This window comes from Bartonella sp. B41, assembly GCF_053795765.1.
Genome location: NZ_CP200037.1, coordinates 288,358 through 346,028 on the forward strand (window position 1 = coordinate 288,358; position 57,671 = coordinate 346,028).

General features: G+C 36.6%; 47 protein-coding genes and 1 tRNA gene (1 of these 48 running past the window's edge). 30 read left to right on the forward strand and 18 right to left on the reverse strand.

Going from position 1 to position 57,671, the window contains the following annotated elements; genetic code table 11:
• Nucleotides 1–730: 730 nt before the first annotated feature.
• A tRNA-Gln gene (locus V4P54_RS01125) sits at nt 731–805 on the forward strand.
• 591 nt (nt 806–1,396) lie between these two features.
• Here V4P54_RS01125 and pyrF read toward each other — a convergent pair.
• The 5 genes from pyrF to V4P54_RS01150 all read right to left on the reverse strand — a co-directional run bounded on the left by pyrF (nt 1,397) and on the right by V4P54_RS01150 (nt 6,865).
• Nucleotides 1,397–2,236, reverse strand: coding sequence for an orotidine-5'-phosphate decarboxylase (gene pyrF / locus V4P54_RS01130; protein WP_455477325.1), 840 nt, complete (start codon nt 2,234–2,236; stop codon nt 1,397–1,399).
• Nucleotides 2,237–2,543: 307 nt separating this feature from the next.
• The gene (locus V4P54_RS01135) at nt 2,544–3,329 is read right to left on the reverse strand and encodes a DUF1499 domain-containing protein (protein ID WP_455477326.1); all 786 of its coding nucleotides are present in this window, start codon (nt 3,327–3,329) and stop codon (nt 2,544–2,546) included.
• 239 nt (nt 3,330–3,568) lie between these two features.
• Entirely contained in the window at nt 3,569–4,108 is a 540-nt protein-coding gene (locus tag V4P54_RS01140; RefSeq protein ID WP_455477327.1) for a DUF1254 domain-containing protein, read from the reverse strand.
• Nucleotides 4,101–4,697 carry a DUF1214 domain-containing protein gene (locus tag V4P54_RS01145; protein WP_455477328.1) on the reverse strand — a complete coding sequence of 199 codons (597 nt, stop codon included), beginning with the start codon at nt 4,695–4,697 and terminating at the stop codon, nt 4,101–4,103. The genes V4P54_RS01140 and V4P54_RS01145 overlap by 8 nt, the downstream gene beginning before the upstream one ends.
• Nucleotides 4,698–4,714: 17 nt before the next feature.
• A complete protein-coding gene (locus V4P54_RS01150) occupies nt 4,715–6,865 on the reverse strand; it encodes a transglycosylase domain-containing protein (protein ID WP_455477329.1) in 2,151 nt (716 codons plus the stop codon).
• Nucleotides 6,866–7,218: 353 nt separating this feature from the next.
• Here V4P54_RS01150 and V4P54_RS01155 point away from each other — a divergent pair, with 353 nt between their 5' ends.
• The 10 genes from V4P54_RS01155 to V4P54_RS01200 all read left to right on the forward strand — a co-directional run bounded on the left by V4P54_RS01155 (nt 7,219) and on the right by V4P54_RS01200 (nt 17,476).
• Nucleotides 7,219–7,428, forward strand: coding sequence for a hypothetical protein (locus V4P54_RS01155; protein ID WP_455477330.1), 210 nt, complete (start codon nt 7,219–7,221; stop codon nt 7,426–7,428).
• Nucleotides 7,429–7,446: 18 nt separating this feature from the next.
• Nucleotides 7,447–8,112 (forward strand): response regulator transcription factor, encoded by a 666-nt coding sequence (locus V4P54_RS01160; RefSeq protein WP_455477331.1) that lies wholly within the window; start codon nt 7,447–7,449, stop codon nt 8,110–8,112.
• Nucleotides 8,112–9,524: an ATP-binding protein gene (locus V4P54_RS01165; RefSeq protein WP_455477332.1), complete on the forward strand. Its 1,413-nt coding sequence runs from the start codon at nt 8,112–8,114 to the stop codon at nt 9,522–9,524. Before V4P54_RS01160 ends, V4P54_RS01165 begins: the two co-directional genes overlap by 1 nt.
• Nucleotides 9,525–9,798: 274 nt before the next feature.
• On the forward strand, nt 9,799–10,527 hold the full coding sequence (locus tag V4P54_RS01170; RefSeq protein WP_455477333.1) for a tetratricopeptide repeat protein: 729 nt from the start codon (nt 9,799–9,801) through the stop codon (nt 10,525–10,527).
• A 187-nt stretch (nt 10,528–10,714) separates the two neighbouring features.
• Nucleotides 10,715–11,194: a cytochrome c maturation protein CcmE gene (gene ccmE, locus V4P54_RS01175; RefSeq protein ID WP_455477334.1), complete on the forward strand. Its 480-nt coding sequence runs from the start codon at nt 10,715–10,717 to the stop codon at nt 11,192–11,194.
• 7 nt (nt 11,195–11,201) lie between these two features.
• Nucleotides 11,202–13,157, forward strand: coding sequence for a heme lyase CcmF/NrfE family subunit (locus tag V4P54_RS01180; protein ID WP_455477335.1), 1,956 nt, complete (start codon nt 11,202–11,204; stop codon nt 13,155–13,157).
• A gap of 28 nt (nt 13,158–13,185) precedes the next feature.
• A complete protein-coding gene (locus tag V4P54_RS01185) occupies nt 13,186–13,596 on the forward strand; it encodes a cytochrome c-type biogenesis protein (RefSeq protein WP_455477336.1) in 411 nt (136 codons plus the stop codon).
• Between the two features lie 215 nt (nt 13,597–13,811).
• Nucleotides 13,812–15,329: a Do family serine endopeptidase gene (locus tag V4P54_RS01190; protein WP_455477337.1), complete on the forward strand. Its 1,518-nt coding sequence runs from the start codon at nt 13,812–13,814 to the stop codon at nt 15,327–15,329.
• Nucleotides 15,330–15,410: 81 nt separating this feature from the next.
• Nucleotides 15,411–16,097, forward strand: coding sequence for a winged helix-turn-helix domain-containing protein (locus tag V4P54_RS01195; protein WP_455477338.1), 687 nt, complete (start codon nt 15,411–15,413; stop codon nt 16,095–16,097).
• Entirely contained in the window at nt 16,094–17,476 is a 1,383-nt protein-coding gene (locus V4P54_RS01200; RefSeq protein WP_455477339.1) for an ATP-binding protein, read from the forward strand. Before V4P54_RS01195 ends, V4P54_RS01200 begins: the two co-directional genes overlap by 4 nt.
• 903 nt (nt 17,477–18,379) lie before the next feature.
• On the opposite strand, the gene V4P54_RS01205 is transcribed toward V4P54_RS01200, so the two are convergent.
• From V4P54_RS01205 to thiC, 9 genes are all read right to left on the reverse strand, one after another.
• Nucleotides 18,380–20,707 (reverse strand): PAS domain-containing sensor histidine kinase, encoded by a 2,328-nt coding sequence (locus V4P54_RS01205; protein WP_455477340.1) that lies wholly within the window; start codon nt 20,705–20,707, stop codon nt 18,380–18,382.
• A 221-nt stretch (nt 20,708–20,928) separates the two neighbouring features.
• Nucleotides 20,929–23,556 (reverse strand): aminopeptidase N, encoded by a 2,628-nt coding sequence (gene pepN, locus V4P54_RS01210; protein ID WP_455477341.1) that lies wholly within the window; start codon nt 23,554–23,556, stop codon nt 20,929–20,931.
• 72 nt (nt 23,557–23,628) lie between these two features.
• Entirely contained in the window at nt 23,629–24,456 is an 828-nt protein-coding gene (locus tag V4P54_RS01215) for a uracil-DNA glycosylase (RefSeq protein ID WP_455477342.1), read from the reverse strand.
• A 137-nt stretch (nt 24,457–24,593) separates the two neighbouring features.
• Nucleotides 24,594–25,373, reverse strand: coding sequence for a hydroxymethylpyrimidine/phosphomethylpyrimidine kinase (locus V4P54_RS01220; protein ID WP_455477343.1), 780 nt, complete (start codon nt 25,371–25,373; stop codon nt 24,594–24,596).
• Nucleotides 25,343–25,948, reverse strand: coding sequence for a thiamine phosphate synthase (locus V4P54_RS01225; protein WP_455477344.1), 606 nt, complete (start codon nt 25,946–25,948; stop codon nt 25,343–25,345). Before V4P54_RS01225 ends, V4P54_RS01220 begins: the two co-directional genes overlap by 31 nt.
• Nucleotides 25,945–26,718: a thiazole synthase gene (locus V4P54_RS01230; protein ID WP_455477345.1), complete on the reverse strand. Its 774-nt coding sequence runs from the start codon at nt 26,716–26,718 to the stop codon at nt 25,945–25,947. Before V4P54_RS01230 ends, V4P54_RS01225 begins: the two co-directional genes overlap by 4 nt.
• A 4-nt stretch (nt 26,719–26,722) precedes the next feature.
• Nucleotides 26,723–26,920 (reverse strand): sulfur carrier protein ThiS, encoded by a 198-nt coding sequence (gene thiS / locus V4P54_RS01235; protein WP_455477346.1) that lies wholly within the window; start codon nt 26,918–26,920, stop codon nt 26,723–26,725.
• A 4-nt stretch (nt 26,921–26,924) separates the two neighbouring features.
• The gene (locus V4P54_RS01240) at nt 26,925–27,875 is read right to left on the reverse strand and encodes an FAD-dependent oxidoreductase (RefSeq protein WP_455477347.1); all 951 of its coding nucleotides are present in this window, start codon (nt 27,873–27,875) and stop codon (nt 26,925–26,927) included.
• Complete coding sequence (gene thiC, locus V4P54_RS01245; protein ID WP_455477348.1) at nt 27,872–29,707, reverse strand: phosphomethylpyrimidine synthase ThiC; 1,836 nt, start codon at nt 29,705–29,707, stop codon at nt 27,872–27,874. Before thiC ends, V4P54_RS01240 begins: the two co-directional genes overlap by 4 nt.
• 843 nt (nt 29,708–30,550) lie before the next feature.
• Here thiC and V4P54_RS01250 point away from each other — a divergent pair.
• Nucleotides 30,551–31,411 carry a phytoene/squalene synthase family protein gene (locus V4P54_RS01250; RefSeq protein ID WP_455477349.1) on the forward strand — a complete coding sequence of 287 codons (861 nt, stop codon included), beginning with the start codon at nt 30,551–30,553 and terminating at the stop codon, nt 31,409–31,411.
• A gap of 32 nt (nt 31,412–31,443) precedes the next feature.
• On the opposite strand, the gene V4P54_RS01255 is transcribed toward V4P54_RS01250, so the two are convergent.
• Nucleotides 31,444–33,336: a peptidyl-prolyl cis-trans isomerase gene (locus V4P54_RS01255; RefSeq protein WP_455477350.1), complete on the reverse strand. Its 1,893-nt coding sequence runs from the start codon at nt 33,334–33,336 to the stop codon at nt 31,444–31,446.
• A 149-nt stretch (nt 33,337–33,485) separates the two neighbouring features.
• Here V4P54_RS01255 and tpiA point away from each other — a divergent pair, with 149 nt between their 5' ends.
• From tpiA to V4P54_RS01315, 12 genes are all read left to right on the forward strand, one after another.
• Nucleotides 33,486–34,250: a triose-phosphate isomerase gene (gene tpiA / locus V4P54_RS01260; protein WP_455477351.1), complete on the forward strand. Its 765-nt coding sequence runs from the start codon at nt 33,486–33,488 to the stop codon at nt 34,248–34,250.
• Nucleotides 34,251–34,333: 83 nt separating this feature from the next.
• A complete protein-coding gene (gene secG / locus V4P54_RS01265; protein ID WP_455477352.1) occupies nt 34,334–34,783 on the forward strand; it encodes a preprotein translocase subunit SecG in 450 nt (149 codons plus the stop codon).
• A 101-nt stretch (nt 34,784–34,884) separates the two neighbouring features.
• Complete coding sequence (locus V4P54_RS01270; RefSeq protein ID WP_455477353.1) at nt 34,885–36,513, forward strand: CTP synthase; 1,629 nt, start codon at nt 34,885–34,887, stop codon at nt 36,511–36,513.
• A 555-nt stretch (nt 36,514–37,068) separates the two neighbouring features.
• Entirely contained in the window at nt 37,069–38,337 is a 1,269-nt protein-coding gene (eno, locus tag V4P54_RS01275) for a phosphopyruvate hydratase (protein ID WP_455477354.1), read from the forward strand.
• An 85-nt stretch (nt 38,338–38,422) separates the two neighbouring features.
• Nucleotides 38,423–38,830, forward strand: coding sequence for a TM2 domain-containing protein (locus tag V4P54_RS01280; RefSeq protein ID WP_455477355.1), 408 nt, complete (start codon nt 38,423–38,425; stop codon nt 38,828–38,830).
• 158 nt (nt 38,831–38,988) lie between these two features.
• Nucleotides 38,989–39,318 carry an FtsB family cell division protein gene (locus V4P54_RS01285; RefSeq protein WP_455477356.1) on the forward strand — a complete coding sequence of 110 codons (330 nt, stop codon included), beginning with the start codon at nt 38,989–38,991 and terminating at the stop codon, nt 39,316–39,318.
• A gap of 127 nt (nt 39,319–39,445) precedes the next feature.
• Nucleotides 39,446–40,486 carry a pyruvate dehydrogenase (acetyl-transferring) E1 component subunit alpha gene (gene pdhA / locus V4P54_RS01290; protein ID WP_455477357.1) on the forward strand — a complete coding sequence of 347 codons (1,041 nt, stop codon included), beginning with the start codon at nt 39,446–39,448 and terminating at the stop codon, nt 40,484–40,486.
• 55 nt (nt 40,487–40,541) lie between these two features.
• Nucleotides 40,542–41,873: a pyruvate dehydrogenase complex E1 component subunit beta gene (locus V4P54_RS01295; protein ID WP_455477648.1), complete on the forward strand. Its 1,332-nt coding sequence runs from the start codon at nt 40,542–40,544 to the stop codon at nt 41,871–41,873.
• Nucleotides 41,874–41,887: 14 nt separating this feature from the next.
• Nucleotides 41,888–43,213 (forward strand): pyruvate dehydrogenase complex dihydrolipoamide acetyltransferase, encoded by a 1,326-nt coding sequence (locus V4P54_RS01300; protein ID WP_455477358.1) that lies wholly within the window; start codon nt 41,888–41,890, stop codon nt 43,211–43,213.
• A gap of 175 nt (nt 43,214–43,388) precedes the next feature.
• Entirely contained in the window at nt 43,389–44,849 is a 1,461-nt protein-coding gene (gene lpdA / locus V4P54_RS01305) for a dihydrolipoyl dehydrogenase (protein WP_455477359.1), read from the forward strand.
• Nucleotides 44,850–44,924: 75 nt separating this feature from the next.
• Nucleotides 44,925–45,887 (forward strand): lipoyl synthase, encoded by a 963-nt coding sequence (gene lipA, locus V4P54_RS01310; RefSeq protein WP_455477360.1) that lies wholly within the window; start codon nt 44,925–44,927, stop codon nt 45,885–45,887.
• A 2-nt stretch (nt 45,888–45,889) separates the two neighbouring features.
• Nucleotides 45,890–46,351: a type II toxin-antitoxin system RatA family toxin gene (locus V4P54_RS01315; protein WP_455477361.1), complete on the forward strand. Its 462-nt coding sequence runs from the start codon at nt 45,890–45,892 to the stop codon at nt 46,349–46,351.
• Between the two features lie 47 nt (nt 46,352–46,398).
• On the opposite strand, the gene V4P54_RS01320 is transcribed toward V4P54_RS01315, so the two are convergent.
• Genes V4P54_RS01320 through rirA form a run of 3 tightly spaced genes read right to left on the reverse strand, consistent with a single transcriptional unit; the run spans nt 46,399 to nt 48,558 of the window.
• Entirely contained in the window at nt 46,399–46,887 is a 489-nt protein-coding gene (locus V4P54_RS01320; protein WP_455477362.1) for a CinA family protein, read from the reverse strand.
• The gene (locus V4P54_RS01325) at nt 46,884–48,089 is read right to left on the reverse strand and encodes a bifunctional 2-C-methyl-D-erythritol 4-phosphate cytidylyltransferase/2-C-methyl-D-erythritol 2,4-cyclodiphosphate synthase (protein WP_455477649.1); all 1,206 of its coding nucleotides are present in this window, start codon (nt 48,087–48,089) and stop codon (nt 46,884–46,886) included. Before V4P54_RS01325 ends, V4P54_RS01320 begins: the two co-directional genes overlap by 4 nt.
• Nucleotides 48,090–48,111: 22 nt before the next feature.
• Nucleotides 48,112–48,558 (reverse strand): iron-responsive transcriptional regulator RirA, encoded by a 447-nt coding sequence (gene rirA / locus V4P54_RS01330; protein ID WP_455477363.1) that lies wholly within the window; start codon nt 48,556–48,558, stop codon nt 48,112–48,114.
• A gap of 173 nt (nt 48,559–48,731) precedes the next feature.
• On the opposite strand from rirA, the gene V4P54_RS01335 reads away from it, so the two are divergent.
• The 6 genes from V4P54_RS01335 to lon form a co-directional block, all read left to right on the forward strand.
• Nucleotides 48,732–50,987, forward strand: a complete 2,256-nt coding sequence (locus tag V4P54_RS01335) for an ATP-binding protein (protein ID WP_455477364.1) — start codon at nt 48,732–48,734, stop codon at nt 50,985–50,987.
• Between the two features lie 9 nt (nt 50,988–50,996).
• A complete protein-coding gene (gene ntrX, locus V4P54_RS01340; protein WP_455477365.1) occupies nt 50,997–52,355 on the forward strand; it encodes a nitrogen assimilation response regulator NtrX in 1,359 nt (452 codons plus the stop codon).
• 4 nt (nt 52,356–52,359) lie between these two features.
• The gene (trkA, locus tag V4P54_RS01345) at nt 52,360–53,736 is read left to right on the forward strand and encodes a Trk system potassium transporter TrkA (protein ID WP_455477366.1); all 1,377 of its coding nucleotides are present in this window, start codon (nt 52,360–52,362) and stop codon (nt 53,734–53,736) included.
• Between the two features lie 846 nt (nt 53,737–54,582).
• A complete protein-coding gene (clpP, locus tag V4P54_RS01350; protein ID WP_455477367.1) occupies nt 54,583–55,215 on the forward strand; it encodes an ATP-dependent Clp endopeptidase proteolytic subunit ClpP in 633 nt (210 codons plus the stop codon).
• A 187-nt stretch (nt 55,216–55,402) separates the two neighbouring features.
• Nucleotides 55,403–56,677 carry an ATP-dependent Clp protease ATP-binding subunit ClpX gene (gene clpX / locus V4P54_RS01355; RefSeq protein WP_455477368.1) on the forward strand — a complete coding sequence of 425 codons (1,275 nt, stop codon included), beginning with the start codon at nt 55,403–55,405 and terminating at the stop codon, nt 56,675–56,677.
• Between the two features lie 174 nt (nt 56,678–56,851).
• Nucleotides 56,852–57,671, forward strand: partial view of an endopeptidase La gene (gene lon, locus V4P54_RS01360; RefSeq protein ID WP_455477369.1) — the 5' portion only. Its footprint extends 1,604 nt past the window's final position; only the first 820 of its 2,424 coding nucleotides appear in the window; its start codon is at nt 56,852–56,854; its stop codon lies off the right edge, out of view.

Genomic DNA, 57,671 nt, shown 5'->3' on the forward strand with positions numbered 1-57,671 from the left:
GTAAATTTCAATATTTATGGGCGTTTTGATTAAGCATTAAAAAATTGTTTAAAATATTTTACAAAGTATCCTTATTTACTAATTTTTTCCAGCTTATTTATTGAATAATTTGTTGTTTTTTGTACATAAAATTGGAAATAAATTATTTTTGTTTATTTATAGGTCACAATTGATTTTTTACATTAGGATATTACACATAAATCGAATGGTAGTTTTCTTATTTACACATATTGGTTTATTAGCTCTGCTGTGATAATTCTAGTATATTCTCTTCATGTTTGTCTTGCCATGTAATTTTTTAAAAAAGTGTTCACGCTAGATATATAAACGTTAAGAATGCGATAAAAGAAAGTAAAAAACATCAACGTACAGAATCTTTTAGTTCTTTTTTTATCTTATTTTGGCAGTTAAGCCTTGGATGCATTAAAAAGCACAATAATCTGTGGTTAACAACAGTGTATAAAACATACCATATAAAGTACAAAATTAGCATTTTATACCTATAATGAAATAAGCAAATAAAATATTAAGGTACAGAAAATAAAAAACAATTTATTAGATATATGGATTTATTTTTTAAATTATAAACAATCTCTAATTTCAACAGTAGATTTTTTGTCGTTGTAGACAGGTTGATTGTATGACAAAAAAACAAGAGCTTTGATTTCAGATATTGCGTACAATCATTGTAATTGCTATAAGGTGCAAACGTATGCACGAGGTTTTTTTTTGGGGTATAGCCAAGCGGTAAGGCACCGGTTTTTGGTACCGGCATTCCCTGGTTCGAATCCAGGTACCCCAGCCAAGATCTGGTGAAATCAGCGAGTTTCGTATAACATGTGATGTTGATTTCGTTGAGTTATTTTCAATATCTCAAATCTTGTTATAGTTTTAGTATGATTCTGTTGCAATTTTTTCTGTCTGCTTTTTTGATACGAAATTATGCTATGCTATCCCCTACTTATTTAGAGAAATTTTAAGTTATGATACTTTTATTTCTGAATTTGTTGCATGTGTTTTTGCAGTCTGGGAAGGAATTTTCAGAAAAGCATATGTTTTAAAATTAGCTCTTCTTTGTCTTTTTAGGAATGGTATCGTATGCCACATTTTTTTAGTCGTACACTGTTGGACCGTATGCAAAAGGATATCAACCAGGATACGTTTTTGCAGCATGAAACAAATCACGAGAAAATATCTGCTACTAAGCAGTTGAATTTACTAAAATGGAGTGTAGAGCATTAACTTTATTAAATTAAGTCTCTTAGCATGCAGCACATAAAAAGAATTTTTCCTATAGTAGTCTTTGAGTCTAATTTTTCAGAATTTCTTTTTAAAATTATCTTAATTATATATTTGAATAAGTTCAATCAATAAATTGAATTTATTCATAAAAATATCATTTTAATAAATTCATAGACATGGCTTTGTATTTATTTAAAATGGATAGTATATTATCTTTGTCGTTTCCTAAGGATGATAATACTCGAGAAATGGTAGGAATAATATTTTTTGTCACAGGGCGAGCATATAAGTCTTCCATCGTAGCTCCTTGGCTGCCAATCCCTGGGCTGAGCAACAATGCACTATTAAGTGTTTCATAAAAATTATCAGGCAAATTTGCTTGCGTTGCACCAACAACAGCACCACAGGGTTTTATATCAGGATAGAGTTCTGTATTGATTTTCTTAATATCATTCGCTAAATGTTGATACAAAGCTACATTGTTAACCAGAGCGCTCTGAAAATATCTTCCCTCTGGATTTGAGGAAACTGTTACAACAAAAACGTAAGCACCACTTTTTGCTGCTGCATTTATCAAAGGCAAGAGAGTATCAAATCCAAGAAAAGGGGTTGTTGTTACTGCATCCACCCTTAGCTTACTTTCCATATCAAAATATGCTTGAGCATATCCATCCATTGTTGTACCTATATCACCACGTTTTGCATCTAAGAGAATTAAGATATTATTATCGCGACAGATGCTGATAACCTTTTCCAGTACTTTAAATCCTCCAGATCCAAATCTTTCAAAAAAAGCAAGCTGTGGTTTTATGATAGCCAATTTTCCAACTAAAATATTGAGATATTCGATGCAATATTTTTCAAGAGCGTCTAAATTATCGCGACCACACCATGCTTCTAGAGCTTCAGATGTAGGATCTAATCCAACGCACAAAGGGGAATATACTGCAGATAGATTTTTAAATTTACTAATAAATGATACATTTTTATTCATGGCTCAAATAAACCTTACTACAGCATTGTATTTGATTATGGATTAAAGTAAAAGAAGCGGTTCTATAAACTACAAGAAGTCGCCCATACATTTTCGACGCAAGTCAATATATTTCATAAATTTTCTTAATAAAAGATATTTTTTCTTTGTATCTTAAAGTTGAACCGTTCCTTTTTGAAATTGTTCCATGACGCTAATTGATGATAAATTAAGACAGTAGGAAATATTACTATTTGGAACAGATCAATTTAATTTTATTACGCTTTTGGCAGAACAGCTCCCGTTAATAAGAGTAAAAATGCATTTTTTACTCATCATTTTCAGAAAGAGGAAGTGAAGCTACTTCTGTATCGAGTGCATCCATGAAGTTGATAATAAAAGTTGCATTTGTGCCAAAATCTCTTGGTAAATGGCGTGAAGCAGAGCGCATATCAACAAAAGTAGTATCTCCTTCATCTATTAAGCGAATTATAATGTCTGAAACAAAGCCAAGATAAAAAGTTTTTGCTACGGTTTCGATATAAAGCTCATCTTCTTCACCTTTGAACTCTCTCTGAGCAATAACGGGCCAATCATACGCTGCTAAAACATTGAGAATGGATTTTCGAATACGATCAGGCGAGCCATCATAACGGCGCCCTGACATTTCTGGCCATTTGCTCATCTGCAATGTTTCCTGTTCAATTAAAATATTTTTGAGAGGTAAAGCATTACTAGGGCGCACAGTTTTGAAAAAAGCTGGAGGTCTTCGTGTATCGGTCGAAATATCATGAAGAGCCGGAAAGGTAAACCAAAACCAAAAAAATAGTACTAATGGTGTGGCAGTTACAAACGAATAAAGGATACCTCTTAAAGCCTTCATTCCACCTTGAATTCCATGTAGCCATAGACTGTAAAGAGCTTTTATAGCAAGGAAAAGAGAAACAATAATACAGCAAGAAGAAATTACTATCAAAATTATAAAATCTGTGAAATTAATAGCAGAGAAGCGCTGTAAGAGTATTGCAAATAATAAAATCAATAATGCTAAACCACCAAAACGTGGCGACCATACTGCTGCCTTTGAGATGAACCAAACATACTTTTTTTTCATTAAACTTTTTCCTTAATATTGAAGCATGAAAAAACTTTTCAAATTTCATATCCGATAAAAATTTCAACTGTATAACAAAAGTAAAGCAATTGTTTTCGCGGTCAAGGATGAGTGATACTGTATCAACTTTTAATAGCTTTTCTTGTGAGTTTTATTGATTATAGGTGCATTTGAAGATTAGTATTTTAAGGAAAATTTGCAAAAGTAGAGTAATTATGCAGTTGAAGACGGGTGTTATTTTATTTATTGAGAATGCTACATGTTGCGGACGAAAGAAAAGATTCCGCTTCTTTTTTTTCTAATGGAGAGGAAGCGAAAATACGCAAAATAGCAAAACCTTCATTTAAGTTTTTAGCAACTAGAACTGAATTTGTATTGTTTTTAGATTTTGATTTTTTAAGTTCTATGATTTGTATAGGTTTCCCAACGATAAGGTCGAGTGTGGAGTTAGGGGTAGTTCTGTCATTCAGGCTGTAGAAAATAATGCCGTTACGAGTATAGGTTGATAGTGACCAAAATTGTGTTGTTTTCAAAGATTCAAAATAAACAGGGCCATTTGCGAGATTAAACCTACAGACTTTAAGAAGAAAAAATGGATCAGCAGACTGACGAATGGAGTTATCAGGATCCAAGTCAACAAATTTATAGAAATCTTCCGATTTATTAAGGTGTTTCCATATGTTATCTTGTGTGGAATATGGAATAAAAAGTAGAATACAAATATGAACAATGACAGCACCAATGATTGCAAGAAGTGCGGTGTAAATAAATTTAGTCACAGTTTTTTTGTCCAGAAGGAATTTGTTCAACAGATGGCATTGTCAGTTTTTGTAATTCCGTTGCAGAGATAATTGGAGTGTCATATAAAGTGAGAATAAGTCCAAAATTTTTAGAGCTAACAGTTGCAAGCCAATTCCCTGTTTGCGGTGTTGAGGAAATGTTAACACGTAATGAGCCATCATTCTCGTAAACGATATTGTCAGTGTAGAGTTTAAAAGGTACGTCATCTAATGAAATATACGGTTTTAGGAGATGGTCAGCTGTATAAAGAGTAAAGAGACGAGATTCTGGGATATGGCCTTTGAGCAAATAATGGCAATTTGGATACAAAGGGTGTCCATAATTGTCTTTCCAAATTTGAAAAATAAGCCCCTCTGTACGTCCAAGTGAAATGTCACCGCGTTTTGCAGTTCGTGCCTTGGTATAGGGATCGGTTTGTGTTGTGCCAACTTGTGGGTAAGCGCTCCATTCACCAATCCTGAAACGTCCAAAATTATTGAAAGAGTTAAGAACATAGTTAACACTCATTGTTCCAGATAAAATGGAAAAAGCAACGATTAAAAGAGGAATAGTAATATTAAGAAACATGATTGAACATCTTGAATTTAAAGTGTTGAAGTTCCAATAGTCTCTACCTTTGAGGATATTGCAGAGGCATTTTTTAAATCTTCATTAATTAATAGTATAATCTTCAATGTTTCAGGTGAGAGTGTGTATGGTATTTGGGATGTAAATTCGGAATTATTGGTAAAAGGAAGCGTCCGTTGCTGATAAGGGAGAAGAGAGTTTTTGACACCATAAAGCTGTTTAATCATTATATTTTGATGTGCAGAGAGCATAATATGATGCCATATCATAGCAGGAATACCACCACCAAAAGCGCGATGCATTGGTGAAAAGTCGTCATTACCCATCCATACAGCTCCAGTGTAATTACCAGTAAACCCAACAAACCACGCATCACGATATGCTTGTGATGTTCCAGTTTTTCCAGCTACAAGGGTCATGGGTAAAGCGGCACGTTTTCCTGATCCTCGTGTTGTTACACCAACCATCATTTGATTCATATAAGCTGCTGATTGTCCAGTAATAACTCTGTATGGTTTATTTCCATCATGTTCCCAGTCCCATATTACATTTCCATCTGTTGTTTTAATTTGTGTAAAACCATGACGATTTCCAGCCATACCTCCATTAGCAAAAACATTGAAACCAGTGGCTTGATCCATTGGCGTCATATTGGATGTGCCAAGGATCATGGTTTTGTGTGATAAAATATGGGCATTAATACCCATGTTTTTAATTAAATTTATAATCAATTGGATATCACCGTTAAGATATCGGTACGTAATATAAACTGGAACTGTATTTATAGAAAAAGCTAAAGCAGTTGCTAAATCGACTTTACCAATGTAGCGACCGGAATTATTTCTTGGTGACCATCCTCCCCAGTTAATGGGAGCATCTGGGACTATTGTGGAAGGAGATAAGCCACGTTCCATTGCAACGGCATAAACGTAAGGTTTGAATGAAGAACCAGGCTGTCTGCCACCTTGCGTTGCCCTGTTGAATTGGCTTTTGCTATAATCTATTCCCCCAACAACTGCGCGTACCGCTCCGTTATTATCGATAATGACAGCGGCGGCTTGTGTTGCGTGATATTGCTGACCATACTGATGTAGATGATACGTGATTGATTCTTCTGCTGCTCTTTGAATATTTTGGTCGAGAGTTGTTTGAACAATTAGAGTGTGGCTTGGAAGTTGTCCACTCAATTTTTTTATTTCTTCGAATACCCAGTCAAGAAAATAATCAGGCTGATTATTTTTTATTTGTGCAACAGCCTTTGCAGGATGGCGATAGGCATTTATGATCTCGCTATCAGTCATGAAACCACTATCAACGAGGTTAGAAAGAACTATATTAGCACGTGTTTGAGCTGCCAATGGATTACTATGGGGAGCGTATTTGGTTGGGGCTTTAAAGAGTCCTGCTAGCATAGCAGATTCGCTAAGGGATACGTTGCGTATATTTTTATGAAAATAAAACTTTGCAGCTGCGGCGATACCAAAATTATTTCCTCCCATATATGCACGATCAAGATAAAGTTGTAAAATTTGTTTTTTGCTGAAATTTGCTTCTAACCAAAGAGCAAGATAGGCTTCTTTGATTTTGCGTTTTATGGTTCTTTCATTTGTCAAGAATAAATTTTTAGCTAGTTGTTGTGTAAGTGTTGAACCACCTTGAACTACACTATTAGCCTGCAAGTTCTGTGAGATTGCTCGTGTGAGGCCATATAAATCAATACCCCAATGATCAAAGAAACGTCGATCTTCTGTTGCAAGAACTGCTTTGATAACGTAGTTTGGCATTTCTTCTACGGGGACAGATACGGCAGGCAATGCACCACGGTAACCGATAGGATTTCCGTACTTATCTAAAAAAAGAACGGAAAAATTTTTAGGCGAATACCAATCTTTTTTGGTTAATTCAAAAACAGAAATTCCTATGATGGTAAAAAGGGTAAAACCAATTAATCCTAATGTTAGTGCTTCATCAAGAATTTCGACTATAAAACGTTTCCATCCCCGTATATGAAGGTGCTGTGAGATGATCTTTGCCTTTTTCCAGAAGAGACTATTAGCTGAGAGGATGTGGTAAAACGTTGTGTCTAGTCGAGCATCTAATTCAATCAATGTAGGACTGTGAAATAGCGGGTTGTGCTTTGCTTTCTTTTTTTTTAAAAAATTAGACATTTAAACAGATCCACTTGCAAAGTAACGCAACAAAACAAATCTGTAATTATTATATGGAGTAAAAATACTGTTTTTCTACGGCGTAGCAAAAGAAAAAGCCACTTAAACTAAGAGTACAATGTCTATACTTTGTGAAGTGTGTCTCAGTCTAAACTTTTATAATTTTAGCACATCTTGTAAGAAAATTTAATTTTTAAGTTATTAAGATTAAGCAATATTTGCTTAACATTTTTCTATGTAACAGCTGGGCAGCTTTTTGTTATGGTCATAAAATAGGTAAAAATTATTCATCTTATGTTCAAGTAGAATAGGTTATAAAATCGTCTATGATAAAAAGATTCTTCTTATTTATAATGATTGTAATTCTTTTTGGTACAGATTTTGTTTTAGCTGCTGAGTGTACTGAAGTGGGTAGGATGGTTGCTGCGCAACAAAATGGTGTACTAATGAGTTCAAAACATATTGTTCAGGATGGGAGGAATATATGTATTGTTGTTGTTATTGTTCCTGCTCATAAGGGTAAAAAGTTGAGTCGTGTTGAAATCTCTATTCCTGCTGATTAGTTCTTTTCTGGTATTGTGATGCGTATTTTAGTTGTCGAAGACGATAGGGATCTTAATCATCAACTAGCGGAAGCTATAAGAAATGCTGGCTATGTTTCTGATAGTGCTTTTGATGGTGAGGAGGCTTATGTTTTAGGAAGTACAGATTCTTACGATGCAGTAATTCTTGATATCGGTTTACCGCGTTTAGATGGAATTCGCGTTGTTGAAAAATGGCGCAAAGAAGGGTGTTTAATGCCTATTTTAATACTAACAGCGCGAGATCGTTGGTCTGATAAGGTGCTTGGTATTGATGCGGGTGCTGATGATTATGTTGTTAAGCCGTTTCATTTGGAGGAAGTTATCGCACGATTGCGTGCATTAATTCGTCGCGCTACGGGGCATGCAACAAGCGCATTACATTGTGGGAAGGTCTTATTGGATACTAAAACTTCTCGTGTTTTTGTTAACGGTCAGTTGATTAAATTGACATCATATGAATTCAGACTTCTCTCATATCTTATGCACCATCGTGATAAGGTGGTTTCAAGGACCGAACTTACTGAACATATTTATAATCAAGATTTTGATAAAGATTCGAATACAGTTGAAGTTTTTATAGGGCGGTTACGAAAAAAACTTGGGGTAGACTTGATTGAAACTGTTCGAGGAATGGGATACCGAGCGAGAACGCTAGGTGATTAATGAAAATTTTAGAAAATAAAAATTTGCTGAGAAGAATATTTTTTCTTATTTGCAGGTCTCTTAGCTTGCGTGTTATGATTTTATCTACATTGTGGGTTGTTATTTCACTTTCATCAATTTCTGCGGTTAGTATTTTGTTTTATCAGCGTTTCAGCGAACAAAGCTTAAAGCGCGTTCTCTTTGCTCATCTTTATAGTCTTATTGCGAGGGTAAATGTATCCCCTGAGGGAAATTTGAGAGAGAGTTTTGGTATCGATGATATTCGTTATTCAGATTCAACCTCTGGATGGTATTGGGAGGTTATTGCTGTATCACCCAATTTACAAGGAAATTTGAAATCTCCATCATTAAGAGCTGTAAAAATAGTTGCACCAAGTGATATCGATATACCCTTTGATAATAATTTTTTTCGGTCTTATCAGATAAAGGGAACTAATAGTCAGAACCTGCAAGTTATCGAAAGTGATGTTGTGCTTGATGATCAGAATCATGTTGCACGTTTCCGTCTTATAGGAAATATTGATGAAGCACATGCACAAGTGCAAGAATTTAAGAAAACATTGCAGATTTTTCTTTGGAGTTTTGGCATTGGTAGTGTTCTTATAAACATTGCTATTATCTTTTTTAGCTTTCAACCATTAAGGATGATCCGACAAGCATTAAATGATATTCGTGAGAATAAAGTTAGTTATGTGAACACGGATTTAGTGAGTGAAGTAAAACCCTTAGCAAAGGAGATGAATGCTCTTATTAATAACAATCAGCGCATCATTGAACGATTTCGGATGCAGGTTGGAAACCTTGCTCATTCATTAAAAACGCCTTTGTCAGTGATCATGAATGAGGCTGACAAAATGCGCGGAGAACAAGCTGTTTTATTGAGAGAGCAGACAAAAATAATGCAGACACAAATAAACCATTATTTACAACGTGCGCGAATTGCAGCACAATATGATAGCATTATTTATAATACATCTGTTTATAAAGTAGTTAGTCATTTGATGTGTGTTATGGAGAAGCTCAATCCCGATAAACAATTTCAATTTGTGATAGATGTAGATGATATTATTTTTTCTGGAGAAAAGGAAGATCTAGAGGAAATTGTAGGTAATTTAATTGAGAATGCTGCTCAGTGGTCCCGTAAAAAAGTTTTAGTTTCCTGTTGCTTAGAAGAAGATGTTGAAGAGGCTAAATTTTTCAGTATTCTTGTTGAGGATGATGGCTTTGGTTTAACAGAAGAACAAATTGAAGAAGCCTCTAAGAGGGGGCGTCGATTTGATGAAAGTAAGCCTGGGACAGGTCTGGGATTAGCAATAGTCTCAGATATGGTTAATGAATATGGAGGAAATTTTTTGCTATCACGGTCTAGTTTAGGAGGACTGTGTGCAAAAGTTATATTACCAAGACGGTGAAGAGGTTTCCTTTCTTTTAAAATGCGTATATCAAGGCTTGCAAAAATGAAGTTGCATTGTATTGCGGCAAGGAAGCGCCCCTTTTAATATCAAAGGTTACATATTTTTATAAGAAGGATGTAAAAATAATTTTTTATTGTTTTGTGTACACTAGATAAATTGATGATAGTTTTTGCAGTACTATGATAGCCTTCTGTTTATTTAAATCCTTCCTTTGACTAATAAGGAAGATGGCTGATTACATTTTCTTTTACTTTATTGGTACAAAAATAATATGGAACTGTTAATTTTTGCTACACTTTTTTTTCTTTTTTTGGCAACTTTACTTTTTTTTATTCTTTCTCTTGATTGTCGAGTGAATGGAGATAGGCGAATTTCATCTCTCGGTATTCATAGAAGTTGTATGTGCTCTATTGTAACTGATAGGCATTGTAAAAATGCACACATTCTTAAAGTTCTTAGTATTTTATTTGTTTTTATTGTGACATCTTGTGTTTACTGTCTGACTGGAAATCCAGAAATTAGAAGCTATTTTTTTAGTGAATTAATGGACAAAGATCCCGGTATTTTAAGCAAGAGTGAGCAGCTTGTCCGTTTGCAAGTACTATTTTTTCGGACACCAAACGATGGCAAATTAGCGGATGCGTTGGCAATAGAATATCTTGAGAGAGGATATTTTCAGAATGCGGTAAATACTTATTTGGATTCTCTGCGTTTGAATGGAGAATCGGCTCCAAGGCTTGTTGGGTATGGATTAGCATTAGTTGGTTATGAGGGTGGAATAATTACACAGGAAGCGCAAAATGCTTTTCAAAAAGCAGCAGATTTAGAACCAAATGATTTTTACTCTCGTTTATTGTTAGCTGATGCATTGCACCAAGCAGGAAAATCTGAACAGGCGGCACAGTTTTTACAAAATTTTCTTGATACAATGCCAAAAGATTGTGCAGGGAGATTGCGTATTGAAGAAATGATAGCTAAACTTCGTGGTTCATCTGACTAGATTGTTCAGAGAACAACAAAGTGGTAATTTTCTTAAGGCTTCAACCTATATTAAGAGCTCTAGAGATATTGGATAAGAAGTTGCATCTATATGCGAGATATGTGATTTTATTCAGAATATGAGGTATATGAGCAATGATTTAATGCCTATATAGAGCATTTACAGTAAAGGGTTTTTTAGACAATTTATGGACAAACAATCTTCAAAGCACTTCCCTTCATTGAAAGCTATTTTAGAGCAGCGAAAAAAAAAACGATTGGTCGCAGTTTTACTATGCCTTTTTATCATGGGTGTTGCGGCGGTTCTTATTTTGTATGCAATGCGTAATACGATAAGTTTTTTTCGAACACCATCTGAAATCACAAGAGAAGATATTTTCACAGGGCGCTCTTTGCGTTTAGGGGGGATTGTAGAAAAAGGAACTATTGAATATGTTGGAGATATGAAGGTTATTTTTTTCGTGACTGATAATACAAAGCACGAAAAAATTGTTTTCAATGGTATATTACCGGATCTTTTTCGTGAAGGTCAGGGAGTTATTGTAGAAGGACATTTTGATAAACAAGGTTTTTTTATAGGTACACGTATTTTAGCCAAGCACGATGAGATTTATATGTCTAAAAAAACAGCGGACAAATTGAACAAGCGTTACAGTATGGAGAAATAATTTCATCGTGCTCGTTGAACTTGGCCATATTTTTTTAGCGGCAGCATTTGCAGTTAGTTTGCTGCAAGTATTTTTGCCCGCTTTGGGTATTTTATGGAGAAGACGTTCGTTAGCATATACAGCTATTCCTTTAACATATGTTACTTTTACATTAGTATTATTATCTTTTTTGATTATTTCTCATGCTTACATAGTATCTGATTTTTCTGTTTTGAATGTTGTCGAAAATTCTCATTCAGAAAAACCAATGCTTTATAAAGTTGTTGGCGTTTGGGGTAATCACGAAGGATCCATGTTATTATGGGTTTTAATTTTAACATTTTTTAGTATATTGATTGCATCGTTTAGCCAGAATTTACCGAAATATATCAAAGAATTATCTTTGGTTTGCCAAAGTTGGATCATAAGTGCCTTTCTTGTATTTATTCTTTTTGTATCTAATCCATTTTCACGTATTAATCCACCAGCGTTACAGGGAAATGATCTCAATCCTCTTTTGCAAGATATCTCTTTAGCTATTCATCCCCCGCTTCTTTATTTGGGTTATGTTGGGTTTTCTGTTTGTTTTTCTTTTGCAATAGCTGCCTTAATTGTAGGACATGTTGATAAGGTTTGGGCATACTGGGTTCGTCCTTGGGTTCTTCTTTCTTGGATTTTTTTGACACTTGGTATTATGGTTGGATCTTATTGGGCTTATTATGAGCTAGGCTGGGGTGGGTATTGGTTTTGGGATCCAGTTGAAAATATTTCGTTTATGCCTTGGCTTTCAGGAACAGCTCTTTTGCATTCTATTCTTGTTCTTGAAAAAAGGAATACACTGAAAGGTTGGACTTTATTTTTATCTATTCTTACTTTTTCTCTTTCTCTTATGGGTACTTTCCTTGTGCGTTCCAATCTTTTAATGTCTGTTCATAGCTTTGCTATTGATCCAGTGCAGGGACAGGCGATGCTCGCTATTTTGTTTTTTTTTACAGGAGGAGCTTTTTTTCTCTTTTTTGTGCGAGTACCTGTTTTAAAAATAGGAAGGTTATTTGAGCCAATTTCGCGTGAAGGCTTGATTGTTTTAAACAATTTGTTGCTTATAACAATAGCAGCGACGGTATTAATTGGTACGCTCTATCCTTATTTTGTCGAAATATTAACTGGGAAGAGAATTTCTGTAGGCGCAGCCTTTTTCAATCTCACTTGTGGGCCTTTAATGGTATTATTGTTGATATTAGTTCCATTTGGACCAATTATGGCATGGAAACGTGGAGATTTTCTCGCGGTATTTGAACGGTTATGGTTTGTATTTGCATTCGTTTGCGTGGCCCTCTTTGTAACATTTTATACAGCATCTTTGCATGATATTTTTGCAGCTTTAGGGATTGGGCTTTCAGTTTTTGTTTTTTTAGGTAGCCTAGCTGATTTTTGGAGAAAGAGTGGGTACAATACAACATTTTTAGTGAGGGTCAAAAGACTTATTAGGTTGCCATTACCAGCTTTTGGATCTACAATAGCCCATATGGGATTAGGCGTTACATTGTTTGGTATTATTTGTACCACAACTTTTACGCAGGAACGAGCACTGGCTATGCGTGTTGGGGATACAGTTGAGATAGCGGGTAAGACTGTTTTTTTTGAAAAAATACAGGAAAAAAACGGTTCAAATTATTCTGAAATAGAGTTTAATTTTTTAGCATATGAGAACAAAAAAGTAGTGCACAATATAGTAGCATCAAAACGGTTCTATCCAAGTCAGAACATGTCGACAACAGAAGTTGGTATTCAAAATTATGGTTTATCTCAATTATATATTGTTCCGAGGCGTATAAGTAATCAAGTACTTTTTATGTATATATGGTGGAAGCCTTATGTGGTTTGTATTTGGTTGGGTGCATTGATGATGGCTATAGGTGGGTGTTTTTCTCTGTTTGGCTATTGGTTTCGTGTTAAGAGGCATCAACAATTACTTCTCACTTGAGATTTTCTAATAAGGTATCAAAATGAGAATGGTGTTTTTTAGGATTTTGCTTTTCGTAGTCTTCTTTTTCCCTATGACATTAGTGGTGGAGTCCGGTGAAGTTTTGCAGGATATAGTTCTTGAATCGCGTGTGCAAGATATTGCATCATATTTGCGCTGTTTGGTTTGCCAAAATCAATCAATTAGCGATTCAGATTCTGCTTTTGCTTACGATTTGCGACTTTTAATTCGTGAAAAATTGAAAATTGGTTATAGTAATCAGCAAGTTATTGATTTTTTTGTTGAAAAATATGGTGAGTTTATTTTATTGAAACCGCAATTTAATAAAACGACGTGGTTTTTATGGTTATCACCTTTGATAATTATGAGTATTGGAATAGGTATCATATTTTTACAAATAAGAAGATATGGGGATAAAAAGTCACCATTTGAAACATAGGCGAAGAAAAGCGGTTAAGATATACGTAGTTATCTGTATTCGTGGGAAGAAAATTTGTATATTTCCATTGATAGTTGAGTTTTATTTATGAATATTAGTTATTTTTATCAAATATTACAAAACTTTAATAATTTGGACAGAAAACGGTAAGGTCTGCTATTTTATAATGGAGCGTAATCAGGATATAAAATATTACCGATAGGAGTATATACAAAATGGTTAAAAGAACTTTCTTCACCACATTAGCAGCAGTGGGTTTTTCTGCTACTTTAGAAAGTGCACTACTTTTTAGTGGATATGAATCGAGCTTGTGGATAACAGCATCATATGCAAATTCTGTAACTACTCCACCCTCTTTGGTACCGCAACAGGGATTTGCGGATATTGTTTCTCAGGTAAAATCTGCCGTTGTTTCAGTACAGGTAAAAGGAAACAAGAAAAAAGAAAATGGTTTTTTTAGCGGTTATTTTAGCCCTCCTGGGCTTGATCAATTTCCTGATCAACATCCTTTGAAAAGGTTTTTTGAAGAATTTTATGAACGCAGTAGACCTCAGAATAAGTATTCTCGTCGTTCGCAGAGACTTCGTCCTTTAGCTTTTGGATCAGGGTTCTTTATCTCGTCTGATGGCTATGTTGTTACAAATCATCATGTGATTGCTGACGGAACGAGTTATTCAGTTGTCCTTGATGATGGTACAGAACTGAATGCAAAACTTATTGGAACAGATTCGCGAACCGATCTTGCAGTGTTAAAAGTGGATGATAAAAGAAAATTTTCTTATGTTGATTTTGGTGATGATTCAAATCTTCATGTTGGTGATTGGGTTGTTGCTATAGGTAATCCATTTGGTCTTGGTGGAACTGTGACAGCGGGTATTGTTTCTGCACGTGGGCGTGAGATTGGCACAGATGTTTATGATGATTTCATTCAAATTGATGCTGCTGTCAATAGAGGTAACTCTGGTGGTCCAACTTTTAATCTTAATGGAAAGGTTGTTGGAGTTAATACAGCAATTTTTTCTCCATCAGGAGGAAATGTTGGAATTGCTTTTGCTATTCCGGCAACAACAGCTAAAAAAGTTGTAAAACAACTCATCGAAAAAGGTTCTGTTCAGCGTGGTTGGCTTGGGGTTCAAATTCAATCTATAACAAAGGAAATTTCTGACTCAATTGGTTTAAAAGAGGCTAAAGGTGTTTTGGTTACGGATCCATTAGAAGGACCAGCAGAAAAGGCTGGTATTAAAGCAGGCGATGCAATTATTTCTGTGGATGGTGAAAAGATTTCTGATGTTCGCGATTTAGCAAAGCGTATCGCAACTATTAGGCCTGGGGAAACAGTGATTTTGGGTGTCTGGAGATCAGGTAAAGAGGAAAGTATTAAGGTTAAACTTGATTCGATGCCTGAAAAAGAAGCGGCTAAAAAGGGAAAAAAACAGCTAAATAAAAGTAATAATTCTGATGAAATATTAGAAGATTATGGCTTAGTTGTTGCTCTTTCTGATGATGGTGTAGGGTTAGTTGTTACCGATGTAGATTCAGATTCAGATGCAGCAGAGAAGGGAATTCATCCTGGCGATTTAATTGTGACAGTCAATAATAAATTTGTTAAAAAAGCATCCGATATTACCGATGCTATCAAAAATGCACAAAAGATGGGACGGAATGCCATACTTTTACAAATACGAACAGATGGTCAGAATCGCTTCGTTGCTCTTCCAATTTTAAAAAAATAATTGCATTTATTAATGATAGGGCAGAGATTATGTGTGTTTCTGCCCTGTAGCTTAATTTATAAAATAATGGAAATGTATTTTATGAAGATACTCGTTATCGAAGATGATCGTGAAACGGGACGTTATCTAGAAAAAGCTTTTTTTGAGGCAGGTCATTCAGTTGATGTCGCTTATGATGGTGATACTGGATATGCTTTAGCTGAAACAGAAAATTACGATGTTATGGTTGTTGATCGGATGCTTTTGCATCGCGATGGTCTCTCTATTATTTCCGAATTACGCACTAAGGGTAATGAAACACCAGCTCTCATCCTTTCAGCTTTGGGACAGGTTAATGATCGTGTAACGGGTTTACGTGCTGGAGGTGATGATTATTTGACAAAGCCTTATGCTTTTTCAGAGCTTTTGGCTCGTGTTGAGGTATTGCAGCGGCGTAAAAATCCCAAAGAGGTAGAAACTGTTTATTGTGTAGGTAATCTTGAGCTCGATCGATTAACACATATGGTAAAACGTGGTGACAGAAACATTATGTTGCAACCACGTGAGTTTAGGTTGCTCGAATATTTGATGCGGTATGCCGGTCAAGTTGTTACGCGCACTATGCTTTTAGAAAATGTTTGGGATTATCATTTTGATCCACAAACAAATGTGATTGACGTCCATATATCTCGTTTGAGAGCAAAAATTGAGAAAGATTTTGATGTTCCACTCCTTCATACTGTGCGTGGAGTTGGATATATGCTGAAAGCATCAGATAATAAAATATGAACTGGTTAATCAATATGATGCGCACAACAGCGCTAAGACTTTCAGCACTCTACATCTTGTTGTTTGGTTTAGTGGCAGCAGGGCTTTCTATTTATATAACTGCATTTTCTGTTTCATTGTTAACAGAGCAAACCGAACAAGCTTTGCGTGAAGAATTAGAGCGTATTGAAAACGCTTATAATTATGGTGGATTGCCTTTGTTGATGCGTACTATTAATTATCGTTCACGACAACCAGGGGCTTTCCTTTATCTTGTCACTGATCCTATGGGGCGCATTTTGGCGGGAAATGTTGCGGGTATTGAATTTGGTCTTTTGAATCAGAAGGGGTTTCTTTCTAGTTCTTTTTTATACTCGCGTTTTGAAGAAAATGGGAAAACAAGTAAGCATCGTGCTCTAGCAATTATTTTTGATTTGCCAAATGCTATGAAGATTCTTGTGGGGCGCGATTTAGACGAACCAGAGCGCTTTGTGGCGGTTATTCGTGAAGCAGTGATGATTGCTCTTGCAGCAATGGTTGCAGGAGCTTTATTGATATGGTTCTTTGTTGGTAGGAGAGCTTTGCAAAGGATTGACCATGTAACAGATGCATCTAAATATTTGATGGAAGGCGATTTTAGTGGGCGTTTGCCTGTTTCTGGGGTCGGAGATGAATTTGATCGATTATCAGCTAATCTTAATGTTATGTTAGATCGTATCGAAGAATTAAATATTGGTTTGCAACAAGTTTCAGATAACATCGCTCACGATCTTAAGACACCGTTGACGCGTCTTAGAAATCGTGCTGAAGAAGCCCTTTTAGGGAAAAAGACAGAGTTTGAATATCGACAGGCACTTGATGGCATTATTGCTGAATCAGATCATATTATTCGTACGTTTAATGCCATTTTAATGATTTCGCGCATTGAGGCAAGTAGAGCGATTGAACATCTTGAGCCTATGAATATGAAACCTATTCTCGAAGATGCAGTTGAACTTTATGAACCTTTCGCCGAAGAATCAGGTGTTCTGCTTCAGTTAGGGCATACTTTTGATAAAGAGCTTAAGCTGAATCGTGAACTCGTTGCACAATCAATTTTTAATCTTCTTGATAATGCAATAAAATATGCATCTAAAGGTTCCCAAAAACCAGAGGTTTCTTTATCAATGGAATATCGCGGTGGACATTTGTTAGTAGTTGTTTGTGATAATGGATTAGGAATCGCAGAAGATAAACTAGAAAAAGTTACAGAACGATTTGTTCGCCTTGAAGAAAGCCGTACTCAGCCTGGTTTTGGAATTGGTCTAAGCATAGCAAAGGCTGTTATGAAACTTCATGGAGGTGAGCTGCTTCTTGAAAATACAAATTCTGGATTTAGAGCTATTTTATTATTTCCTTAAAGATATTTTTTCGTTTTTTGTATTTCATCTAAGGGAATGCAGATTTATTTTATAAGTTTTTTCATGCCCTTATCGATCTTATTTTGCTGTATGAACATGATGAAGATGTAGAGATATCTGACAGAGAAAACCTCTTTATGCGGTTGATCTAAGATTAAATGTCATTAGGAAGCAAGGATCCTGTTGCTGTTTCGTTTCAGTTTTTTAAAATGCTATCGCAAAGATGCATGGATATGGGAATACCTTGCTTTAATTCGAATACGAGATATTGATAGAGATTTTTATTTTTTGAAAAGGTAGAAAAAATGAAGTTTGCATAACAGTTGCTCGTTTTGTGATAAAAAGGTTGTTGCAAAAGCAGTACGTAACAATGCGTATTTTGATTGAAAAATAAAAGTCGCCGAAAAATTTATGGAATTTGAAAATTATTTTTGGTGGCATTATGAATTTAGAATTTATCGTACAATTTTCTCGATAAACCATGTATTTTAAATTTGCACTAGGTGTGTATCTTGTATTCAAATTTGAGTCAAATTGTACAGGTTTTACCTGAATGATATTCTTAATCTCAATGATATGCCACTTGTATCAAGTGATCTTTTGTTGAGTGGCGTTGGGGAACCTGATTTTCTTCGTCTTGAAAAGATGATAGAGGAGACGAGGCAATTTATGAGTTCAATTTTTGTACAGGTGACGAAAGCTTAAATATGTTTACAATATTTATAAAATTTTTTTATGGTTTCTCTCTTAGGTATTTAAAAATCTATAGAGTGATGAAAAAATAAAAACACACGATGTAAGTGTAATGCACTTTTGTAGTGTAGAAGATAAAATTAGTAAAACCAGTCAGTCATTCCGAAATTTGAATTTTATGTGTATTTTAGCAAGTTTTAGAATAAGTTTTTAAGATTTATTTTGTTTTATTGGCATTGTAATAGTTACAGTCGTGCCTTTCATTTCTATCGATGTAATTTCAATTTTCCCCTTGTGCAATTCTAACAAAGAACGTGATATGGCTAGTCCAAGGCCAGAACCAGTATGAGTTTTGGTAAATTGGTTTTCAACCTGCTCAAAAGGTTGCCCAAGCTTTTTTATTGCTGATTGAGGAATACCAACCCCTGAGTCTTTAATTTTAAAAACAAGACTATTTTTTTTCTGGAATGCACAGACATCAATACTACCACCAGACGGAGTAAATTTAACAGCATTAGAAATGAGATTAAGAAAAATTTGTCTCATAGCACGGCAGTCAACTTCGGCATGAAGATTTGGGGCAATGTCGGTTGTAACAGAGATATTTTTTTCTTGTGCTTGTGGCATTAGTGTGCGCACAGCTTCGCTAATAATAGGCTCAAGATTGATGTTTTTACAATCAAGAGTAAAACGTCCTGCTTCAATTTTAGACATATCAAGGATGTCATTTATAAGGGTCAGAAGGTGAGTTCCTGAATTGTAAATATCATGCATGTACTCTTCATAGCGTTTTGAGCCAAGAGGGCCAAAAGTTGATTGCAGCATGATATCTGAAAAACCGAGAATAGCATTGAGTGGCGTGCGCAATTCATGTGACATATTGGCCAAAAATTCTGATTTAGCCTTATTGGCGCTTTCAGCTCTTTCTTTTTCTGCTTGTAGACTTTTGTTCAATTCTTCAACTTCTGCTGCGCGTTGTTGAGCACTTCCTCGTGTACGTTTAAGCTCTTGAATAAAAGAATAAAGGCGCCTTTCACTTTCTTCATATTTTTCTTGTTGTTGTTTAAGTTCAGAAATATCAGTACCAATGCAAACAAGTCCTCCATCTTGAGTGCGTCGTTCGTTAATTTTGAGCCAATAACCGTCTGCAGTTTGGCGAATACTCGTCATGTTACCAGCCCCATCATCTTTGAGTGGATATTCACTAATTGCTGGGCGAGACATTGCCTCGACGGTAGCACGTTTGATGCCTGCTGATAGAGTTTGCTTAGGGATATCTGCATACTCACAAAATTTGCTATTGGACATAACTAAACGTCCATCTGCATCCCATAATACAAAAGATTCTGAAATATTTTCAATAGCATCACGGATACGAAGATTAGCTTGTGCTGTTTGTTCTGCAAATTGACGTTGTTCACTAATATCAAAGGAAATACCAACTAGATGAGGTTCTTCTTCTTCGGTAATCTCAGCACGAATGCGCATCCATACATAATGTCCATCTGCATGACGCATGGGAACATTAATATCGATATGCTTTTTTTTACCACTCATTAATTCTTGAGCAATATCAAAAAAGTTTGCATCATTTGGATTGATAATGGCAGCGATCTGGGAAATTGACAGAAGTGTGTCTTGGGGCACGTAACCAAGCATTTCGTACATAGCACGTGACCAGTATACGCGTCCACTTGCCATATTCCAATCCCAAAGTCCGCAGCGTCCGCGCATCATTGCCATATCAATGCGATTTTGAATTTTTTCTGAAATGATATCTCTTTTGTATGCTCGTACAGTTTGATTGTAATAAGCATAGAGGAGAATTAAAATAATACAGATAGTTCCTATGAATAGGGTCACATTTAATGAAAAAAATTTGTGCCATTCCATATGGATATTTTGCATTTTTTCACAAATGAATACACCATATTGTCCATTCTCAGTTCTGTTAAATGAGGCAAGAGAAGGATTATTGTTTCCTACTGTGAGCGGTATAACTTCAGTATGTTTTTGAATAGAATGTAACGTAAGATTTCCAGATATAAAGTTTTGTAGAGGTTTTCCTAAGGTTATTTCTGAGCTGGATGATACCAGAACGTTATTTTTTTGATCTACTATGGCAATGACAGTGTTGGCATTAATAAGACCCTGATTGCGAAAATTGGTAAGTATGGTTTGCAGATGATTGGTAGAAAGAGTAGCGCTTTTCCCACGTTGAGAGACAGAAATTAAATCACGATCAATTGCATTTGTTATGTGAGCAGATAAAAGAGTGATTGTGGATCGTGTATTTTTATTAATTATGTGACGCCAATCATAAATCGATATGAGATGAATTGTTGCCAAAACAATAAGGAATGAAAAAATTATAAATGGAATAGAACGTCGCAGCCAAGGTTCAATAAATAACAGTTTTTTATAAAGAGAACCAGAAAACAGATTGATACCCATTGTACGATTTTTGCACTTTTGAGTTCTCTGTTTTGCTGCGGTGCGTATTTCTGTTGGCGCACTATATGCGTCCAATTTAGCCATTTTTAGTTCCTCTAATTATGGAATAACGTGGCTGAAAAACTGTTTTGATATTCATAATAATCCATAGGTGCAATGAATCAAAACAGGAGTCTTCTGTCCAGTCTTTTTTTATAAAAAGCAATTTTACTTTTATGAATATTAAGCACAGGACAGAAAGTATAATTTATGTTTCTTTATATCAAAATTATAATAGTATTTTGATTTTAAATGTTTTTTGTATTTCATACAAGCATGCGATGGATAATATCTGCCACATCAGTTGATAATTTAGGAGCCATTGCAATTGTTTTTAGTGCAGTTTCGAGTTTTTCTCGCCGAATAGGTTCTAATTGCTTCCAAGAGCGCATAATGGTTAGCAGTCGCGAAGCAAGTTGTGGATTTTTTTTGTCAATTTCTAAAATGATTTGGCAAAGAAAATGGTAGGATGCTCCATCAAGTCTGTTAAATCCTGTTAAATTATTAGATGCAAAGACACCAATCAAGGCACGTACACGGTTAGGATTATCCTGTGAAAAAAGCGAATGCTGCATAAGTTTTTTAACATGATCGAGGGTTGAGGATCCTGCGACTATCGCTTGTATGGAGAACCACTTATCCATGACCAAAGGGTCATGTTGATATCTGTTCTCAAAATCATTTAAGGCGTTTTGTGCCTCCTTACTTTTATTAAAGCGTTTTACCAAAGTAGTTATACTAGCCATGCGATCGGTCATATTATTAGCTGTTGTATATTGTATTACAGAACGGTTAGGCTCATTTTCTGAAATAGAAAGATAGTCTAATATAATATTCCTTAATGCTCGTTTTCCAGTTTGCACAGTGTTTGGTGAATAAACCTCATAAATCTGCATTTGTTCATAAATTTTTGTCAAGAGTTCCTGATGGGTATGTGCGATGGAAGCTAAAAATTGATTTCGTACACAGTGGATACGATCAGGATCAATATTTTCACCGATTATATGGGCAAGCTCAACTTCGCTGGGCAAATTTAAACAAAATGCACGAAATTCAGGTTCAAGACTTTTATCCGTAATAATAGTTTCAGTCAGCTGAAGCAAATCAGAGGGCATAGCTCCTTTTGTTTGTGTGCTATCTTGTATGGCTCGAATCATAGCTTTTGTTATTAAATGGTTAAATGATTGCCAGCGATTGACTTTATTATTATCATTTTTAGCAAGAAAGATAAGTTCACTTTCTATAAATGGAGTTTTTAGAGCTATTGGTGCAGAAAAATCTCGCAGCAGTGATAAAATGGGTTTTTCGCGTAGTTTCTTTAATGTAAAAGTCTGGGTTTCTTTAGACAAAAGCATAATATTTGACTGAATTTCTGCATCTGTTTCGTAGGTTAAGGATTCTCCGTTATGCCCTAAGAGTCCAAAAGAAATAGGAATAACCATAGGCTTTTTTACATTTTGTTGTGGTGTCGCTGGAATATGTTGTTTTGCATGAACTGTTAAAACACCATCACTATAATGGGTATCAATTTCTACATGAGGGGTACCAGCTTGTTCATACCATAGCATGAACTGTGAAAAATCCCGTCCAGAAACTTCAGCAAAGCATGAGATAAAATCTTCAATGGTGCAAGCTTTTCCATCATGGCGTTGAAAGTAGAGATCCATACCTTTACGAAATAAAGAAGATCCCAAGATAGTTCGTACCATACGAACTATTTCAGCTCCTTTTTCATAGATTGTTGTAGTATAAAAATTATTAATTTGACTGTATTGGCGAGGACGCACAGGATGAGCAAGAGGGCCAGAATCTTCAACAAATTGTGTAGTTTTCAATGTTTTTATATTTTCAATTCGTTGCAAGCTGCGTACATTTTGATCTGAAGAAAATTCTTGATCACGATAAACTGTTAATCCTTCTTTTAAACACAGTTGAAACCAATCACGGCAAGTAATACGATTTCCAGTCCAATTATGAAAATATTCATGCGCAATGACACGCTCAATATTTCTGTAATCATGATCAGTTGCCGTTTCAGGATCTGCAAGAACACATTTATCATTAAAGATATTGAGTCCTTTATTTTCCATTGCACCCATATTAAAATCGGAAACAGCAACAATATTGAAAACATCAAGATCATATTCGCGTCCAAAATATTGTTCATCCCAGTGCATGGAGCGTTTAAGTGCGTCCATCGCATAGGTTGCTCTTTTAGTTTTTCCCTTTTCTACATAGATACCAAGTTTAACACTCCGGCCAGATTTAGTAGTAAAATCATCTTCTAGTTTATCGAGATCCCCACCAACCAAAGCAAAGAGGTAAGACGGTTTTGGATATGGATCTTCCCAAATGGTAAAATGGCGATCACCTTCAAGATTTCCTGTTTCCACAAGGTTTCCATTGGAAAGCAAGATAGGAATTGTTTTTGAATCTGCTTCAATTTTTACCGTATAAATAGAAAGAACATCTGGGCGATCGTAAAAATAAGTAATACGACGAAAGCCTTCTGCTTCACATTGTGTGCAATAGATACCATTTGAAAGATAAAGTCCCATAAGCGTTCGATTTCTTTCAGGATTCAGTTCTGTAACACATTGTAGTGTAAAAGGAGTTGTTGGTGGAGTTATAATTTCTAAACTTGAAGGAGTACTGTTGTAAGCATTTTTGTTCAATGCTTCACCATTAATAGAGACAGAAATTAATTTTAGATCATCACCAGAAAGCACGAGAGGAGATATATCTTTTGTGTTTTTGCGTGCTTCGATCAGCAACGTTGCCGTTACACGGGTTTTTGTTGGTTCTAAGCAGAAGTGAAGCTGTGTTTTAGGAATGACGTAAGGAGTTTGTTGATAATCTTCCAAACGATAAATAGGTGTTTTTTGTTGTTTCATAATTTTTCCTGACTATATTTTAAAGAATTTGAATGACCAAAAGTGTTCACACTTTCAAGTAAGGTTAAGAGATTATGATAGGCTATTGAGACGGTTTTTTACTTCTAAAAAGTCCAGCCATGTAAGTTTTTTTTGGCTAGGAGTTCGTAAAAGATATGCTGGGTGAAAGGTTGGCATCACTGGTATTCTTACTTCTCCTCCTCCTACATAGGTAAGCCATTTTCCTCTTGCTTTTATGATGCCATTTTGAGATCCAGTAAGGAACTGTGTAGCAACTACTCCCAGTGCTACAAGGATACGGGGATTGGCTAATTGAATATGCCGTTCGATAAAAGGCCGACATAAGGCAATTTCTCTTGGTGTTGGTGTCCGATTTCCTGGTGGGCGCCACGGAATGGTATTGGTTATATAAACATTTTTTCTTGCTAAGCCGATTGCCGCGAGTATTTTATTAAGCAATGTGCCAGCTTTCCCTACAAAAGGGATCCCTTGGATATCTTCTTCACGTCCTGGTGCTTCTCCTATAAGCATAAGCGGACTTCCTGCAGTTCCATCTGCAAAACAGGTATTTTTAGCTGTTAGCTTTAGAGAACAGCCATTAAAAGAAAGGAGAGAAGATTTTAATTCATCGAGTGTATTTGCATTTTTTGCCATCTCTATTGCTAAAAGTGTATGTTGTGGAGTTGCAGTGTTTTGCGGAGGAAGGTAGTGCTGTTTTATGGTTTGTGATTCCCGGTGATAATGGAAGGTGTCAGCTATATGCTTTAGTTCTTTGTTTGAAGAAGAAATTTGATTAAAACGATTAACAGGCATATCTGTCAATACAGCATCAGCACCACTCTCTTTGTAAAAGTTTAAGAGTTCTTCATACGAAACTAGATATTGAGTTTTATTATACATTGTTCTTTTTCACACCCGATATGCTAATGAATAGACTAGCTAATGTCATTCTTCAAGGCTTATGATGTTTTGCATATAATCTTTATCTTAGAATTTTGATTAAGTAGAGTGTAAAGAAATAACATGATGCTAAGATCTTAGAGCTTTTTTTGATAATTATTTAAAAGCAATGCATGTGTATATTCTTTTGATTTTTTTATGGATTCAATTATCGGCCTATTTAATGCTAAATGTGCAGCAATAGCGCTTGAAAGGATACAACCTGTTCCTCGCATTGTTCCTTTTAAACGTGGAGCAGAAATGTTTATTATTTCAGTTTTGTCAACTAAGCTGTCGATTGCAAGAGAGCCATTCGCATGTCCACCTTTTACTAATACATAACGTGAACCGAATAATAGAAGTTTTTTTGCTTGCTGTATTGTCTCTTCATAATGAGATGCTAATGGGGTTTTACTGAGAAGAGAAAGTTCTTCTATATTAGGTGTTAAAAGATAAACGTGAGGAAGAAGCTTATTGATTATTGTTTCTATGATTGTTTCTGTTGTCAATTTCCCTCCGGATGAAGCTATTAATACGGGATCAAAAATAACTGGAATATGTGGATAGTCTTCTAATACGCTACAGATTGTTACTATGATCTCCTTAGTACCAGTCATTCCAATTTTTATTGCATTTACTGGATTTGCCTTTAGAGCAATACGCATTTGTGCAGCAATGAGTGGAGCTTTCATTGGAACAATTTCAGCTACGCAATTATTATCTTGTACATTAACACAGGTGATAACTAAATTTGCCTTTACTTGAAAATGGGCAGCTGTTTCTATATCACGAACGATGCCTGCACCTCCTGTTGGATCGGTTCCTGCAATAACAAGGATTGAAGGTGTTAACGCCATTCTTGTGTCACCGTTATCCATTGTTGGACACGCTCCTCAGGTTTTTTATGGAGAATGACATCAGTAACAACAGCAGCACTATTAGCACCTGCTTTCAAAACACCAATTGCTCGTTCTGGTGTTAAGCCGCCAATTCCAACTAAAGGTAAAGCACCTATCTGTTTTCTCCATAATTTTATTTTATCTAATCCTTGCGGCATCCATTTCATTTTTTTTAATATTGTAAGATAAATAGGGCCAAGAGCAATATATTCCGGATTAACAGACATTGCAGTATCTAATTCATTTTTATCATGTGTGCTAAGACCAAATTTTATACCATTTTTACGAATTTCAAGAAGATCAGCTTTACTGAGATCCTCTTGTCCAAGATGAATAAAATCACATTTTTCATCAATTGCGATTTCCCAGTAATCGTTAATAATCAATTGTGCTCCAAATGTATTACACACATCTTTAGATCGTCTAATGTGTTGGCTGATTATTTTGGAATTTTCATTCTTCATCCGTAATTGTACAAGCTTTACTCCAAGAGGAACCAAACGCTCCACCCAATCAGCACTGTCAACAATAAGATAAAACGGATCCATTTTCATGAAAATATTGCTTTTCCAATAACTGGCGTTGAAGGAATTGCAATATTGCGTGCTTCAAGAATGCCTGCTGTATGTCCCATCCGCCCTGCTTGAATAGCTTTAGAAAATGCTTCAGCCATTAAGACAGGATTTCCTGCTCTAGCAACAGCAGTGTTAAGAAGTACTGCATCATAACCGAGTTCCATAGCAATAGTTGCATGAGATGGACGTCCGATACCGGCATCAATAACAAGAGTAGCATCAGGGAGATAAGCACGAATAGAACGAAGTCCATCAATATTATGCGGTCCCTTAGCAGATCCAATAGGAGCACACCAAGGCATAATAACACGACAACCAATATCGAAAAGCTTCTCGGCAACAATAAGATCATCTGTTGTATAAGCAAAAATTTTAAAACCTTCATCATTTAAAATTTGTGCTGCTTCAATGAGAGAAAAAATATTTGGTTGCAAAGTATCTAGGTTCCCAATAACTTCGAGTTTAATCCAGTCTGTTTTAAAAAGATCCCGTGCTAACTGAGCTGTGATAATAACTTCTTTTACAGTGCAACAACCAGCGGTATTTGGAAGAATTGTAACACCAAGTTCTTTAATAAGCTGCCAAAATTGACCACTTTGTTTTCCATCTGCAGTTTCTCGACGTAATGAAACTGTCACAATTTCTGTGCCAGACTTATGAACTGCATCACGAAGGATAGCTGGTGAAGGATATTGAGCCGTACCCAACATAAGACGAGAAGAAAATTGACGTCCATAAAGATTCAGCATAGTTTCATCCTCCTTGCATTGGACTTAAAATTTCAATTTTATCTCCTTCATGCAAAACACATTGGTTACGCGCCTCGATAGGAATAACTTCGGAATTAACTGCAGTTGCTAACCAATTTCCTTCATAACCAAGCTCTTCAAGCAATAAATTAAGATAGGTGATCTCCGTTTGAATTATTTCACCGTTGACAAATATTTTCATTTTTTTATTCCAATGCCAGTTTTACTGCTTGCCTTGCCATTTCTGGAGACAAAAGGAAACCATGTCTATAGAATCCATTTATGGAAATACGGTTACCATGTTTATACACAGAAGGAAGGTTATCTGGATAGCAAGGTCGTATTCCAACTCCGGATTCTATAATTTCTGCTTCAGCAAAAGCAGGGTGTAAAGTATAGGCCGCATTAAGCAATTCCATCATTGATCTTGCTGAAATTGCGCCATCAAAATCACTTTCAATCATTGTTGCTCCAACCATAAAAATATTATCCTGTCTCGGTACAACATAGATTGGAATACGTGGATGAAGAAGACGAATTGGACGAGAAATTTTAATATCTTTACTTCGCATTAGCAGCATCTCCCCGCGCACTCCACGGATATTTTTGTCTCGTTTTACATGTGTTATTCCTGTTACATCAATAATAGTATCAAATTCTTTTTCAGGAGTCTTTACATTAACAAAATGTACTCCATTTTTCATAAGCCTTTCTTTTAAAGCAATAAGTGCCTTGCGAGGATCAATGTGTGCTTCACTTTCATAAAAGAGCATACAATCAAAACGCTCCGCAAGATCTGGCTCAAGATGAGCTATTTCTGCGTCTTTTATGATTTTATAATTATGTGTGCGCATTGAGAATCGTTTAAGTTCTACTGTATCTCGTTTAGGTGCAGCTACCAAAGTTCCTTTTTGTACAAAAAGATCAGGGAGTGTTTCACACCACCATTGCATAGCTTGCACGCCAAGATCTTCAACAATTTGCTCAGAGCTTTCCCGCTCACAATAAGGAGCCAGCATCCCCCCTGCATACCAACTAGCAGTTCCTACAGGAGAATGAGGAGGAGCCGCAACAGTAACAGAAACACCTTCCTGCTGCAGCATAAAGGCAACTGTTAAGCCCCCCACACCTGCACCTCTTACAAGAACATTTTTCAATGGTTTAATATCTCTTTTTCAGTAGGCGCATTTTTTATATAAAGATCCCCACTCTTTTGGTATTTTTTAGCCATAGCAATCATACCTTCATCTTTTATTTTTTCTGCTTTTACCGCATCACGAATATCATGCGAAATACGCATAGAACAAAACTTTGGTCCACACATGGAGCAGAAATGTACTAGTTTGTGAGCTTCTTTAGGCATCGTTTCATCGTGAAAGGCACGAGCAGTTTCTGGATCAAGAGAAAGGTTAAATTGATCATGCCATCGAAAATCAAATCGTGCACGTGAGAGAGCATTATCGCGCAGTTGTGCTTTTGGCAAACCTTTAGCAAGATCAGCAGCATGAGCTGCGATTTTATAAGTAATTACACCAGTTTTTACATCATTTTTATCAGGTAATCCTAGATGTTCTTTAGGTGTTACGTAACACAACATAGCAGTTCCAAACCAGCCAATCATAGCAGCACCAATTGCTGATGTAATATGATCGTATCCAGGAGCAATATCAGTTGTTAAAGGTCCTAAAGTATAAAAAGGTGCTTCGTGACATATATCTAATTGTTTGTCCATATTTTCTTTAATTTTGTGCATTGGTACATGGCCAGGACCTTCAATCATAACTTGTACATTTTTCCCCCATGCAATTTTTGTTAATTTTCCCAGAGTTTTGAGTTCTGCGAACTGCGCTTCATCATTAGCGTCAGCAATTGATCCAGGTCGCAGTCCATCTCCTAGTGAGAGTGATATATCGTATGTGCGTGCAATATCACATATTTCATCAAAGTGTTCATACAAAAAACTTTCTTTATGATGATGTAGGCACCACTTTGCCATAATGGAGCCACCCCTAGAAACAATGCCTGTTACACGATTAATTGTCAGAGGAATAAAAGGTAATCTCAATCCCGCATGAATAGTAAAATAATCAACACCTTGTTCTGCCTGTTCAATAAGGGTATCACGGAAAACATCCCATGTTAAATTTTCAGCAATTCCATGTACTTTTTCAAGTGCTTGATAAATTGGAACAGTACCGATAGGAACTGGAGAATTTCGAATAATCCATTCACGAATATTGTGAATATTCCTTCCTGTTGAAAGATCCATAACTGTATCTGCTCCCCAGCGAATGGCCCAAACCATTTTGTCAACCTCTTCTTCCATAGATGAAGTAACTGCTGAATTGCCAATATTGGCATTGATTTTGACACGAAAATTTTTCCCAATAATCATCGGTTCACATTCCTGATGATTAATATTTTGCGGAATGATTGCACGTCCACAGGCAATTTCATTACGGACAAATTCTGCCGTATAAACTTCTGGCATTGCACTATTAGTTATTTGATTTAATTGTATTTTTTTGCAATCTTCTTCTGTTAATCCTTCATTTTCTCTTATAGCAACATATTCCATTTCTGCGGTAATAATGCCCGCACGAGCGTAAGCCATTTGTGTAATAGATTTGCCATTTTTAGCTCGTAAAATAGGCCACTTTTGTTGAAAGTCTTGTGTAAGGTTCTGACCAGAAACTAATCCGTTATCTTCAGCTTTAATTGGCCGTGCATGATAAGGTTCAGTATCAGCGCGTTTAGCTAGCCATGGAGCACTGAGTCTTGGTAACCCTTTTGTAATATCAATGACCGTGCTTTTATCTGTGTAAGGGCCAGAAGTATCATAGACATTTAAAGGTTTTTCATTGCTGCCATCGGTAAGTGAAATTTCACGAAATGGTACACGCACATCAGAAAAGAGGGAACTCTGTTGATAAATTTTACGTGAGGCAGGAAAGGGATTGCAATTGATTGATAGAGTATTTTTTTGCACAAACTTCTTCCTTATAGAATAGACACATGGTTTAAAAGCAAGTTTCAGATGTAGCAGGAATGTATTCAAATTATTTTTCAATATGCCCGAGATCTGAGGACATACAATGCTTATTGTATATCAATAGATATTCGAAGTTTAAGAAATTTTACTGAAAAAACGATGTAAAATCCTTAATAATATACAACGCTTGTATTATACTAATAATAAGCAATATTTTCATCAAACCCTCCAAAATATTTTTATCAATGCAAACATGGTTGGCTTAAATAGTTACATTGTCAATTGCAAAGATATATTTTAATGATTTTTTTTGTGGTGAAGGTTGCAGTAATAATTCATAATCGGCTACAGTACTTGAGAGTTGTTAAAAATGAAAATAGCAAAGTCAGTGATTTCTCTATATATTGAATAAAATCATAATTATTGCTTTTTGGATCTTTTATTTCTTATTTTTCATGCCATCCAGTTTTTTTGATTCGTTAGTGAGTCTTTAGAGATTAGCTTTTTTGCATCAAGAAATTCTATGCTATTCCCTTTGAGTGTGATACTTCCATATATAGGTTTTGATAGATTTGTTACTGCTGATTTCTTTAATTTACAGACCGTTATATTTGTTTGATTACAGAAGATAAAAATACGTTCATGATGCAGTGGTATTTTTGCAAATGCAGATTAAAACGGTTTTAAGCAGCAGCTTCAAAAGGAATCTCGAGAAGATATTCACGTCGTAGGATATTTTAGAGAAATATTTTATTCCTTATTTTATTATATGATAATTTAAAATAAAATATATAAATCAAAGTATTAATTGTATGAAAAGGAATTCATAGGCGCAGTATAATGATAAATTTTCGTCCTTATTGTCTTGATATTTTACGTGCCACAGATCGTGATCGCTATATATCAGTTTTGTTCGCACCTAAGGAAAAGCGTAGGGCGTTGTCTGCGCTTTATGCTTTTAATGCGGAGGTTTCTCGTATTCGCGAAAGCGTGCATAATCCTATGCTTGGTGAAATACGATTACGCTGGTGGTATGATTCCATTGCTGATGGTAACACGCAAAATAGCAATGGAAGTCCAATTTTAAATGATTTATTTGCAGCAATTTCGCATTTTGATTTACCTAAAAAGTCTTTTTTACGTTATTGTGATGCCCAAATTCTAGATCTTTACAATAATTCTATTGTAACAATTCAAGATCTTGAAACTTATTGTGGTGAGACGGCAGGCGTAATTTTACAGCTTTCTTGTCAGATATTAGACCGTGATACTGAACAAAATTTTACAAAAGCTTGTGTACACGGAGGAATTGCTCAAGTGTTGAGTAGTGTGTTGCGTTTTTTGTCGTTTACGAAATTACGATACCTATATCGTTTTCCAGATGATATATTAGAAGCTATTGGAGTGAATAGGGAAGAGCTGGAATCTAATCGTATAGATGATGAAAAAAAACATCAGATAGTTGAAGCACTAGTGGCATTATCACAAGATCATTATACTAAATTTTACGAGCATTTTATCACTTTTCCTAAAATACTTAGATTAGCGTTTCTTCCACTAGCTGTGATCCCAGCGTCTCTTCAAAAAGCAGTACATTTAAAGGAAAAAACTTTCCAAGAGAATGCGTCCCTACCACTGCTTTATCGCTATTGGTTGATAACGAAGGCAGCGATAAATGGTAATTTTTCAAAAATATTATGAAAATAAATGCTTAAAAGTTTTCCATAGTGTCTTTACCTTAGTGTATTGAAGATTTGATTGTGGTTAGCGCTATTAATTTTTAATGGGTGTTCTTTGTTTGCAAATTGCAACATTTCCAGTTTTAAATCTTCTTTCATTAGGGTATCTACGTTTTTACGGACATCATGTGAAAGGCTATGGGCAGTTACGTTTTTAGGTGCAGTTACCTCTTTTATTTGATAAAGGATACGAGTTGTTGCTGATGAACCTGTCATTATACCACAATATCCTTTTGGGTTAGAAAAGAGCTTTTTAATGCCTTCGGATCCAAAAATCTCAAATGTGTCTTGGCGTCGTAAGGCTTGTGTTGTTTGCTTTTTTACTCTGAATACTTCAGCAAGAGAAGAAAGGCTTTTACCTTTGACAAGTTGATGGAGAGCACTTTCAGCAGCTTCATCCAGAAGACGCTGAATCTCCTCATTTTTCCATTGGTCTATAGCATCTTTTTTAACTTCTTGAAGCGTTCTATCGCGGTCAGGAATGATTGCATCTACTTTATACCATAAATATCCACCGTTTCCTGGCAGAGAAAGAGGATCAAGATCGACTCCTTCATCTGACTGATAAATAGAACTTAATAAAGTTTCTTGTTGTGGCAAATCTGTAAGAGCTACACCATCAATTGTTTTTCCTGTTTTATCAAGAGTGATTGTCCGCAAAGGAAGTTTATATTGATCTGCAATTTCTTTAAGAGAAGCGCCTTCAAAACGGGTATTCTCAATTGCTATATAATTATTGCGCATATCGTCCACAGCACGGTTTTGGGCAAGCGTTTGGCGAATATCCTCAAGTACGCTTTCAAAAGGAAGTGTACCTGAAGGTATAATTTGTTTAACGCGAATAATAACAGGGCCTTTTATATCATTCATTACTGGACTAACTTGCCCCTGACTAAGTGAAAAAATCTCAGATGCTAGACTTTTAAGAAGTTCACTTTCTGCTAGAGGACCTCTTTTTATTTCATTAAGAGTCTTTTTTTCAATTTTAACTAAGTCATCAAAGCTCAGTCCATCAGCCATTTTTTTTGCTGCATTATCGGCATCTTCGCGGGTTGAAAATCGTAATTCTTCAATTGTACGTTTTTCAGGTGTTACAAAACGTGAAATATTTTTAGCATAGTAAGATTTAGCTTCATCTGTTGTGATATCTTTTAATTTTATAAACTCAGCAGGTGTTATAGATAATAAAGAAATAGTACGGTATTCTGGAGAACGAAATTTTTTCTTGTGATCTTCAAACCACTTTTGCAATGTTTCTTGATTAGGTTCAGCAATCATCTTCTTTTCTTTTGGATTAATTATAATATAATCTGCCGTGCGTGTTTCTCCTTGATAAAGCGCGAGTGCTTTATAAAATAGATCTGGTGTTTTCACGCCGGACAATGCAGCCGAAATGAGCTGGTTACGCTTTTCTCTCTTGCTGTAATAATTAAGAAAACTATTTTCGTTAATCTGTAATTCTCCAAGATAATTACGGAACAAATCTTTGCTAAAGATACCATTTGTTTGAAATGTACTATCGGCGCTAATGATATGAGCTATTGCATCTTTTGAGAGATTAATTTTCAATTTACGTACTTGTTCATCAAGTAGTACATCTTGTTGTAACTGACTGAAAACAAAAGACGGGATTTTATATTGTTGCATTTCAGATGGGGTAAACATGCGCCCAAAATGGTAAGCGATTGCTAACTGTAGGCTATGATCGGCTAGTGCGAGACGGTAATCATTGACAGTTATTGTAGATTTTCCAGCAGTCATAAGATCTTGCTTATGAGTTGTTTGTAACTGCGGTATCCCCCATAAAAGGATGAAGCATAAAAGCAAAATAGCAAGAAAAATTCTGAAAACCAAAGAATTCGAGGCATTTCTGATTATGTCAAGCATCTTTTAATCCCATTTGGCATGATGATCACAAAAGCAGTTACAGAATTTGCAACAAAGATGTATAATATGCAAGCTTAAAGACTTGCTTTTGTATCGTAATTTGATACCTAAAAGCAAAAATGCATCATGATAGCTTTCTGGATAAAAACATGTCATTAAATATTCAACCTTTAGTTGCTGGAAATTGGAAAATGAATGGTACTTGTGAATCTCTTGAAGAATTACGTGCTATCGCTGCTGGTATTGGTTCTAATTTAGGTTGTTTATTTGAGGCATTGATTTGTGTTCCTGCAACGCTTTTATCACGTGCATCTCATACACTTGGAAGTGAAAGTATTTTTCTTGGAGGCCAGGATTGTCATTTCGCCGATAGTGGTTCTTATACTGGAGATATTTCAGCTCTTATGCTCAAAGAAGCAGGAGCAAATTACGTTATTCTTGGGCATTCAGAACGTCGTGCAGCTTATCATGAAAGTGATTCAGTTATACGTGCTAAAGTGCAGGCAGCATGGCGAGCAGGTCTTGTTGCTCTTGTTTGCATTGGTGAAACATTAAAGGAACGCAGAGATGGTAGGGTATTTGATGTTCTTGCTCAGCAGCTTGATAAATCTTTACCAGATGGTATAACAGAAAAAAATGTGGTTATCGCTTATGAACCTGTGTGGGCTATAGGGACAGGGAATGCAGCTACTTCAGCGGATATTGCAGAGGTTCATAATTTTATTCGTCATAAAATATGCTCGCGTTTTAATAATAATGGGGATAAGATTCGTTTGCTTTATGGTGGATCAGTAAAGCCATCTAACGCATTTGAGATTTTAAGCATTTCTCATGTTAATGGTGTTTTGATAGGTGGAGCAAGCTTGAAAGCAGTCGATTTTTTAAAAATTTGCGATGTTTATCGTAAATTGTAATGGAGAGATTTTAGTTTTTTCCTTGGATTATGCGCAATTTATGGGTAAATAACCGTAAATAGTTATTATAAAGAGCAAAGTTTATGCAAACAGTACTCATTGTTATTCATTTTTTAGTTGTTATCGCTTTAGTTGGGGTTGTGTTGATCCAACCTTCAGAAGGCGGTGGACTTGGGGCTAGTAGCGGTTCTGGACTTATGAGAACGCGTAGTACCAAAAATACGCTGACCCATTTGACGTCTATTTTAGCAGTTTGTTTCTTTACATTGTCCATTGGGCTTACAGTGGTTGGTAATTTATCGAATTCCAATTCTGATATTCTTAAGCGCATTCCTGCTAATTTAGAGCAAAATTCAATAAATGGAGGTAATTCAGGAATTATACCATCATCAAATGGTGAGCCTCAGTCCACTATTTTAGAGCAGTTAGGTGGTGGTGAAGTTCCCGTTCAAGAGCTAAACAAGTTTGAGTCTCCTGCATCTGAAAATCCAGTTCCACTACTGCCTAAAGATTCAATTCCTGATAATAAGTAAAAGTAGTATTTGTAAGGTTATACATGTTTAAAAAGGTGATTTTTCACCTTTTTAATTTTTTTCTGGAAAAATCATTTTAAACTACTTATTACCATGAGCTTATGACAGGTTATGTTTTTATTACTGGTGGCGTAGTCTCTTCTCTTGGGAAGGGTATTGCAGCTGCGGCTTTGGCTGCTTTGTTGCAAGCTCGCGGATATCGCGTGCGGCTTCGTAAGCTTGATCCTTATTTAAACGTTGATCCAGGCACAATGTCGCCTTATCAACATGGTGAGGTGTTCGTGACTGAAGATGGTGCAGAAACGGATCTGGATCTTGGTCATTATGAGCGGTTTACTGGGTGTTCTGCAAGTGGGCAAGATAATATTACAACAGGTCGTATTTATCGTAATATCATTGAACGAGAGCGACGGGGGGATTATTTAGGAGAAACAGTTCAGGTTATTCCTCATGTTACCGACGAGATTAAGAGATTTATTACTGCTGGAACTGAGGAATTTGATTTTGTTTTATGCGAAATAGGTGGGACAGTTGGTGATATTGAAGCAATGCCTTTTCTTGAAGCAATTCGCCAATTACATAATGAATTACCACGGCAAAGTGTTGTTTATGTCCATCTTACGTTGATGCCTTATATTTCTTCTGCTGGTGAATTAAAAACAAAACCAACACAACACTCTGTCAAAGAGTTACAGTCAATTGGTATCGCTCCTGATATTTTATTAGTACGTGCAGATCGAGCTATCCCAGAAACAGAACGGTACAAGTTATCGCTTTTTTGTAATGTTCGTCCGAGTGCAGTTATTCAGGCATTAGATGCACCAACAATTTATGATGTTCCTATGATTTATCATAAAGAAGGCTTAGACTCAGAAGTTCTTTCCGCTTTTGAAATTGATCCTGCACCTGCACCAAAACTAGATCGTTGGAAAAATATTACTCATTGGATTCACAATCCAGAAGGAGAGGTTACAGTTGCAATCGTTGGAAAATATACGTGCTTGAAGGATGCTTATAAATCTCTTACTGAGGCGATTACTCATGGTGGGTTAGCTAATCGAGTAAAGGTTGATATTGAGTGGATTGAAGCGGAGTGCTTTGAAAAAGAAGATCCTGCATTTCATTTACACAAAGTTCATGGAGTTTTGGTTCCAGGTGCTTTTGGAGCGCGTGGTGCGGAAGGTAAAATTCAAGCCATAAAGTTTGCACGGGAATGTAAAATTCCATTTTTAGGTATTTGTTTGGGAATGCAGTTAGCCTGTATAGAGGCAGCACGTAATCTTGCTTATATTGAGGATGCTTCGTCAAGTGAATTTTGTGAAACAAAAAATCCGGTTGTTGGTTTGATGACAGAATGGCTCAAAGAAGGTGTTCTTGAGAAGCGCACAAAGTATGAAAATCTTGGTGGGACAATGCGTCTTGGTGCTTTTATTACTGAATTAAAAGAGGGAAGTCATATTTCTAAAATTTATGGAAAGACGAGAATCAGCGAACGACACCGTCACCGCTACGAAGTAAATATTGATTATAAAGATAAGTTAGAACAGTGCGGTTTGATTTTTTCTGGTATGTCTCCAGATGGTATTTTACCAGAAACAATAGAGTATATGGATCATCCATGGTTTATCGGAGTTCAATATCATCCAGAGCTGAAATCATGTCCATTTAATCCACATCCACTTTTTTCTTCTTTTATTGAAGCAGCTATAGAGCAGAGCCGGTTATTTTAGTTCGTGAATTTTGATTATTTGTTTTATAAATCCAGAATATTATTAAAGGTAACAGAATTTTTCTCTATGCATAAGCGTGTTAATCTGGGAAAAACTTTATTTATTTTACAAATGGTTACGTTTTATTGCAAAAGATATTTTTGTTTATCTCAGCCAAAGAAGAGCACGTCATTAACATAAAAGGATAATTTTAGGTTACGTTGAATAGGGAGATTTAAAAAGAAGGTTACTTAGAACAATGATTTTGTTTCTGTGCTTTATAGAGGAGAATATGCTTTTGTTATAAGTAAGATTGTTCTTATATAAGTTCATTGAACGCGTTGCTCTGTCGTAGGTGTCTCTTGAAATGCATTAAAAATCAGAAAGTGCACCCTTTTACGATGTTAATATAATTAAAATCGATAATTTGTGAAGATTGCTTGAGACTTTTATGGAATTTTATTATGTGTCAAAAAGATGAGTAAATTATACTACATATAATGTAGAGGATATCTTAATTTATTGTGATTTTTAAACTGAATCAATATTTTGTTAAGCTTGAATAAGGAAATTCATGTGACTGTTATTATAGATGTTGTTGGGCGGGAAGTCCTTGATAGCCGCGGGAATCCAACAGTAGAGGTTGATGTTTATTTGGAAGATGGAGCTTTCGGTCGTGCTATGGTTCCTTCGGGGGCGTCAACTGGTGCGCATGAAGCTGTGGAATTGCGTGATGGTGGTATGCGCTACCAAGGAAGAGGAGTTGAAAAAGCAGTTGCTTCTGTAAATGAAGAAATTGTAAAGGAGATTTGTGGGCGAGATGCGAGAGATCAAATAGTAATCGATCAAGCAATGATTACGCTGGATGGAACACCAAATAAGGAGCGTCTTGGTGCTAATGCTATTCTTGGTGTTTCATTAGCTGTAGCAAAGGCTGCTGCAGAATCATCATGCCTACCTTTATATCGTTACATTGGTGGGACGCAGGCATGTATTCTTCCGACGCCGATGATGAATGTCATTAATGGTGGCGTGCACGCTGATAATCCGATTGATTTCCAAGAATTTATGATTATTCCCGTTGGAGCATCTACGATAAAAGAGGCGATTCGTTATGGTGCTGAAGTTTTTCATACACTGAAAAAGCGTTTAAGAGAGGCGGGTTATAATACGAATGTTGGTGATGAAGGGGGGTTTGCACCTCAATTTAAAAATGCAGAACAAGCAATTGATTTTATTATGGAATCTATAATTGAATCTGGATATATTCTAGGTGAACAAATTGCTCTTGGTTTAGATTGTGCTGCAACAGAATTTTATAAAAATGGTTCATATTTTTATAAAGGTGAGGGGATATGTCGTAATATAGAAAAACAGGTGGAATATTTGGCTAAACTTGTTGATACCTATCCTATAATTACAATTGAAGATGGGATGGCTGAGGATGATTGGGAAGGTTGGAAGCTTCTTACAGAAGCAATAGGAGAAAAATGTCAACTTGTTGGTGATGATTTATTTGTAACAAATCCAGTGCGTTTGCGTGATGGAATTGAAAGAGGTATTGCCAATTCTATACTCATTAAAGTTAATCAAATTGGAACATTAAGTGAAACCCTTGATGCAATAGAAATCGCACATAAGGCAAATTATCGTGCTATCGTGTCTCATCGTTCAGGTGAAACAGAGGATTCTCTGATTTCAGATCTTGCAGTTGCAACGAATTGTGGGCAAATAAAAACTGGTTCACTTGCTCGTTCGGATCGGTTAGCAAAGTATAATCAGCTTATTCGCATTGAGGAAATGCTAGGGATACAGGCTCGTTATGCAGGGATGTTGCATCGTTAATTACTCTTAAATAATGGTATTTTACTATTGTTAAGTTGAACTGTTTTATTAATGATTCAGGGTAGCTATTTATAGGTGGTTAAAAATGAGAGGTATAATTATTAGCCAGGATCAGGGAACTTATCTCGTTTCAGGTGATGATGGTAAGCGCTACCAATTTGCGACTTGGGATTGGTCTGGGAAGGATTTGCCAAAAGTTGGTGATGCTGTTGATTTTGTATGTGATGGTGAGACTGTCAATTCTGTCTTTCCACTACTTAAACAACAGACAGAAGAATCAAAAGCTATGCTTGCTCTTATTTGTTGGTTTGCTGGTGTGTTTGGTGTCCATCGTTTTATGGTTGGTAAGATTTGGACTGGTGCTTTAATGCTTATTTTATCCTTATCAGTCATTGGGTTAATTATTTCTGGTATTTGGGCAATTATTGATTTTATAGTTATTGTGGCTGGAAGATTTTCTGAAAAGAATGGGAATAAAATCGTAAACTGGTAAGTTTCTCACATATAGCAGAAAATATTAGTGATGCAGCTTATTTTCTTTACGGGAAAGGTCTGATGGGCGTGTGTATCTTTACATGAACGTTTTGCGATAGTGTATTAGCTAAAGCTACATGCTGCTTCTGAAATATTTTAAAAGGCTTGTGTTATTTCATGTGGACGAAACAGAAACGGAGATCGGCTAAAATACGCTTTATATTGCCGCTTATGACAGCAGGGGTTTTGAGCTATTTTAGCTATCATATTTATCATGGCGAGTATGGTTTATATTCACGCAGTAAAGTTAATCAGCATATTATTGAGTTGGAAGAAGAACTTCATAAGGTTGAGGTAGAGCGGTTGTTTATTGAAAAGCGTATTTCTCTTTTACGCGATGGGAATGTTGAAAAGGATATGTTAGACGAATACGTTCGAAAAAATCTGAATTTTTCTAAGCCAAATGAGTTGACAATTTTGATCCCTCTTGATGACATTAAAAGTTAATTTTAAATAATTAAATTAAAAAGATATTTTAAAACAATTGGTTATGATATCATTTGAGCTAATCGATAATGCTTGTAACTTTTACTCGTAAGGGTTATTCCTAAATAATCGTAAAAGGGAGTTTAATATGGCAGAACGGCTTAAAAAAAAATCTGTGTCAGTAGTTCATTCTGCATCAGAAAATACCACTAAGACAGCACAAATTGCCTCTTTCACAAAAGAGGAAGAGCTCGATGCTTATAGTAAGATGCTTTTGATTCGTCGTTTTGAAGAAAAGGCAGGACAACTTTACGGCATGGGGCTGATCGGTGGATTTTGTCACCTTTATATTGGACAGGAAGCTGTTGTTGTTGGAACGCTAAAAGCAACAAAAGAGGGGGATCAGGTTATTACGTCTTATCGCGATCATGGTCATATGTTAGCGGTTGGTATGAGTCCGCGCGGTGTAATGGCAGAGTTAACGGGACGTCAAGGTGGATTTTCTAAAGGGAAAGGTGGTTCGATGCATATGTTTTCCAAAGAAAAGCATTTTTATGGTGGGCATGGCATTGTTGGTGCACAGGTTCCTATTGGCTCAGGTTTAGCATTTTCGAATCAGTATCTTGGAAAAAATAGCGTGACGTTAGTTTATTTTGGTGATGGTGCTGCAAATCAGGGGCAGGTTTACGAGAGTTTTAATATGGCTTCGCTTTGGAAGCTCCCAGTTGTTTATATTATTGAAAATAACCAGTATGCTATGGGAACATCAGTTGCACGCGCATCTGCAGATATTGATTTTTCTCGTCGCGGTCTTTCTTTTGAGATTCCGGGTATAGCTGTTGACGGTATGGATGTTCGAGCGGCAAAAGGAGCTGCTGATGAGGCTATTGCTTGGGCGCGTTCTGGTAAGGGGCCTATTATTCTTGATATGCAAACCTATCGTTATCGTGGTCATTCTATGTCTGATCCAGCAAAATACCGATCGAAGGAAGAGGTTCAAAAAATAAAAGAGGAATGTGATCCGATTGATCAGGTAAAAAATCGGATTCTTGAACAAGGTTTGGCCAGCGAAGATGATTTAAAATCTATTGATAAAGAGGTGCGTGCGATTGTTGCTGATGCAGCAAATTTTGCACAAATGGATAAGGAGCCAGATGCTTCTGAGCTCTATACTGACGTTTTAGTGTGATGCGAGGGAAGCAAGTATGTCTATAAATATTTTGATGCCAGCACTTTCTCCAACGATGGAAGAGGGTAAATTGTCTAAATGGCTCAAGAAAGAAGGTGATTCAGTTCGTTCTGGTGATGTGATTGCTGAAATTGAAACCGATAAAGCAACAATGGAAGTAGAAGCTGTCGATGAAGGAATCATTGGCAAAATTTTTGTACTTGAAGGTTCTGAAAGAGTGAAAGTAAACACTGTTATTGCAGTTTTATTAGAAGAAGGGGAGAGTGCTGAAGATGTTTTACGCACTGCTTCTTTAGATGGTCATAGAGAAACGAGTGTAAGATCTTCCTCTTCTGCTGCAGAAGTATCGAATACTTTGACTTTTGGTGCTACCTCTAATTTAGATATTCCAACAGGAACACAAACCGTTACTATGACAGTACGCGAAGCTCTCAATCAGGCTATGGCTGAAGAAATGAGGCGTGATGAGACGGTTTTTTTGTTAGGAGAAGAAGTTGCCCAATATCAGGGTGCTTACAAAGTTAGTCAAGGTTTGTTAGAAGAGTTTGGCGAGCGTCGAGTTATTGATACGCCAATTACAGAACATGGTTTTGCAGGGTTGGCTATTGGTGCCGCATTCGGAGGATTACGTCCTATCGTTGAGTTTATGACATTTAATTTTGCTATGCAGGCGATTGATCAAATTATCAATTCTGCAGCAAAGACTCGTTATATGTCTGGTGGACAAATGTCTTCACCGATAGTTTTTCGTGGTCCCAATGGTGCTGCCGCGCGTGTAGGGGCTCAGCATTCTCAGTGTTATGCTGCATGGTATAGCCATATTCCTGGGCTTAAAGTTGTTATGCCTTATAGTGCTGCGGACGCAAAGGGTTTGTTAAAGGCTGCCATTCGTGATGACAATCCTGTTATTTTTCTTGAAAATGAAATTTTGTATGGTCATCAATTTGATGTTCCTCAAATTGATGATTTTGTTTTACCTATTGGTAAGGCACGTATTCATAAGGTAGGCCGAGATGCAACACTTGTTGCATATGGGATTGGGATGCATTATGCAGTTCAAGCATTACCGGAAATTGAAAGACTTGGTATTGATGTTGAATTAATTGATTTACGAACCATTCGTCCAATGGATCTTCCTACAATTCTTACTTCAGTTAAAAAGACAGGTCGCTTGGTCACGATTGAAGAGGGGTATCCTCAATCATCTGTTGGTACCGAAATAGCTACTCGTATTATGCAACAGGCATTCGATTATCTCGATGCACCGGTTGCTACAATTGCTGGCAAGGACGTTCCTTTGCCTTATGCCGCTAATCTTGAAAAATTGGCTTTGCCCAACATTGCAGAAATTGTTGAAGCTGTTAAGGCTGTCACTTACAGAGCATAACGGAGAGAAGCACCATGCCTATTAAGATTACGATGCCAGCGCTTTCCCCTACAATGGAAGAGGGAAATTTATCAAAGTGGAATGTTCAGGAGGGAGATAAGGTTTTTTCTGGTGATGTGATTGCTGAAATTGAAACCGATAAAGCAACAATGGAAGTGGAAGCTGTTGATGAAGGGACAGTTGCTAAGATTGTTGTTCCCGCTGGAGCACAGGGTATAAAAGTTAATACTTTAATCGCTATTTTAGCAGAAGAAAATGAAGATTTAGCTGAAGCTTCTAGGGTTGCAGGAGAAGAATTTTGTTCTGAAGCTAAAGAATCAGAGATCGTAGAACAGATAGATTCAAAGGAGGTGGCAATAAGCCATCCGGAGTTAAATAAGCAATTAATACAAAAAGGTAGAGAGAATAGTTGTCTTTTTTCATCTCCTTTAGCGCGTCGTCTAGCAGCAAATGCTGGTTTGGATTTATCATCTATTTCTGGTAGTGGTCCGCATGGACGTATTATCAAGCGCGATATAGAAAAAGCCATAAGCAGTGGCATTTCGAGCGATTCTTATTCATTTCAAGATATGAATTCGATGACTATAGGCATTTCTGATAAACAAATATTGCAGCTCTTTAAAGAAGATGAATACGCATTTGTCCCTCATAATAATATGCGTAAAATAATTGCTAAACGTTTAGTAGAATCAAAACAGAAAGTACCACATTTTTACATAACCGTAGATTGTGAACTTGATGCATTATTGGAATTGCGTGCGCAGCTAAATGCTGTTGACTCAACAATTAAGACGCAAGAAGGATCTAGCTTTGTTCATAAGATTTCAGTTAACGATATGGTCATTAAAGCTATAGCGCTTTCTTTAAAAGCCGTTCCTGATGCTAACGTGTCTTGGCTTGAAGGTGGAATATTGCATCACAAGCACTGTGATGTGGGGGTTGCAGTTTCCATTTCGAACGGATTAATTACACCGATCATTCGTCATGCAGAGAAGAAATCTTTATCAGTTATCTCTCAAGAAATGAAGGATTTTACAAAGCGTGCACGTGAGCATAAGCTAAAAATGGAAGAATATCAGGGGGGAACAACAGCTGTATCAAATATGGGAATGTATGGGGTAAAAAGTTTTTCTGCTATTCTTAATCCACCACATGCGACGATTTTTGCTGTCGGTGCAGGTGAACAGCGTGCGGTTGTTAGAAATAGTTCGTTGACAATTGCAACGGTTATGTCGGTTACACTTTCTGTTGATCATCGTGCTATTGATGGTGCGCTAGCAGCAAAGCTTTCACGAACTTTCCAGAAGATTATTGAAAATCCACTGGCAATGTTAATTTGAGCATTTTACATGTATTGTGTATGAGCAGAGATATTGTCTTTTCGTTTGATTTTGTAGAGACATTCTTGTGGAAATTAGAAATAATGAAAGACATGAGAGGGTCTTGTTATGTTGATTTTTAATTTTAAGTTCAGAGAAGGTGCATCTGTTTTTTCATATCTATGGAGGAATTACTGTGGAAAATCTTTATGATGTAATTGTGATTGGCTCTGGACCTGGCGGATATGTAACTGCAATTCGTGCAGCTCAGTGTGGTTTTAAGACTGCGATCGTTGAACGTGAACATTTGGGAGGGATTTGCTTAAATTGGGGCTGTATTCCAACAAAGGCTCTTTTAAGGTCAGCAGAGATAAAGCATTTTGCTGAGAATGCAAAAGATTATGGATTAAGTCTCAATGGCTCGATTGAAGTGAATATACAAGATGTTGTTGCACGTTCGCGCAGCATTTCTGCTCGTTTAAATGCCGGTGTTGATTTTCTCATGAAAAAAAACAAAATCGATATTATTTGGGGTGAAGCAAAAATAACTAGAGGAGCTAAAGGAAGTAAGTTTGCAGAGATTACAGTTTCTTTATCATCTAAAGAGATTATGCAGCCGCAAAATTCAGTGCCTAAAGGGGCTCTAGGAAATGGGATTTATCAAGCAAAATACGTGATTATTGCGACTGGAGCTCGTCCTCGTATTCTTCCCGGTATTGAGCCAGATAAAAAGCTTATTTGGACTTATTTTGAAGCCATGACGCCACCTACAATGCCAAAATCTATCTTGGTTGTTGGATCAGGAGCAATTGGCATTGAATTTTCCTCTTTTTATCATGATATGGGAGCTGATGTAACCGTTGTGGAAATGATGCCTCATATTATGCCAGCTGAAGATACGGAAATTTCAGCATTTGCTCGTAAGAAATTGGAGAAAAAGGGTATCCAAATTTTTACTGAAGCAAAAGTAACAAAAATTGAAAAATCCTCTAATTCTGTAACAGCTTGTATTGAAGTTAAAGGTAAAACAGAAATAATCACGGTTGATCGGTTGATTTCAGCTGTTGGGGTTCAGGGTAATATTGAAAATCTTGGATTAGAATCATTGGGTATTAAAACCGATCGTGGATACATTATGACTGATGAATGGAGTTGGACAGGTTTGGAGGGAATTTATGCTATTGGTGATGTCTCTGGTGCCCCTATGCTGGCACATAAAGCAGAAGAAGAAGGTGTGATATGCATAGAACATCTTGCGGGCTTAAAGAATGTTCATCCACTTGATAAGAAGAGAATTCCAGGGTGCACGTACTGCACACCACAAGTTGCTTCTGTGGGATTATCGGAAGTGGCAGCAAAAGAAGCTGGTTACGATGTGCGTGTTGGCCGTTATTCTTTTTCTGCGAATGGAAAAGCTATTGCTTTAGGCGAAGATCATGGGTTAGTAAAAACTATTTTTGATAAAAAAACAGGTCAGCTTCTTGGTGCCCATATGGTAGGGGCAGAGGTAACAGAGTTGATTCAAGGTTTTGTGATTGCTATGAATCTTGAAACAACAGAAGAAGAATTGATGCGTACTGTCTTTCCACATCCAACATTGTCAGAAATGATAAAAGAGAGTGTATTGGATGCTTATGGTCGGGTTTTGAATGCTTGATAGCTAGATTTTATGAAAAATCTTGTATTTTATGGTTTTTTATAAGCATTCCATATTTACAAGATAGAGGCTTAAATGGTTACGGTTGTTGATAGAGTTACAAATAGGCGCTTGCGTCATCCTGAAAAAGCACATCGTCCAGATACGAGCATACCCAAAAAACCGGATTGGATTCGTGTGAAAGCGCCAACATCGCAGGTATATAAAGAAACGTACGGTATTGTACGTGCCAATAAGTTAGTAACTGTATGTGAGGAAGCAGGGTGTCCAAATATTGGTGAATGTTGGAGTCAGCGTCATGCTAGCTTCATGATTTTGGGTGAGATATGCACGCGTGCCTGTGCTTTTTGCAATGTTGCAACAGGTATTCCACAAGCAGTTGATAATGATGAACCAGAACGTGTAGCGGATGCGGTTGCTCAGATGGAATTAAAACATGTTGTTATTACATCTGTTGATCGTGATGACCTTTCTGATGGTGGCGCACAGCATTTTGCGAAAGTTATTTATGCTATTCGTAAAAAGGCTCCAAGAACAACAATTGAAGTTCTTACTCCTGATTTTCGTCATAAGGATGGAGCTTTGGAAATTGTTGTTGCTGCTAAACCTGATGTTTTTAATCATAATTTGGAAACAGTCCCGTCTAAATATTTGAAAGTTCGTCCAGGGGCGCGTTATTTTCATTCAATTCGGTTATTACAGCGCGCTAAAGAACTTGATCCAACAATTTTCACGAAATCAGGAATTATGGTTGGTCTTGGAGAAGAGCGGAATGAAGTTCTTCAATTAATGGATGATTTACGTTCTGCTGATGTTGACTTTATGACAATTGGACAATATTTGCAGCCTACACGAAAGCATCATCCAGTTATTCGTTTTGTGCGTCCTGAAGAATTTGAGTCTTTTGCTAAGATTGGTAAAGTAAAGGGTTTTTTGCATATGGCTTCCCATCCTTTAACACGTTCATCTCATCATGCTGGAGATGATTTTGAAGTTTTGCAAAAAGCTCGTGATGAAAAATTTGCTTTTCAGAGATAATCATGCCGACTTTTACAACATACCGGCAAATTTCTCATAAAGCCTGTGAGATGTTTGATCTTGTTTCAGATATAGAACGTTATCCTGAATTTTTGCCAATGTGTGAAGCCTTAACAATACGTTCTCGAAAAGAATGTGGAGAAAAGACATTGCTTCTCGCTGATATGACAGTTGGTTACTCGATTATTCGAGAGACTTTTACAACCACAGTATTGCTTCATCCGAGGGAAAATCTCATAGAGGTTAAATACATTGACGGTCCATTCAAATATCTTGAAAATCATTGGTCATTTCAGCCTATTGAAAATACAAATGCATGCAATGTAAAATTTTTTATTGATTATGAGTTTAAAAGCAGAATGCTTAGTTTAGTAATGGGGTCAATGTTTGATATTGCATTTCATAAATTTACAGATTCTTTTGAAAGACGTGCTCATCAAATTTATGGTTTTCCAATGGCATAATTCATTGATTTGATTTTTCCACATGTCAAGTTTGGTTGTAAGAAATATCATTGAAGAGATTTTAAGATCATATCTAAGGAATTTTTGACAGCAGCATGGCGAATGGCGTTGCGATTAATATTTTTGAAAAACATTTCTGTGTGCACAGTTTCATGATTTTTGTAAGCAATTGCAAAATGCACAAGTCCTATAGGTTTATCAAGACATGCTCCACTAGGTCCTGCAATTCCCGTGACAGAAATTGCAATATCGGCGTTTGAATATTTTAATCCACCATCAGCCATTGCAATAGCAACTTCTTTTGAAACAGCTCCATACGTTTTTATAAGTTCAGAGCATACACCAACGAGACGCATCTTAGATTCATTTGAATAAACAATAAATCCACAATCAAATATATCTGATGATCCTGCAATATTGGTAAGGTTTGCAGAGATAAGTCCTCCTGTACAAGACTCAACAGTCGTTAAAAGCAGACCTTTTGAACGACAAGCATTAAGTACTTCTTGTGCTTGCTTTTTACAGAAACATATCATGTTGGAATTTCTCCAGGATAAAGGACGGTAGCAGTTGCGAGAGCAGCAATACCTTCTCCACGACCAATAAATCCTAGTTTTTCATTTGTTGTTGCTTTGATGGAGATTCGATCAGATGAAATTGAAAATATATTCATAAGGTTTTCTACCATTACAGAACGGTAGGAGCTAATTTTAGGATTTTCAGCAATCAGTGTAATATCAACATTGGCAATACGGCCACCTGCTTTCTTAACAATATCAATTGCATGATGTAAAAAAAAATCTGATGATTTGTTTTTCCATTGAGGGTCAGAGGGGGGGAAATGTGTACCAATATCTCCTGCACCACGGGTAGCAAGAAGGGCATCAGTTAGCGCATGAAGAGCAACGTCAGAATCTGAGTGTCCGTTTAATTTTTTGTGGAAGGGAATTGTTATGCCACATAATGTAATGGAAGTTCCTTCCTCAAAAGCGTGAACATCATAACCATTTCCAGTGCGGATATCAGGAAACATTTTCATTTTTTTTTGGAGATATATTTGGAGATATAAATGTGCAGTATCAAAATCTTCGTTCCATGTAATTTTTATATTGTTGGGTGCTCCAGGAATCATTCGCATGGAGATACCAAACCATTCTGCAATTGCAGAATCATCCGTAAAATCATATTTGCAGGATTTTCTTGCTTTTTCATGAGCAGCTAAGATTTTTTTGAATGGAAAGCATTGTGGGGTTTGCGCACTATAAAGATCAGTGCGTGAGATAGTCTCTAAAATATTGTGTGTATTATTTATGCGTTTAAGAGTATCAGAGATGGCAAGAGCGGGAAGTACACCTTCTCTGTTATTAACGGTAGCATGGATCTGCTCAAGGAGACTGTTTTCAATGAAGGGACGTGCACCATCATGAATATGAACATATTGGGGTTTTATGTTTTTAAGTGCATGAAGTCCACATAAGGTAGAGATTTGACGCGTGTTACCTCCGTCAACAACTATAAGGTGCTCTTTAATGGGTTCTATAGCTTGTGCACAAATTTGATGATCGTCTGGATGAATAACCAGCACAATTGTTGTAATGGATTGATGCTGCAAAAAACAACGTATAGTATGACGGATAACCGGTTCTTTTCCTAAAAGCCGATATTGTTTTGGAGTTTTTTGCAGAGATCCTGCTCTTTTTCCGCGTCCAGCGGCTAATATTACAGCTGCAATAGAAATATTTAATTTCCTTTTTATTATCTCAGTTAATTATTTTATGGTTATCAATTTTAAATTGATTTCGAAAGGATGGTTGTTGCAGATCAGCAATAGATGTCACTGATAATACACTAAAAAAAGCATCCAATGCTTTTCGAAGTGCAGTATTTAAATTACAAAAATCTACCAATGGACAATTAGGCTCTTCAGTATCGAAACACTCTGCCATGGAAAAGCTATCTTCCGTTACTTTTACAACATCAGCCACCGAAATCTCTGTTGCAGGTTTAGCTAATTTAATTCCACCATTACGTCCTCGTACTGTCTGTATAAAACCTGCTTCAACAAGAAGTTGGAGGATTTTAAACAAAAAAAGCTCAGAAACAGAATGCACCTTAGCAATTTCTGGAACACGACTTAAAGATCCATGATTATCTGCACAGTACATGAGCATTCGGAGTGCATAATTCGTTTGCCTGGTTAACCGCATTTCACCTCCTCTGTAAAATACCAGAAAATTCTGTTTATTTAAAATGTATTTTGAAAATATAGAAACTCTTCCTTTATTTACTAGATTAGCCGTATTTTAAACACAGCACCGGTATTGTCAATTTTTGTCGTAGAGAGCTATATGGAGCAGAGAATAAATAACGTAAGCGAATCATGAATACAACACTCCTAACCAATTTTAAAAATGCTGGCAAAATTACTTACAACGATGAGCTTTATCGCTTAAGTAAGATGTATATATTTTTAGGTGTCACAATTATCGTATTGGCTTTGTTAACAGCTTCTGTATCATTTATCATTCTTATAGGATTAACTCCTGTTGTTCCTAGTCGGATTGTGACTCTAGTTCTAATAGGAATTAATAGTGTTTGGATTTTAGGACTTGTAGTAATCGTCTTTTACGAGATGATTCCTATTATTCGTGCGTGGCGATCAAGACGTGCTGGCTCACGTCTTCATGTACGTCTTATTTCTTTATTTGCTCTTGTTGCAACTGTTCCGGCTGTAGCTGTTGCTCTTGTATCAGGTCCTGCGCTTAATTTAGGATTGGACAGATGGTTTGATACGACAACTCGACAAATTGTGGGCTCTTCTATCGATTTGGCGAATGCTTATGCGGATGAAATGCTTCAAAATTTGAAGAATTTATCTTACGCTATGGCATTTGCACTGGATAATAGGAAGCTTTTAGAGCGTAATCCAGCTGCATACAAAACGCAGCTAACACGTCACGCAGCAGGGCGCAATCTTCGTGGTGCATTTTTATTAAGCTCGAACGGAACCATTTTTATATCGAGCGACTTGGGTAATGAGGACAAGCTACCTATCCCTCCACCTAATCTCATTGGACGAGCAACTAGCACGAGGCCATTTTCTTTTCAACCAGGTATTCACGATTATTTTGGTATTATTTTAAAATTTACCAATATTCAAAACACATTTTTATATTTGGTGCGTGATGTTGATAAAGATGTTTTGTCGGCTTTGCGTTTAACGGAAGTAAATACAGATAATTATCGAGATTTAAATGAAAATCGTCTTCCTATGCAAATTGCATTTGGTATGCTTTATTTATGTCTCTTTTTTAGCTTATTTCTTTCGGCTATTTGGGCTGGTATTGCTGTTGCTGATCGCTTAGTTCGGCCTATTCGCCTTCTTATTGGTGCGGCTGATGATGTGGCTTCTGGAAATATGGAGGTTCTTGTGCCGGTTCGTGCAAAGGATGGGGATATCGGGCAATTATCGAAAACTTTTAACTATATGGTAAGTGAATTGAAGAGCCGGCGTAATGAGTTGATTGCAGTTCGTGATCAAATTGATGAAAGAAGGCGCTTTTCTGAGGCTGTTTTATCAGGTGTAACAGCTGGTGTTGCGGGAATTGATGATAATGGCGCTATTACAATCATTAATCGATCCATTGAAGCGATGTTTGGTATTCGTTCTGAACAAGTGATTGGACAAAGTATTTTATCGTTAAGTACTGAAATCGGAAAAGTTTTTGAATTGGCGCGTTCGTTAGGTCGTAAAAATCATCGTGAGCAAGTAAGTCTGAGTGTTGCTGGACAAGAACGCGTTTGTAATGTGCAAATTACAATGGAAGAGGATGATGGGCAAGGTCAATCTTGGGTCTTAACAATTGATGATATTACGGATCTTGTTGAAGCTCAGCGTTCATCAGCATGGGCAGATATTGCACGTAGGATTGCCCATGAAATTAAAAATCCACTTACACCTATTCAACTATCAGCGGAACGCATTCGTAAACGTTACGATAAGGTTATTACGCAGGATAGAGATGTTTTTGAGCGGTGTATTGAGACAATTATTCGACAAGTTGGTGATATTGGGCGTATGGTTGATGAGTTTTCTTCCTTTGCACGTATGCCTAAACCAAAAATGCGTATTCTAGATATTCGCGGATTGCTCCGCGAAGCATGTTTCTTGATAGAAGTTGCTCGACATGATATTCATTTTGAGAAAGATTTAGGAAATATACCACTTATTGGTGCATTTGATAATCGTCTCATTGTTCAAGCATTTTGTAATGTTATAAAAAATGCAAGTGAAGCTATTGATGCAGTCGTGCGGGAGGAGGGCACTCGTGGTCATATTCTTGTGCGTTCTTATTGCCAAGAAGAATTTTTGATTGTGGATGTTATTGATAACGGGAAAGGGCTCCCTAAAGAGCAAAGGCAAAAATTATTAGAACCATATATAACAACACGAGAAAAGGGTACAGGGCTCGGATTAGCTATCGTACGCAAGGTTATTGAGGATCATGGTGGTTATATGGAGCTGCATGATGCACCAAAGAGTTTTTATGAGGGGCGTGGCGCGATGATCCGTTTGGTATTTCCAGAGAATGGAGTTGAGCAAGATGGCATTGCAAAGTTACAAAGCATGAGATAGGGAAACAAAATGGTATCAGATATCTTAATTGTTGATGATGAATCAGACATTCGTGAGCTTGTTGCTGGAATTTTAGATGATGAAGGCTATGAAACACGTGTTGCATGTAATTCTGATGAAGCATTGGCACAAATTAGTGAGCGTGTTCCAAAGCTTATTTTTTTGGATATTTGGTTACAAGGAAGCCGTATTGATGGCTTAGGATTGCTCGATGAAATTAAAACGCGGTATCCTGCTCTTCCAGTGATTATGATTTCTGGTCATGGCAATATTGAAACAGCTGTTTCTGCTATAAAACGAGGAGCGTATGATTTTATTGAAAAGCCTTTTAAAGCGGATCGGCTTGTATTGGTTGCTGAGCGGACTCTTGAAAATTCAAAATTAAAACGGGAGCTTTCGGAACTGCAAAAGCGTTCGAACGAGACACCGGAATTGCTTGGGACGTCATCTGTTATGAAACATTTGCGTCAAACTATAGAAAAAGTAGCACCAACAAATAGCCGTATTATGATTACAGGTCCTTCAGGTGCTGGAAAAGAAATGGTGGCGCGCGCTATCCATGCGCTTTCAGCGCGTTCAAATGGGCCATTTGTTACAATAAATGCAGCAACAATCACCTCAGAAAGAATGGAAATAGAATTATTTGGTAATGAAATGGAGGGTGGTGAACGCAAAATTGGTGCATTAGAGGAAGCTCATGGTGGAATATTGTATCTTGATGAAATTGCAGATATGCCCCGCGAGACTCAAAGTAAGATTCTTCGAGTATTAACGAGTCAGACATTCGAGAGGGTTGGTGGCACAAAACGTGTTAAAGTAGATGTGCGCATCATTTCTTCGACTGTGCAAAATCTTGAAAATCTCATTGCTGACGGGCATTTCAGAGAAGATCTTTTTCATCGTCTTTCAGTCGTTCCTGTTTCTGTTCCTCCCCTTTCTGCGCGCCGTGAAGATATTCCAGATCTTGTGCGTTATTTTATAAAAAAAATATCGCATCAAGTTGGTATTAGGCCACGTGAAATTAGTGATGATGTTATAGCTATTTTGCAAATGCAAGCTTGGCCAGGGAATGTACGACAGTTACGAAATAATATTGAGCGTCTTCTAATTCTTATTCGTGATGGTGATGGTCCAATAACAGCGGAGTCCCTTCCTATAGAAATGAGTGATTCTTTACCACGTCTTCAGATGGATGTAGATGAAAGTGTAATGGATTTACCACTACGAGAAGCGCGAGAATTGTTCGAAAAGAAGTATTTAGTAGCGCAAATTGGACGCTTTGGTGGAAATATATCGCGTACAGCTGAATTTATAGGTATGGAGCGTTCTGCTTTGCACCGTAAGATTAAAGCGCTTGGAGTTTCATAAAATTATGCGTGTTATTATTTGTGGAGCAGGGCAGGTCGGTTATGGGATAGCGGATCGTCTTGCTGCTGAGAATCATGATGTTACTGTCATTGATATTGAAGCGATCTTGATTGAAAAAATTATTGATTCGTTGGATGTTAGAGGTTTTATTGGTCATGGTTCGCGGCCTGAGGTACTTTTGGCAGCAGGTGCAGATAAGGCTGATATGTTAATTGCAGTGACCTTATTTGATGAAGTCAATATGGTGGCTTGTCAGGTTGCACATTCATTGTTCAATATTCCAACAAAAATAGCACGCATTCGTTCACAGTCTTATTTAGAGCCACACTATAAGATGCTTTTTGCCAGAGAAAATATTCCAATTGATGTAGTTATTTCACCAGAAGTTGAAGTTGGAGAAATGGTTTTGCGTCGTATTGCTCTACCTGGTGCAATAGATGTTTTGCATTTTTGTAATGATGAGATTGTTGCATTAGCTTTGGAATGTATGGAAGATTGCCCGATTGTTAATACACCATTGCGTCAATTAACGGAGCTTTTCCCAGATCTTTGTACAATAGTTGTTGCCATCAAGCGTGGCTCAGAATTAATGGTAGCGCATTCAGATACGCAACTACGCGTTGGTGATATAACTTATCTTGTTGTTGCTCGTGATCAAATGCGTCGTGCAGTTGGGCTTTTTGGTCATAAGGAGCAGGATGCCCATCGTATGGTTATTGCTGGAGGAGGCCATATAGGTCTTTATGTCGCTCAGGCTATTGAAAAGCGTCTGCATAAGTTAAGATTGAAAATTATAGAATCGGATAGAGAGAGGGCATTAACAATTACTGATCAGCTTGAAAAAACGACAGTTTTATATGGTAATGTGTTAGATCCTGCTCTTCTTAAAGAAGCTGGAATTGATCAAGCTGATTTAATGATTACACTAACAAATCAGGATCAAGTGAATTTATTGAGCGCTATTATTGCGAAAAGACTTGGATGCAAAGCAAATATGGTGTTGATCAATAATGTTGCCTACCAAGAATTTAGCCGTGCAGTTGGTGTGGATGCATATCTTAATCCTCATAGCGTGACCATATCGAAAATTTTACAACAAATGCGTCGTGGTCGTATTCGTGCTGTTCATTCAGTTTTAAATGGTCAGGCAGAAATTATTGAGGCTGAAGTAATGCAAACTTCTTCATTAGTTGGTAAACCACTGTCAGAATTAAAATTGTCAGAAGGTTTAAGAATTGGCGCTATTTACCGTAACAAAACGATAGTACAGCTTTCTGCGGATACACATATTTTGCCTGGTGATCGGATAGTAATTTTTTCTCTTGCTGACAGCGTTCGTGATGTTGAGCAATTGTTTCGTGTCAGCTTAGAATATTTTTGACATATGCATCTTTTATGGACGTTTGTGTTCTGGGATGGAGGGTAGCTTGGTAAGGCTAATTTTTATTTTAACAGTTAAAGCTGTACAGTGTATTGGGATTTTCGCCCGTGTAAAGTAGAAAAGTCCTATTTGTTATATAAATCCGGCAAATTTTTCATGTTTGGCCGTTTGAATGCCTCAATCTAAGTTTTTCTTGTGGTAGGAGTAGGAAATAAATTTCAATTATCAGTATCATATTTGTGAAATAGCAACGGTGTTTTTAGATATATACGAACAGCTTATTGGGTTAAACATGTTGTTCAAATTTTGATAAAATTTGGTTTATTAAAGAAAAATGCTGTAGGGATGGCTTTTTGTGTGTTTTATTTGCTTCTTAATAACCCTATTATAAAGGTGTTTAAGATTGCTTATCAGACTCGAATATTTTCGAGTCCTGCTTTGAAGCATTTTAATTGAAAAAAGGGAATTGATTTTATTGAGATGATTTCGAGCTACGATATTTTATAATAGTGATATTTTGTGATTTGCCAAACATTGTATTTTTCATTAAGCAAGGGAGAAAAATATTTTTTCATTATTGTTGTTGGATAAATCAAAAAGTTAGATGCATTTTTTTGCTTTAATTTTTGATATTGAATTGTTTGCAAGTTTGAGTTGGATAGAATTTTACATCCGTAAATGTGAAGATCACTTAAGGATCTCTGGAGGGTTTTCATCATCTTAGTCAAAGTAATTGAAGCTTGCTTGAATGGTGTTGATTTCATCTTGCGTAAAAGAGCAGTGTTAGCCTATGGGTAGAAAATTAAACATATGAAAAGCGATTCTTAGATAGATGGAAGTAAAAACATGAGTGACCCAATGAAAACGGCATTAAATCTTGTTCCTATGGTTGTTGAGCAAACTAATCGCGGTGAGCGAGCTTATGATATTTTTTCTCGTCTTTTAAAAGAGCGGATTATTTTTATTAATGGTCCCGTTGAGGATGGTATGGCAATGCTTGTTTGTGCGCAGTTGCTTTTTTTAGAAGCGGAAAATCCTAAAAAGGAAATTAGCCTTTATATTAATTCACCAGGTGGTGTTGTAACATCTGGTATGGCTATTTATGATACGATGCAGTTTATTCGCCCCCCCGTTTCTACTCTTTGCATGGGGCAAGCGGCATCAATGGGATCATTGCTTTTAACAGCTGGAGCGAAGGGACACCGTTTTGTATTGCCGAATGCACGCATTATGGTACATCAACCATCTGGTGGTTTCCAAGGTCAGGCCTCAGATATTGAAAGGCATGCGCAGGACATTATAAAGATGAAACAGCGTTTAAATGAAATTTATGTTCAGCATACGGGTCAAGATTATGAAGTTATTGAGAGGACTCTTGATCGTGATCATTTTATGACAGCAGAAGAGGCAAAACAATTTGGTTTAGTAGACGATGTCATACAATATCGTACAGAAACTGAAAAAAAGGAAAAAGATTAAGAATTTTTATATAAAATAGAAGATATTTTAATAGAGAGCTTTGTGAAGTTACTGCGAGAATAACAGAAATAACAAAAAAATACCTAAATATATTGTGATGTGGATAGTTTTGTATATGTCTTTTAGTTGTAATAAGTTTTATTTGAAAAAATGAAGTATTCATATTTCATGGTGAAAGGAAAATGAGATGAGCAAAATTAGCAATAGTGGGGGCGAACCAAAAAATACTCTCTATTGCTCATTCTGCGGCAAAAGTCAGCATGAGGTGCGTAAGCTCATTGCAGGTCCTGCTGTGTTCATTTGTGATGAATGCGTAGAGCTTTGCATGGATATCATTCGTGAAGAAAATAAATCTTCTGGGATTAAGGCACGTGATGGTGTTCCTACTCCACAGGAAATTATCACGGTTCTTGATGATTACGTTATTGGTCAGTGGCACGCAAAGCGCGTTCTTTCTGTTGCTGTTCATAATCATTATAAGCGGCTTGCGCATCAGTCTAAGAGCAATGATATTGAATTGACAAAATCGAACATTTTGTTGGTTGGCCCAACGGGTTGTGGTAAAACTTATTTAGCACAAACATTAGCGCGCATTATCGATGTTCCTTTTACGATGGCTGATGCAACAACTTTAACCGAAGCAGGGTATGTAGGTGAAGATGTTGAAAATATTATTTTGAAGCTTCTTCAGGCTGCTGATTATAACGTTGAACGTGCGCAACGTGGTATTGTGTATATTGATGAAGTTGATAAAATTTCTCGTAAAGCTGAGAACCCCTCTATTACAAGGGATGTTTCTGGGGAAGGTGTGCAGCAAGCGTTGTTAAAGATTATGGAGGGGACTGTTGCTTCTGTTCCTCCACAGGGTGGACGTAAGCACCCACAGCAAGAATTTCTTCAGGTTGATACAACAAATATTTTGTTTATTTGTGGGGGTGCTTTTGCTGGCTTGGAACGGATTATTTCAGATCGTGGAGAAAAAGTCGCTATTGGTTTTTCTGCAACTATTAAGACACCTGATGAGCGCTGTATTGGTGAAGTTCTGCGTGATTTGGAGCCTGAGGATCTTATTAAATTTGGTTTAATACCAGAGTTTATTGGCCGTCTTCCAATTATCGCTACCTTAGAAGACTTGGATGTTGATGCGCTTGTTCAGATTTTATCACAACCAAAAAATGCGTTGGTTAGGCAATATCAACGTCTTTTCGAGATGGAAAACGTGGAATTATCATTTCATGAAGATGCGTTACAAGTTATTGCTAAGAAAGCGATTGAACGCAAGACTGGTGCACGCGGTTTACGTTCTATTATGGAAAAGATACTTCTTGAGACTATGTTTGAGCTACCAGCTCTTGAAGGTGTTCAAAAGGTGGTAGTTTCGAGCGATGTTGTTGATGGAAAAGCTCGCCCTCTTTATATTTATTCAGAACGTACAGAAGACAAAGAAAACGTATCAGCGTAAATATTGTATGATATAAAATGAATGCCGTTTAAAGGCAGGTATTTCTGGATATTATGAACATGGTGCTTGATTTATATGTTTGTAGTTCCCACTTCATGCATTGTGAAGAGGTATCTTTTTAAGGGTGCGGGCCTTGTGGTAATGGGTATATAATAGGCTCCAGAAAGGAGAATTATGCAGTATATTGATGAAAAGACAGATGAGGTAATGGAGGGGCTTTATGCTGTTTTGCCTCTTCGTGATATTGTTGTCTTCCCGCACATGATTGTTCCTCTTTTTGTGGGACGAGAAAAATCTATTCGCGCTCTTGAAGGAGCAATGGCGTCTGATAAGCAGATATTGTTGGTTACGCAGAAAAATGCTGCTGATGAAGATCCACAATCGGGAGATATTTACGATATTGGTACGTTTGCTAACGTTCTTCAGCTTCTAAAGCTTCCTGATGGAACTGTAAAAGTTTTGGTTGAAGGTACTGCACGTGCAAAAATTAAACAATTTACTGATAATGAAGACTATCATCAGGCCTTTGCAACTGTAACGGAAGAATTTAAAGAAAATGCCGTTGAGGTTGAAGCTCTCTCTCGATCGGTGATTTCTTATTTTGAAAATTATGTAAAACTTAATAAAAAAATTTCTCCTGAGGTTGTTAATGCGGTTAGTCAGATTGATGATCCGTCCAAGCTTGCTGATACTATAGCATCACATTTGGTAATTAAGCTTTCTGAAAAACAGGAAATATTAGCTTTGTTATCTGTACGAGATCGTCTTGAACGTATTCTATCTTTTATGGAAGGAGAGATTTCTGTTTTGCAAGTTGAAAAGCGTATTCGTTCTCATGTAAAACGGCAAATGGAAAAAAATCAGCGGGAATACTATCTCAATGAGCAGATGAAAGCTATTCAGAAAGAGTTAGGGGCGGGTGATGATAGTCGCGATGAATTGTCTGAATTAGAAGAACGAATCACAAAAACTAAGTTTTCCAAGGAGGCGCACG

Excerpts from the sequence above, each read along its gene's own strand:
- trkA (WP_455477366.1), top strand. The coding sequence starts at position 52,360 with ATGCGTGTTATTATTTGTGGAGCAGGGCAGGTCGGTTATGGGATAGCG.
- V4P54_RS01160 (WP_455477331.1), top strand. The coding sequence starts at position 7,447 with ATGCGTATTTTAGTTGTCGAAGACGATAGGGATCTTAATCATCAACTA.
- V4P54_RS01315 (WP_455477361.1), top strand. The coding sequence starts at position 45,890 with ATGCCGACTTTTACAACATACCGGCAAATTTCTCATAAAGCCTGTGAG.
- V4P54_RS01320 (WP_455477362.1), bottom strand. The coding sequence starts at position 46,887 with ATGATATGTTTCTGTAAAAAGCAAGCACAAGAAGTACTTAATGCTTGT.
- V4P54_RS01250 (WP_455477349.1), top strand. The coding sequence starts at position 30,551 with ATGATAAATTTTCGTCCTTATTGTCTTGATATTTTACGTGCCACAGAT.
- V4P54_RS01215 (WP_455477342.1), bottom strand. The coding sequence starts at position 24,456 with ATGTATAATAAAACTCAATATCTAGTTTCGTATGAAGAACTCTTAAAC.
- V4P54_RS01165 (WP_455477332.1), top strand. The coding sequence starts at position 8,112 with ATGAAAATTTTAGAAAATAAAAATTTGCTGAGAAGAATATTTTTTCTT.
- clpP (WP_455477367.1), top strand. The coding sequence starts at position 54,583 with ATGAGTGACCCAATGAAAACGGCATTAAATCTTGTTCCTATGGTTGTT.
- V4P54_RS01155 (WP_455477330.1), top strand. The coding sequence starts at position 7,219 with ATGATTGTAATTCTTTTTGGTACAGATTTTGTTTTAGCTGCTGAGTGT.
- pyrF (WP_455477325.1), bottom strand. The coding sequence starts at position 2,236 with ATGAATAAAAATGTATCATTTATTAGTAAATTTAAAAATCTATCTGCA.
- V4P54_RS01195 (WP_455477338.1), top strand. The coding sequence starts at position 15,411 with ATGAAGATACTCGTTATCGAAGATGATCGTGAAACGGGACGTTATCTA.
- V4P54_RS01270 (WP_455477353.1), top strand. The coding sequence starts at position 34,885 with ATGACAGGTTATGTTTTTATTACTGGTGGCGTAGTCTCTTCTCTTGGG.
- V4P54_RS01170 (WP_455477333.1), top strand. The coding sequence starts at position 9,799 with ATGGAACTGTTAATTTTTGCTACACTTTTTTTTCTTTTTTTGGCAACT.
- secG (WP_455477352.1), top strand. The coding sequence starts at position 34,334 with ATGCAAACAGTACTCATTGTTATTCATTTTTTAGTTGTTATCGCTTTA.
- V4P54_RS01190 (WP_455477337.1), top strand. The coding sequence starts at position 13,812 with ATGGTTAAAAGAACTTTCTTCACCACATTAGCAGCAGTGGGTTTTTCT.
- V4P54_RS01185 (WP_455477336.1), top strand. The coding sequence starts at position 13,186 with ATGGTGTTTTTTAGGATTTTGCTTTTCGTAGTCTTCTTTTTCCCTATG.
- V4P54_RS01295 (WP_455477648.1), top strand. The coding sequence starts at position 40,542 with ATGGAAGAGGGTAAATTGTCTAAATGGCTCAAGAAAGAAGGTGATTCA.
- ccmE (WP_455477334.1), top strand. The coding sequence starts at position 10,715 with ATGGACAAACAATCTTCAAAGCACTTCCCTTCATTGAAAGCTATTTTA.
- ntrX (WP_455477365.1), top strand. The coding sequence starts at position 50,997 with ATGGTATCAGATATCTTAATTGTTGATGATGAATCAGACATTCGTGAG.
- V4P54_RS01280 (WP_455477355.1), top strand. The coding sequence starts at position 38,423 with ATGAGAGGTATAATTATTAGCCAGGATCAGGGAACTTATCTCGTTTCA.
- V4P54_RS01230 (WP_455477345.1), bottom strand. The coding sequence starts at position 26,718 with ATGCTGAATCTTTATGGACGTCAATTTTCTTCTCGTCTTATGTTGGGT.
- V4P54_RS01205 (WP_455477340.1), bottom strand. The coding sequence starts at position 20,707 with ATGGCTAAATTGGACGCATATAGTGCGCCAACAGAAATACGCACCGCA.
- tpiA (WP_455477351.1), top strand. The coding sequence starts at position 33,486 with ATGTCATTAAATATTCAACCTTTAGTTGCTGGAAATTGGAAAATGAAT.
- V4P54_RS01135 (WP_455477326.1), bottom strand. The coding sequence starts at position 3,329 with ATGAAAAAAAAGTATGTTTGGTTCATCTCAAAGGCAGCAGTATGGTCG.
- V4P54_RS01150 (WP_455477329.1), bottom strand. The coding sequence starts at position 6,865 with ATGTCTAATTTTTTAAAAAAAAAGAAAGCAAAGCACAACCCGCTATTT.
- V4P54_RS01335 (WP_455477364.1), top strand. The coding sequence starts at position 48,732 with ATGAATACAACACTCCTAACCAATTTTAAAAATGCTGGCAAAATTACT.
- V4P54_RS01285 (WP_455477356.1), top strand. The coding sequence starts at position 38,989 with ATGTGGACGAAACAGAAACGGAGATCGGCTAAAATACGCTTTATATTG.
- V4P54_RS01300 (WP_455477358.1), top strand. The coding sequence starts at position 41,888 with ATGCCTATTAAGATTACGATGCCAGCGCTTTCCCCTACAATGGAAGAG.
- V4P54_RS01200 (WP_455477339.1), top strand. The coding sequence starts at position 16,094 with ATGAACTGGTTAATCAATATGATGCGCACAACAGCGCTAAGACTTTCA.
- pdhA (WP_455477357.1), top strand. The coding sequence starts at position 39,446 with ATGGCAGAACGGCTTAAAAAAAAATCTGTGTCAGTAGTTCATTCTGCA.
- thiS (WP_455477346.1), bottom strand. The coding sequence starts at position 26,920 with ATGAAAATATTTGTCAACGGTGAAATAATTCAAACGGAGATCACCTAT.
- V4P54_RS01220 (WP_455477343.1), bottom strand. The coding sequence starts at position 25,373 with ATGGATAACGGTGACACAAGAATGGCGTTAACACCTTCAATCCTTGTT.
- lipA (WP_455477360.1), top strand. The coding sequence starts at position 44,925 with ATGGTTACGGTTGTTGATAGAGTTACAAATAGGCGCTTGCGTCATCCT.
- clpX (WP_455477368.1), top strand. The coding sequence starts at position 55,403 with ATGAGCAAAATTAGCAATAGTGGGGGCGAACCAAAAAATACTCTCTAT.
- V4P54_RS01225 (WP_455477344.1), bottom strand. The coding sequence starts at position 25,948 with ATGAAAATGGATCCGTTTTATCTTATTGTTGACAGTGCTGATTGGGTG.
- V4P54_RS01145 (WP_455477328.1), bottom strand. The coding sequence starts at position 4,697 with ATGTTTCTTAATATTACTATTCCTCTTTTAATCGTTGCTTTTTCCATT.
- pepN (WP_455477341.1), bottom strand. The coding sequence starts at position 23,556 with ATGAAACAACAAAAAACACCTATTTATCGTTTGGAAGATTATCAACAA.
- rirA (WP_455477363.1), bottom strand. The coding sequence starts at position 48,558 with ATGCGGTTAACCAGGCAAACGAATTATGCACTCCGAATGCTCATGTAC.
- V4P54_RS01255 (WP_455477350.1), bottom strand. The coding sequence starts at position 33,336 with ATGCTTGACATAATCAGAAATGCCTCGAATTCTTTGGTTTTCAGAATT.